Source organism: Glycomyces harbinensis (genome assembly GCF_900101745.1).
Lineage (GTDB): Bacteria > Actinomycetota > Actinomycetes > Mycobacteriales > Micromonosporaceae > Glycomyces > Glycomyces harbinensis.
Window position 1 is genome coordinate 110,599 of the sequence record NZ_FNAD01000003.1, and the last position, 56,881, is coordinate 167,479.

Here is a 56,881-nt window from a genome sequence, read left to right on the forward strand (position 1 = left end):
GATCGCCGAAACCCACGGCATCCGGATCCCCGTCAGGGAATCCTGAACCCGGGGGGACTCATTCGGGCCGACACGTGAACGGGGGCGACATGGACGGCGTCGATTTCAGGCGGCTGTGGGACGAGCTCGCGCCCATCGGCCGCGCCGAGGCGGGCGGCTACCTGCGGTTCTCCTGGAGCGACGCCGACCTGGCCTGCCGCGACTGGTTCCGCGCCCAAGCGGCGGCGCGGGACCTGCGCCTGGAGACCGACCGCAACGGCAACCTCTTCGCCTGGTGGGACCCCGACGCCGAAGCGGGCGAGCCGAACCCCGCATTCGGCGCGGCCGACACCAGCCCCCGAACCGGCGAAGCCGCACCCGCGGCCCGGCCCGACGACGACCGACGCGCCGTGCTCACCGGCAGCCACTTCGATTCAGTGCCGCACGGCGGCGCCTACGACGGCCCGCTCGGGATCGTCTCGGCCTTCCTCGCCGTAGACCGGCTGCGGGCCGAAGGCGCCGAACCCAAGCGCCCCATCGTCATCGGGGCCTTCACCGAGGAGGAGGGCGGCCGCTTCGGCGTCCCCTGCCTCGGCTCGCGCCTCATGGCCGGCGCCATCGACCCCGACCGGGCCCGCGCCCTCACCGACACCGGCGGCACGACGCTCGCCCAGGCCATGCGGGAAGCCGGAGCCGACCCGGACGCGCTCGGGCCCGATCCCGAACGGCTCGCGAATCTCGGGGCCTTCGTGGAACTCCACATCGAGCAGGGCCGCAACCTCGGAGACGCCCCGGTCGGCGTCGCCTCCGCGATCTGGCCGCACGGCCGCTGGCGCCTGACCTTCACCGGTGCCGCCGACCACGCCGGGACCACGCGCCTGCCCGACCGGCGCGACCCGATGCTCACCTTCGCGTTCGCGGTCCTCGCCGCCCGCAAGGAGGCCCGGCTCGCCGACGGCCTGGCCACGATCGGCCGCGTCGCGGTGGAGCCGAACGCCACCAACGCGATCGCCGCGAAGGTGACCGCTTGGCTCGACTCCCGAGCGGCCGACGCGGCGACCTTGGAGGCGATCTTGTCCGGATTCGAGTCCAAAGTGAGGGACCGCGCCGAACGGGACGGCACCGGGTTCGCGATCGCGCCCGAATCGGAGACCCCGATCGTCGAGTTCGACACCGGTCTTCGCGACCGCATTGCGACCCTGCTGGGCGAGGGTGCGGCATCCGATCGGGTTCCTGGCGGTGCCCGCGAGCGGGCGCCGGTCCTGCCGACCGGGGCGGGGCACGACGCGGGGGTGCTCGCCGCGCATGTGCCGACCGCGATGCTCTTCGTGCGCAACCCCACCGGCGTCTCCCACGCCCCGGGCGAATCGGCGAGCGACGAGGACTGCGCCGCCGGCGTCGACGCCCTCGCCGCGGTCCTGCGGGACCTCGCGTGCTGACCTACTGGGCCGAGCACGCCTGGCTGCCCGGCGGCCCGGCCGCGGCGGTCGCCATCGACGTCGCGGGCGGGCGCATCACCGCGATCACCGCCGGCGCCGAGCGCCGCGGCGAGATCCTCCGCGGCATCACGCTGCCGGGCTTCGCGAACACCCACTCGCACGCGTTCCACCGCGCCCTGCGCGGTCGCACCCACGGCGGCACCGGCACGTTCTGGACCTGGCGCGAGGGCATGTACCGGCTCGCCGCCCGCCTCGAACCCGACTCCTACTACCGGCTCGCTCGCGGCGTCTACGCGGAGATGGCCCTCGCCGGGATCACGTGCGTCGGCGAGTTCCACTACCTGCACCACGCGCCGGGCGGGCGCCCGTACGCCGACCCGAACGCCATGGGGGAGGCCCTGATCCAGGCCGCGGCCGACGCCGGCATCCGCATCACCCTCCTCGACACCCTCTACCTCGCGGGCGGATTCGACCGGGGCCTGGAACCGGGCCAGCGCCGCTTCGGCGACGGCAGCCTGGAGGCCTGGCTCGGCCGCGTCGAGAAGTTGAAAGCGCCGCCGCACACGGTGATCGGCGGTGCGGTCCACTCGGTGCGCGCGGTGCCCGAGGAGGCGATGGCCGCGTTCGCGTGCTCGACCGAGGGCCGGCCCGTTCATGTGCACCTCTCGGAGCAGCGGGCCGAGAACGCGGCCTGCCGTGCGGCGCATGGGTGCAGCCCCACGGAACTGCTGGAGCGGTGCGGGCTCCTCGGCCCGGATCTGACCGCCGTGCACGCGACCCACTTGGCGGGCCATGACATCGAGCTGCTGCGCGGTTCGCGCACGACGGTGAGCCTGTGCCCCACGACCGAACGGGACCTCGCCGACGGGCTCGGCCCCGCGCACGCGCTCGCCGAGGTTGGGGTGCGGTTGTCCCTCGGCACCGACTCGAACGCCATTGTGGACATGTTCGAGGAGGCTCGGGCCGTGGAGATGCACGAGCGGCTCGTCAGCGAGGAGCGCGGCCGCTTCGACGTGGAGACCCTGCTCGACGCGATGACCAGGCACGACAGTCTCGGCTGGGCCGATGCGGGGGCGATCGAGGTCGGCGCGCGGGCCGATTTCGCGACCGCGTCGCTCACCACGGCGCGCACGGCGGGGATCGACCCGTCGGGCGTGCTGTACGCCGCGACGGCCGCCGACCTGACCGATGTGGTGGTCGACGGCCGAAGAATCGTCAAGGCGGGACGGCACACCGCGATCGACGCGGGCGCCGAACTGGGCGCCGCGATCGAGGAGCTGTGGGCATGAGCCGCTCGGCGGACGCCACCGGCGAGACGCCCGCAGGGGCGACTCGGCATGTTCAGGACGGCGGGAACCGCCGCGGCGCTGGGGCCAGTGGAACTGACCGCGGCGCTGGGTCTGGCCGAGCCGTTGGGCCCTGCTGTGCCGCTCGGGTCGGTGGAACTGACCGCGGTGCTCAGGCCGTCCGGGCTGTCGGGGCCTGCTGCGTCGCTCGGCCCGCCCGTGCCGTTGCGGCCCGCCGCGTCGCTCGGGCTGGCGGTGGAACCCACCGCGGCGCTGGGTCCGTCCGAGTCGTTGGGCCTTGCCGTGCTGCCCGGGTCGGTGGAACTGACCGCGGTGCTCAGGTCACTCGGGCCGTTGAGACCAGCCACGTCGACCAGGCTGGCGGTGGAACCCACCGCGGCGCTCGGTCCGCCCGAGCCGTTGGAATCCGCCGTGCTGCCCGGGCCGGTGAAACCCACCGCGGCACTCAGGCCGTCCGGACCGCCCGCTTCGCTCGGCCCGCCCGAGCCGCTCGGACTTCCCGGACCTTCCTTGCCCCCCAACCCGCTCCGCTCCCCTCATCCGTTCTGACCCGAAGGGCCCGGCCATGAGTCTGCTCATCGACCGGATCGGCGAACTCTTCACCGCCGATCCCGACCGCCGCACCGACGGCGGCATCCTGCGGGACGCCGCGATCGTCGCCGACGGCGACCAGATCGCCTGGATCGGCCCGAGCGCCGAAGCGCCCGAGGCCGACGAGCGCCTCGACGCCGGCGGGCGGGCCGTCATCCCCGGCTTCGTGGACAGCCACACGCATATCGTCTTCGCCGGCGACCGCTCGGCCGAGTTCGCCGCCCGCATGTCCGGTGAGCCCTACACCGGCGGCGGCATCCGCACCACCGTGGCCGCCACGCGCGCCGCCACCGACGAGCAGCTCCTGCACAACGCCCTCCACGAACACGCCGACATGACCCGCCAGGGCACCACCACCGTCGAGATCAAGTCCGGTTACGGACTCACGGTCGCCGACGAGGCCCGCTCGCTGCGCATCGCCCGCCGGCTCACCACCGAGACCACGTTCCTCGGCGCCCACACCGTCCCGGCCGGCGCCGACCCCGACGAGTACACCGCCCTCGTATGCGGCGACATGCTCGATGCCTGTGCGCCCCATGCGAAATGGATCGACGTGTTCTGCGAGCGGGGCGCCTTCGACGGCGACCAGGCCCGCGCGGTCCTCACCGCCGGGGCAAAAGCCGGTCTCGCCCTGCGGGTCCACGCCAACCAGCTCACCTTCGGGCCCGGCGTGCGCCTCGCCGTGGAACTCGGCGCGGCCTCGGCCGACCACTGCACGCACCTGACCGACGCCGACGTGGACGCCCTCGCCTCCGGTTCCACCGTGGCGACGCTCCTCCCCGGCGCCGAATTCTCCACCCGCTCGCCCTATCCAGACGCGCGCCGCCTCCTCGACGCCGGCGTCCGCGTCGCGCTCGCGACCGACTGCAACCCCGGCTCGTCGTACACCGGCAGCATGGCCTTCTGCATCGCGCTCGCGGTGCGCGAGATGGGCATGACCCCCGCCGAAGCCGTCGCCGCCGCCACCGCGGGCGGCGCCGCCGCACTGCGCCGCGACGACGTCGGGCGCCTCGCCGTGGGCGCGAGCGCCGACCTGGTCGTGCTCGACGCGCCCTCCCATGTCCACCTGGCCTACCGGCCGGGCGTCCCGTTGGTCTGGAACGTCGTCAGGCGCGGCACCCTTCTGCGCCCGCGACGATCGAGTGAGGAGTAGGAATGTCCACTGTCCGCATCAAGCCGGTCCCGGTCGCACCCGAAGAGGTGCTCGCGGTCGCCCGCGACCGCGCGCGCGTCGTCATCGACGGCGAGGCCCGCGAGGCCATGGCCCGCAGCCGGGCCGTCGTGGACGCGATCGAGCGCGAGGGCCGCCCCGTCTACGGCGTCTCGACCGGTTTCGGGGCCCTCGCCAACACCTTCGTCGCACCCGAGCGCCGGGCCGAACTCCAGCACGCCCTCATCCGCTCCCACGCCGCCGGGGTCGGCGAACCGATGCCCGTCGAGGTCGTGCGCGCGATGATGCTGCTGCGCCTGCGCTCGCTCGCCATGGGCCGCTCCGGGGTCCGCCCCGAAGTGGCGGACGCGCTCGCGGCGCTGCTCAACGCCGACGTCACCCCTTGGGTCCCGCGGCACGGCTCTCTCGGCGCCTCGGGCGACCTCGCGCCGCTCGCGCACTGCGCGCTGGTGCTGCTCGGCGAGGGCTGGGTCCGTGGCGAGGACGGCACCCGCGCCGAGGCCGGACCGGTCCTCGAACGCGCCGGGCTCACCCCGATCACGTTGTCCTCCAAGGAGGGCCTGGCGCTCATCAACGGCACGGACGGGATGCTGGCGATGCTCCTGCTCGCCGTCGCCGACCTGCGCCACCTCTTGACGATGGCCGACGTGTGCGCGGCGCTGTCGAACGAGGCGATGCTCGGCTCCGACCGGCCGTTCCAGCCCGAGCTGCACGAGATCAGGCCCCAGCCCGGGCAGGCCCTGAGCGCCGCGAACATCCACCGGCTGCTCCAGGACTCCGAGGTCATGGACTCCCATCGCAACGACCTCGCGCACGCGGTGCAGGACGCCTACTCGATGCGCTGCGCCCCGCAGGTCGCCGGCGCCGCGAGGGACGTGCTCGCCTACGCGGCCACGGTCGCGGCGCAGGAACTCCACTCGGTGGTCGACAACCCGGTCGTGCTGCCGGACGGCCGCGTCGAGTCCACCGGGAACTTCCACGGCGCCCCGCTCGGCTACGCGGCCGACTTCCTCGCGATCGCCGCCGCCGACGTCGGCTCGATCGCCGAACGCCGCGTGGACCGCCTCCTGGACGTCACGCGCTCGCGCGGCCTGCCGGCGTTCCTCAGCCCCGACCCCGGCGTGAACTCGGGGCTCATGATCGCCCAGTACACGGCCGCGGGGATCGTGGCCGAGAACCGGCGCCTCGCCTCGCCCGCGTCCGTCGACTCGGTCCCCACCTCCGGGATGCAGGAGGACCACGTGTCGATGGGCTGGGCCGCGGGCTGCAAGCTCCGCACCGTCCTCGACAACCTCGGGACGCTCCTGGCCGTGGAACTGCTGGCCGGAGTGCAGGGCCTGCAACTGCGCCGGCCGCTCACGCCGAGTCCGGCCGCGCGCGCCGCGATCGCGGCCGTGGCCCCGATCGCGGGGGAGCCGGGCCCGGACCGGTTCCTGGCGCCGGTGATCGAGCAGGTGCAGCGCCTCCTCGAAGGCCCGGACCTGCGCGCCGACATCGAAAAGGCCGCGGGCCCGCTGCACTGAGGCGCACGACAGTCGGAATGTCGACACTGCGTCCGTCCGCCCACCGCGCCCCGCGAACCCCGCTAGCTTGATCCGTGGAATCGGCACTGCCCAACGGGGGGAAAGCATGCGAGTGAGGAAACTGATGGCGACGGGGTTCGCCGCGGCGGCGGTCATGGCGCCCGCGGGTGCGGCCGTCGCGGCCGAACCCGAGACGAAGCCGATCATCGCGACCGAGCACGTCCTCGAAGGCCGCGACTACATCGGGAAGTTCTGGTGGCGTTCGGACTGCGACGTGGAGGGCCGCGACAGGGACGCCGCCAGCGACAAGTACACCGGCCACGAGTGCCTGCAAGGCGATACGTGGCCGTACATGTGGAACCTCTGGATGACCTGGTAGCGGTCCCGAGGTGAACAGCGCCCCGCTCCCGGATCGGGAGCGGGGCGCTCGCACGACTCAGCCGAAGGGGTTCAGCAGCCGGGCGCCGGTCCGCTGGAAGTCCTTGACGTTGCGGGTCACCAGGACCATGTCGTGGACGATGGCGGTGGCGGCGATGAACGCGTCGATGATCGGCAGCGGGGTCGGATCGTTCAGCTCGCCCCAGACGTTCGCGATCTCCGGGGTGATCGGCAGGACCCTGGACTCGTAGGGCACGAGCAGGTGGTCGAGCCAGAGCGCCAGTGCGGCGGCGCGCTCGGGGTCCTTGCGGCGCAGTCGCGCCAGGCCCTTGCGAAACTCGCCGACGGTCATCACGCTCAAGTGCATCGAAGCGTCGGAGGTCGACTCGTACCAGCGCTGGACGCCCCGGTCCGGGTCCGTCCGCCGCAATTCGCTCAGCACGTTCGTGTCGAGCAGGTATCTCACAGGTCGAATCCCAGGTCCCGCTCCCGCGGCATCTCCCTGCGGAGGTCCGAGGTGTCGGGGAAGCCGTCGATGTACGGGGGCTCGCGAAGGAGCGTCTTGAAGGAGGGCGCGCCGGCCAACCGCCGGTAGTCCTCCATGCTGAGGATGACGGCCTCTTCGTGGCCGTGGCGCGTGATGAACTGCGCGCCTTCGGTCTTGGTGGCCCGGACCAGCTCACTGAAGCGCTTCTTGGCGTCCTGTACCTGCCAGTGCATCGTCCACCCCGCCTCGCGGAAATTCTGACCAGTCTGACTATAATTTAGCACGTGACGACGACTAACGATGCCGGGACCGGCGTGCATGCGTACCTGACCGTGCAGGTCGAGGCGCTGCTGCGCCACCACGAGCCGGTCATGGAGCGCGAGCCCGACGCCGTGCACCGGATGCGCGTCGCCACGCGCCGCCTCCGCTCGCTCCTGTCGACCTACTCCGGCCTGTACGCCGAGATCCCGCTCCAGCGCCGCCGCCTGCGCTGGCTCGCCACCGAACTGGGCCGGGTCCGCGACCTCGAAGTGCTGCGGACGCGGTTCGCCAAGAGGCTCGACGACGAGCGCCCCGACTGGTTCGAGGCCCTCGTCGAGCAGGAAGCGCTCGCCTACGGGCCGCTGATCCGAACGCTCGAGCGCGAGCGGACCCGCAAGCTGCTCAAGGCCGCCGAGCACCTGGCCGCGTCGCCCGAATTCTCGCCCGCCGCGGCCCAGCCCGCCGACGACGTGATCGCCCCGATCGTGGCCGCGTCGCAGCGCGACCTGGCCCGGGCGCTGGAGCGCATCGCCACCGCGGCCGATCCCGACCAGGCGCGGCACGCGGCCCGCAACGCCGCCAAGCGGACCCGCTACACCGCCGAAGCCGCCACCGCCCTCGGCGAGTCCGCCGAGACGGTCGCCGCCGCCGCCAAGAAGCTCCAGAACCGCTTCGGGAAGTGCCAGGACGACGTGGTCGCGATCGCGTACCTCGAAGCCCACGCGCCCGACAGTCCGCTCCTGGAACGCGAACGCCGCGCCCACGCCAAGCATCTGGCCCGCGTGGACGCGGCGATCGAAGAGTTCTAGCGGCCGTCAGGGGTCCGCGAACGCCTAGAGCCCGGAGAGCTTCTGCCCGGCGCGGATGACCGCCATGCCGAGCCGGTCTCCCGGTCGCCTTCCCAGGCGCTCTATGGGTCCGGACACCGAGATCGCGGCGACGACGCGCCCGGTCTTGTCGCGCACCGGGGCCGAGACGCTCACGACGCCGGCCTCGCGTTCGGCGACCGACTGCGCGAAGCCGCGACGGCGGACCTCGGCGAGCGTCTTCGAAGAGAAGCGGCACTTGGGCAAGAGGGGCAGTATGCCCTCGGGCGGCTCCCACGCCAGCAGCACCTGCGCGCCCGATCCCGCCGTCATCGGCAGGGCCGCGCCCACGGGCACCGTGTCGCGCAGGCCGGAGGCCCGCTCCGCCGCCGCCACGCACACGCGCTCGTCGGCGCGCCTGCGGTACAGCTGCGTGGACTCGCCGGTCTGATCCCGCAAGAGGTTCAGCACCGGTTCGGCGGCGCTGAGGAGGACGTCGGCCGTCGACCCGGCGAGTTCGCCGAGTTTCGGGCCCGGACGCCAGCGCCCCTCGTGGTCGCGCTGCAGCATCTCGTGCGCCTCCAGGGCCTGCGCCAGACGGTGGGCCGTGGCCCGGGGGAGACCCGTCTCGTGCACGAGCTCAGCCAGGCTGGCGCCGTTGGTGCAAGCCGTGAGGATCAGCACCGCCTTGTCGAGTACGCCGACTCCGCTGATAGTATTCGTTCTCACGAGCTGAACACTACCTCCCATATACCGAGAAGTCCAATGACTGGGAACAGAGATGTCACGTACACCACAAGAAGCTGAGGAATCGCGACCGCGCACCCTCGCCGAAAAGGTCTGGGACGCCCACGTGGTACGCACTGGCGGCCAACAGCCGGACCTGCTCTACATCGACCTCCACCTCCTTCACGAGGTGACCAGCCCCCAGGCCTTCGACGGCCTGCGGCAGGCCGGGCGCAAGGTCCGCCGGACCGATCTGACGATCGCGACCGAGGACCACAACACGCCCACCGACAACCTCTTCACGATCGCGGACCCGACCAGCCGCAAGCAGATCGAGACGCTCCGCTCCAACTGCGAGGAGTTCGGCGTCCGCATCCACTCCCTGGGCGACGCCCAGCAGGGCGTGGTCCACGTCGTGGGACCCCAGCTGGGACTCACCCAGCCGGGCATGACCGTGGTGTGCGGCGACTCGCACACCTCCACGCACGGCGCGTTCGGCTCGATCGCGTTCGGCATCGGCACCAGCGAGGTCGAGCACGTGCTCGCCACGCAGACCCTGCCGCAGGCCAAGCCGAAGTACATGGCCGTCACCGTCAACGGGTCGCTGCCCGAAGGCGTGTCCGCCAAGGACCTGATCCTCAAGATCATCTCCATCACCGGCACCGGCGGCGGCAAGGGCCACATCGTGGAGTACCGCGGGCAGGCCATCGAGGAGCTCTCGATGGAGGGCCGCATGACGGTGTGCAACATGTCGATCGAGTGGGGCGCCAAGGCCGGCCTCATCGCGCCCGATGAGAAGACCGCCGCCTACGTCAAGGGCCGCCCGCACGCGCCCGCGGGCGAGGACTGGGACGCCGCCCTCGAGTACTGGCAGAGCCTCACCACCGACGAGGGCGCCGTGTTCGACAAGGAGATCGTCATCGACGCGGCCTCCCTGAGCCCGTTCGTCACCTGGGGCACCAACCCCGGGCAGGGCGTCGAGCTGTCCGGCAGCGTGCCGGACCCGACCGCCATCGACGACCCGAACGAGCGCACCGCCGCCGCGAACGCCCTGACGTACATGGGCCTCGAGGCCGGCACGCCGATGCGGGAGGTCCCGGTCGACGTGGTCTTCCTCGGCTCGTGCACCAACGGCCGCATCGAGGACCTGCGCACCGCCGCCGACGTCATCAAGGGCCGCAAGGTCGCCGAAACGGTCAACATGATGGTCGTGCCCGGCTCCGCGAAGGTCCGCGAGCAGGCGATCGAGGAGGGCCTCGACCAGGTCTTCATCGACGCCGGCGCCGACTGGCGCTTCGCGGGCTGTTCGATGTGCCTGGGCATGAACCCCGACCAGCTGACCCCGGGCCAGCGGGCCGCGTCCACCTCGAACCGCAACTTCGAGGGCCGCCAAGGCAAGGGCGGGCGCACCCACCTGGTCAGCCCGGCCGTCGCCGCGGCCACCGCCGTCACCGGGCGCCTCGCCAGCCCCGCGGACCTGTAAGGAAGGGCAAGGACCATGGACAAGTTCACGACCCACACCGGGACCGCGGCGCCCCTGCGCCGCTCAAACGTCGACACCGACCAGATCATCCCGGCCGTGTACCTCAAGCGGGTCACCAAGACCGGCTTCGAGGACGGCCTGTTCGCCGAGTGGCGCGAGGACGAGAAGTTCCTGCTGAACCAGCCGGAGTACCGCGACGCCACGATCCTGGTCACCGGCACCGAGTTCGGCACCGGCTCGTCGCGCGAGCACGCCGTCTGGGCCCTGAAGGACTACGGGTTCAAGGCGGTCATCGCCCCGCGCTTCGGCGACATCTTCCGCGGCAACTCGCTCAAGAACGGTCTGTTGACTGTGGAGCTGCCCGAGGCGGCCGTGGAGGAGCTGTGGCTCCTCGCCGAGCTGCACCCGGACGCGGAGATCACCGTGGACCTGGCGGCGTGCGAAGTCCGTGCGGGGGACCGTACCTGGGGCTTCGAGTTCGACGAGTTCCTGCGCTGGCGCATGATGGAGGGTCTCGACGACGTGGCGCTGACCCTTCGCGACGAGGACAAGATCGCCGCCTTCGAGTCGAACCGGGACGCTTGGCGGCCTAAGACTCTCCCCGCCGCGGTCTAGTTCCGCGAGCCCGATCCAGTTAGCCCTCACGTACGGAGCCGGTGGCGATGCCACCGGCTCCAGGCGTGTTCGGGTCCCTCCCAACGGGGTTGCGAGCGTCGATTTGGGGCACCCGAATAAAAATTCCCTGCGACACAACGGGTCTATTTTCCCCGAAACAGTTGCGTTCGCTTTCGAAACGTCATAACGTGCGCTTAACAAGCTGGTATGGCTCCAGAACCTTATCGGGAGGGTAGGACTCGTGAACAAGGCAGAGTTCGTCGATCGGATCGCCGCACGCACTGGCGACCGGGCCGCTGCGAAAGAAGTCGTGGACGTTGCGATCGACGAGATACAGCGCGCGGTGGTGAAAGGGGAGAAAGTCTCCTTCGCCGGTTTCGGCGTCTTCGAGAAGCGCGCACGCGCCGCTCGCATGGCGCGCAACCCGCGCACGGGCGAAGCGGTCAAGGTCAAGAAGACCGTCGTCCCCGCGTTCCGTCCGGGCACCGGGTTCAAGGAACTCGTGACCGGCAAGCGCAAGGCGGCCAAGTCCGCGTCGGCCGCCAAGAAGACGGCGGCGAAGAAGACCGCGCCCGCCAAGAAGGCCACCACCAAGAAGACGGCCGCGAAGAAGACCGCGCGCGCCGCCTCCACCGCGAGCCGCTCCACGGCCACGAGCCGCGTGGCCGCCAAGAAGACTGCGGCGAAGAAGACCGTGGCCAAGAAGGCAAGCACGGCGAAGAAGGCCGTGCGCAAGACCGCGGCGAAGCCCGCCGCCAAGAAGACCGCGGCCAAGAAGACCACGAAGCGCGGACGCAGCTGATGCCGCGGCCCCGAACCGGTTCGGGGCTAGGCACGGCCCCCGTCCGACTCGCACGGGGAAGAGGGCATTCAGGAGCCACCTGAATGCCCTCGGTGCTTTTCCCGGCCGCCTTCGCCTCAGACGGCGGCGGCCACTAGGACGCGGTTCCGCCGAAGACGGCGGCGGAGAAGTCATTCGCGAACTTCTCCTCTGGATCGACGCGTTCGCGCAGTTTCTCGAAGTCGCCCATTCGTGTATAACGCGAACGGACTTCATTCATTGGTATCGTAAACAACTTTCCCCAATGCGGGCGCGCCGAGAACGGTTCCAGTGCCCCCTCGAGCGCGGACATGACCGGGCGCACCGCTTCGTAGTCCTTCACCCACGTGAAATGCAGGGCCACTGTGTCCCGTCCGTAGGCCGGCGAAAGCCACAGGTCGTCCGACTTCATGGTCCGGACCTCGCTGATCTGCGTGACGGCCGCGAGCAGATCCCCGATCCGGGCGAGCGCCTCCAGCGCCGCCGGCGCGTCGGCCCGGTCGACCAGGTACTCGGACTGGAGCTCCTCGCCCACCGAGGGCGTGAACTCGAACTTGAAGTGCGGCAACCGCTCGTGCGAGGGCCCCGTCAGGCCCTGCTGCACCGTGCACGCGGCCGTGTCCACGCCCGGGATCGGGTGCCGCGGCCCGTCCGCCAGCGGCGCGCCGAACCAGTTCGCCTGCGGGAACGGATGGGTCTGGTCGGCGATGCGCTGCTTCACCCAGAACTGGAACACCGGCGACGCGCCCCACTTGGTGAACATGCTGGTGCTGTACGCCGCCGAAGTGAGCGCGTCGAAGTTCGCCGCGGCCTTGTCGAACGCCAGGTCGTCGTAGACGTACTGGCGCATCTCGAAGGCCGGCAGCAGGTCCAGCGTCACCGTGTGGACCACGCCCAGCGACCCCAGGTGGACCACCGAACCGGGGAAGTCGGGCTCGCCGCGCTTGACCGTCCGCAGTTCGCCGTCGGGGCCGATGAACTCGATCGCGGCGACGGCCGTCGCGAGGTTCCCGCTGCGGTTGCCCGACCCGTGCGTGCCCGTCGCGATCGAGCCCGCGACCGAGATGTGCGGCAGCGACGCCATGTTGTGCAGGGCGAAACCGGCCCGGTGCACGGCCGAGCTGAGCGCCGCGTAGGTGATCCAGCCGGAGACGCGGACGGTGCCGGTGAGGGCGTTGATGTTCGCCTCGGGCTCGATCCCCTCGAGGGAGAGCATCACCGCATCGGTGTCCGCGATGGCGTTGAACGAGTGGCCCGACCCGAGCACGCGCAGGCGCGGGGCGGCCGCGACGACCGCCCGGGCCTCCTCGAGCGTGGACGGGCGCTCGAAGCGGCTGGGGGAGAAGCGGATGTTCCCGGCCCAGTTGTGCAGGTCGGTAAGGGCGCGGTCCGACACGGGGGCCTACCTTTCAAGGGGGTGGAATCCGATGGCGGACGCAACACTAGCGCGAGCGCCGACCGCGCCGGAGCCGAACGGAAAGGCGCCCGGGGACCGGGACGCGGCCTCCAGGCGCCCGTTGCGGGCCCTGCTAGAGCCGCTCGACGCCGACCAGGCGCTGGCCCGACATGGACAGCACCCACGCCTCGCCGGGCCTGGTGGACACGTCAGGGGTCTCCACGCCGTCCTCGTCGGCCAGGATCGCCACGGTGTCGCACACGACTTCGGGCTCGGCGCAGACGATCACGGCACCGCCGCCGCCCGCCAGCTCGCGCACCCGCACCGCCGAGCGCTCCGGATTGCGTTCGTGCGCCTGGGTGTCGAACACCGAGTCGCCGCCGAGGCGGCACCGCACCGCGTGCGCGATCGGCTCCACCGTCTGCACGCTCGCCCGCCCCGTGGCGCTGAAGGCCCGGTCCGGCTGGTACAGCGAGGCCAGCGCCGCGACGCGCACCGCCTGGTCCTGACCGCGCGCGCTCAGCGGCCGCGTCACACCGGGCCCGTCCCAGTCCCGCTCGACCTCCGCGGGGGCCACCAGCAGCACCGTGGCGGTCACCGCCGGCAGCGCCGAGAACGCCTTGAGCACCTGCTGGTCCCTGGGCCGCGTCAGCGCCTCCCGGGCCTCGGCAAGGGTCATCCAGCGCCGCTCGCCGATCTCGTCGTCGGCGGTGAAGACCGCGTCGGGCTTCTCGGTGCGCATGGACCAGTAGTCGACGTGCTTGGCGACGTCCCCTTCGGGATTGGGGAGCACGTACGAGGCGCGGCACAGCCACAGCTGCGGGATGACCGGGATGCCGGTCTCCTCCTCGACCTCGCGGCAGGCCGCGGTCAGCGCGTGCTCGCCGGGGTCGAGCTTGCCCTTCGGCAGCGACCAGTTGCCGACCTTGGGCCGCCACACCGCGACCACCTCGACCAGGCCGCGCTCGCCGTTGCGCCACAACAGGCCGCCGGCGGCGGCCACCCGCCTCTGCTCCTCGTTCAAGACAGTGCTCCGTTCATGACAGCGCCCTGTTCGCGAAGGGTCCCGCTCACGCCTCATACGGTACTGTGACGCGCCCAACCCCGGGGAGCGCGCCACCCTTGTGGTGGACCTAGGAACGCATCGTGAGGATGCGGACGGCGACGACCTTCTCCTCCCCGTCCCCGGCGGGCGCGCACTCGAGCGCGACGCGCTGGCCGGGCCTGAGGAAGCGGTGCCCGGAGACGGCGAAGGCCGCCGCGTCGAAGGGGACGCGACGGCCGTTGTCGAGGACGACCTCGCCGGAGGTGTCCTCGTGGAAGTTCGAGACGGTGCCCTGCATGGCTTCAGCTTGGACCAAAAGGCCCCCGAGCGCCAGCTCCGGCACCGCCCGGGCGGGAGGCTACTTGCGGATCTGGCGGCGGTCGGATCCGCCGATCGCCTGGTACCCCTTGAAACCGAGGAAGACGAGGCCGCCGATCACGGCGACGACCAGCGCGATCTTGATGAGCACGCCGAGGCCCGCGATCACCCAGCCGATGACGGACGCCACGATCCAGATCGCGACGATCGCGCCGCCGAACATGGCCGCGAGCCAGCCGAAGAGACGCCAGTTCATGTCACTCACTCCGTGTCGAGTCGAATTCCGAGCCGACACGTTGTCGGCAAGCTAGATGTCACTGTGACTCTATGATGACATCATACGCGCGGGGGCGCAACCCCGGCGGCCCCGCCGCCCGCGTCGCCGTCCCGCCTTCCGCGCGGCGCGTACCTGGGGGTTCACTCGGCGTGAGCCGCGGGTCCGACGCGGGGAGTCAAACCCCACGCTTTGCTTCCCGTCGCAGGAGCGGAGCGAGGCGGGCGTTAGAGTGCAATGCACTGACGATCCGTACACAACGGCACCGGCTGAGTCGACCCGCGACTCGCGACCGCCGCCGCGGGGGCCCCTTCGCCCGCCGTGAGCCCGCCGAGAAAGAGAGCCACCAGGTGACCGAGCCGACGCCCGAGGCGCAGTACACCTTCCGCCGCCGCGGCGGCGACTCACTCTCCGCGTTCATCCAGGTCTGCGGCAACCTCGTCAAGGGCGGCATGCTCACGCTCTCCCGGCGCTCCTGGAGCGGCATGGAGAACGTCCCGCTCACCGGCCCCGCGATCCTGGTGTGGAACCACTACTCGGACATCGACCCGCTCGTGATCGCCCACTACGTGTGGAACGCCGGCCGCCACCCGCGGTTCCTGCTCAAGGAGTCGATCCTGCGCGTGCCCGTGGTGGGCCCGATGATCAGGAAGACCGGCCAGGTCCCGGTCAAGCGCGGCAGCGCCGACGCGGCCGACGCCCTGCGCCTCCTCGCCGAGGAGCTCGCCCAGGGCCGCGTCGTGATCATGGCCCCCGAGGGCACGATCACCAAGGAGCCCGACCACTGGCCCATGAAGGGCCGGACCGGCGTCGCCCGCCTCGCCCTGGAGACCGGCGCCCCCGTCGTCCCCATCGTCCAATGGGGAGCACTCCAGATCCACGACCGGGGACGCAGCCCCAAGTTCAAGCTCGGCCGCAAGCCCGTCACCGTCAAGGCCCTCCCCGCGGTCGACCTCTCCCCGTGGCAGGGACAGGAGATCACCCGCGAGGCGACCGCGGCGGTCTCCGAGCGGATCATGGAGTCCCTGCGCGGCGGCCTCGCCGACCTCCGCGGCGAACCCGCACCCCCGCTGTTCGATCCCAGGCACCAGCGACGTGACGAGACCAGCCGCGAAGAAAGCGAGCCGACCGAGTGAAAGCAGCAGTCATGGGAGCCGGGTCCTGGGGGACCGTGTTCGCCAAGATCCTCGCCGACGCCGGAACACCCGTCACCATCTGGGCCCGAAGGCAGTCGGTCGCCGACGCCATCAACGCGGGCCACCGCAACCCGGACTACTTCCCCGACATCGACCTGCCCGGCCTCGTCTCGGCCACGGCCGACCCGGTCGAGGCCCTCGAAGGCGCCGACCTCGTGGTCCTGTCGGTCCCCAGTCAGACCCTCCGCGGCAACCTCGCCGCCTGGTCCGGCCACCTCGAGCCGCACGCGACCCTCCTGAGCCTCATGAAGGGCATCGAACTCGGCACCACCGAGCGCATGACCGAGGTCATCGCCGAGGTCACCGGCGCGGCCGAGTCGCGCATCGCGGTCCTGTCCGGCCCCAACCTCGCCCGCGAGATCGCCGAGGAGCAGCCCACGGCCTCCGTCGTCGCCTGCATCGACCACGGCCGCGCCGTCGACGTCCAGAAGGCCGTCACCACCTCCTACTTCCGCCCGTACACGAACACCGACGTGGTCGGCTGCGAACTGGGCGGCGCGGTCAAGAACGTCATCGCGCTCGCCTACGGCATGGCCGCCGGGATGGGCATGGGCGACAACACGAAGGCCACGATCATCACCCGCGGCCTCGCCGAGACCTCCCGACTGGGCATGCGCCTGGGCGCCGACCCGACCACGTTCGCCGGCCTCGCCGGCCTCGGCGACCTCGTCGCCACCTGCTCGTCCCCCCTGTCGCGCAACCACACCTTCGGCGAACAGCTGGGGCTCGGTGCAACCCTGGAAGAGGCCGCGCGCGTCACCAAGCAGACCGCCGAAGGCGTCAAGAGCTGCCGGTCGATCACCGACCTCGCCCGCAAGGTCGGCGTCGAGATGCCGATCTGCGACGCCGTCGAACGGGTCTGCCACGAAGGCCTCGACCCCAGAGCCGCGGTCGCCCTGCTCATGGGTCGCGAGACCAAACCAGAAACCGACAGTTTGAGGTCCGACAAATGACTAAACCGACCGTCGCCGTGTTCTTCGGCGGGCGCAGCGTGGAACAGCCCGTCTCCGCCGCCTCGGGCTCCGGCGTCGCCAAGGCGCTGCGCGAGCGGGGCTTCGACGTCACCACGATCGGCATCACGCGCTCCGGCGAATGGGTGGAGCTCCCCGGCGACGCCGCGTTCGCGATCGAGTCGGCCGACGCCCTGCCCGAGGTCACCGCCGAGGCCGGCAAGTCCGTCGCGGTCGACCTCGGTCCCGGCGCGCAGCCGCTCGCCGACGTGTTCTTCCCGGTCCTCCACGGCCCCTACGGCGAGGACGGCACCATCCAGGGCCTGTTCGAGATGGCCGACGTCCCCTACGTCGGCTCCGGCGTGCTCGCCAGCTCCCTGTGCATGGACAAGGAGTTCAGCAAGCGCCTCCTCGCCGCCGAGGGCGTTCCCCAGGGCGACTTCGCGGTCCTCAAGCCCGGAGAGAAGGTCGACGCCGAGGCGGTCGTCGCGCAGCTCGGCCTCCCGATCTTCGTCAAGCCCGCCCGCGCCGGCTCCTCCCTGGGCATCAGCCGCGTCAAGTCGGCCGCCGAACTCGCCGAAGCGGTCGACAAGGCCCGCGAGGTCGACGACAAGGTCGTCTTCGAGGCCGCCTTCATGAACGCCCGCGAGATCGAGATGGGCGTCCTGGAGACCCTCGACGGCGGACTGGAAGTCACCTTCCCGCTCGAAGTGCTCGCCAAGGGCGAGGACGGCTGGTTCGACTTCGACGCCAAGTACCTCGACAACCCCGAGCCGTTCAACCTGCGCCCGGACTACCCCGAGGGCGTCGCCGAGCAGGCGCAGGCGCTGGCCCGCAAGGTCTTCCGCCTCCTGGACTGCCGCGACCTGGCCCGCGTGGACTGCTTCCTCGGCGAGGACGGCGTCGTGTACCTCAACGAGGTCAACACCATGCCGGGCATGACGCCGATGAGCGGCGTGCCCCAGGCCTTCGACGCCGCGGGCATCACCTACGGCGAGCTCGTGGAGCGCCTGGTCACTCTCGCCGCAGCCCGGGTGGGCGAGCGCGGAGACGCCGCGTAACCTGGTCAGCGAGCTCTACGTCCCGCTCGCGGGCCGCGGAGCGACTGCATCACCGTGTGCGCGCCAGTCTCCGACTGATCTTCTGAAGACCGCCGGATGTCGAACTGAGCGCGCTACACTCACGCGTTTCTGCACGTCAGGGACGTATTCTGCTTCGGATCTTCTTCGAGGCGACGTATGAATTACTGGAGAAATCATTGCAAGCTAAGGCGAAAGTCAAGCTTTCCCGATCCCTCGGCATCGCTCTGACGCCGAAGGCCGCCAAGTACATGGAGCGCCGTCCCTACCCTCCGGGGCAGCACGGCCGCGGCCGCAAGAAGGAATCGGACTACAAGAACCAGCTCGTGGAGAAGCAGCGTCTGCGCGCTCAGTACAACATCTCTGAGCGTCAGCTGCGCAACGCCTACGCCGAGGCCGTGCGCCGTCAGGGCAAGACCGGTGAGAACCTGGTCAGCCTGCTCGAATCCCGCCTGGACGCCTTCGTGCTCCGCGCCGGCTTCGCCCGCACGATCTACCAGGCGCGGCAGTTCGTCAACCACGGCCACTTCACCGTGAACGGACGCAAGGTCGACATCGCGTCGTACCGGCTCAAGGCCGGCGACTTCGTGCAGGTCCGCAAGCGTTCGCGCGACACCACGCCGTTCCAGCTCGCCGCCGCCGGCGCGTGGGCGGGCGAGGTGACTCCGGCCTACATCGAGTCCCACCTCGAAGGCCTGATCGCCCGCTTCCTCTCCGTGCCCGAGCGCAAGCAGATCCCCGTGATCTGCGACGAGCAGCTCATCGTCGAGTACTACTCGAAGTAACGCCTGAGCGAGCATGCGCGCCGCCCCGGCACTCCGGGGCTACCGGGGAGCAGCCGGGGCGGTGCGCGACTCGCGCGATTCGAGTGCCCTCTGTCACGGTCAACCCCCTGGTAGGCGGTATGCGAGCGCGAGTAGACTCGCTCAGTGGTGCAGTGCGTCCCCAGGTGGGTCGCCAGGCGTTCCGGTCCCCGGACGCCGTCGGCGAAGCACGGCACCGATCCTTCGCCGCCCGTTCCTTCGGGTCGGCGTGCCAGTAGCTCCGCGCCTGTCATGGGCGTGGGGTTTTCAGACCGAGTTGTCACGGTAGCGGAGGCTATGCCGAAAAAAGACGGTGCCATCGAGATTGAGGGCAAGGTCGTCGAGTCCCTCCCGAACGCCATGTTCCGGGTGGAATTGACCAACGGCCACAAAGTGCTCGCACACATCAGCGGCAAGATGCGACAGAACTACATCCGAATCCTTCCCGAGGACCGGGTCGTGGTGGAGCTCTCGCCGTACGACCTGTCACGCGGTCGCATTGTCTACCGCTATCGCTGACCTGACGACTACACGTAAGTAGGACTCGTGAAAGTCAAGCCGAGCGTCAAAGTGATCTGCAAGAACTGCCGCGTGATCCGCAGGCACGGACGAGTGATGGTTATCTGCTCGTCCGACCCGCGTCACAAGCAGCGTCAGGGTTAAGCAGCACATACGCCAGCAGAAAGGCCCCAATAGGGGAAACCGCCGCCAGTGCGCAAGCACAACCCTCGGCTCGGAGGCCGAGGCTCGCATCGCCCATCAGGGCAGGGGATCAGACCCCGGCGGGAAGGCAGCGGTCAGACCTCCGACAACGCTAGGAGTATGCCTGTATGGCACGCCTGGTCGGAGTCGACCTCCCGCGCGACAAGCGCCTGGAGATCGCACTCACCTACATTTTCGGCATCGGCCGCACGCGGTCGCTCGAGACCATCGCCGCGACCGGCCTTGACCGCGACAAGCGCGTCAAGGACCTGAACGACGAAGAGCTCGTGTCGCTGCGCAACTACATCGAAGAGCACTTCCAGGTCGAGGGCGACCTGCGCCGCGAGGTGCAGGCCGACATCCGCCGCAAGATCGAGATCAACTGCTACCAGGGTCTCCGTCACCGCTACGGCCTTCCGGTCCACGGTCAGCGGACCAAGACCAACGCCCGTACTCGCAAGGGTCCGAAGAAGACCGTCGCGGGCAAGAAGAAGGCACGTTAGGAGACCAGCAGATGCCACCGAAGACTCGCGGCGGTTCCAAGAACCCGCGCGCCAAGAAGAAGAACGTGCCCCACGGGCACGCCCACATCAAGAGCACCTTCAACAACACCATCGTGTCGATCACCGACCCGACCGGTGCTGTGATCGCCTGGGCCTCCTCCGGCCAGGTGGGCTTCAAGGGCTCGCGCAAGTCGACTCCGTACGCCGCGCAGATGGCCGCCGAATCGGCCGCCCGCCGTGCGATGGACAACGGCGTGCGCAAGGTCGACGTCTACGTCAAGGGCCCGGGTTCGGGCCGCGAGACGGCGATCCGCTCCCTCCAGGCCGTCGGCCTCGAGGTCGGATCGATCAACGACGTGACGCCCCAGCCGCACAACGGCTGCCGTCCCCCGAAGCGCCGCCGCGTCTAGCTCGCGCTAGACGAGGCGACACCTGAGGCGGAAGCCTCACCGAATCCAAGAGTTTTTGGCGTCAAATAGCGGGCGCCCCGAACAAAGGAAACACGTAACTGTGCTTATCACTCAGCGGCCCACGCTCTCCGAGCAGCAGCTCAGCCCGACCCGCTCCAGGTTCACCATCGAACCGCTGGAGCCCGGCTTCGGCTACACGCTCGGCAACTCGCTGCGGCGCACCCTGCTGTCGTCCATCCCGGGCGCGGCGGTCACGTCGATCAAGATCGACGGCGTCCTGCACGAGTTCTCCACCATTCCCGGCGTGAAAGAAGACGTCGTCGAACTGGTGCTGAACGTCAAGCAGATCTGCGTCTCCTCGGAGAACGACGAGCCGGCGACCATGTACCTGCGCAAGGAAGGCCCCGGCGACGTGCTCGCCGGCGACATCCAGCCGCCCGCCGGCGTGCAGGTCCACAACCCCGAGCTCAAGCTCGCGACCCTGAACTCCAAGGGCCGCCTCGACATGGAGTTCGTGGTGGAGCGCGGCCGAGGCTACGTCTCGGCCCCCGCCAACAAGAACGAGGCGAACGAGATCGGCCGCGTGCCGGTCGACTCGATCTACTCGCCCGTCCTGAAGGTCGCCTACTCCGTCGACGCCACCCGCGTCGAGCAGCGCACCGACTTCGACAAGCTCACCGTCGACGTCGAGTCCAAGCCGTCCACCACGCCGCGCACCGCGCTGGCGTCGGCGGGCTCCACCCTGGTGGAGCTGTTCGGCCTGTACCGCGAGCTGGACACCGAGGCCGAGGGCATCGACGTCGGCCCCAGCCCGGCCGACCAGCAGCTCGCCGCCGATCTGGCGCTCCCGATCGAGGACCTGGACATGACCGTCCGGTCGTACAACTGCCTCAAGCGGGAGGGCGTCAACACGGTCGGAGAGCTCATCAACCGCACCGAGGCCGACCTGCTGGATATAAGGAATTTCGGGCAGAAGTCGATCGACGAGGTCAAGATGAAGCTCGCCGGCATGGGCCTGAGCCTGAAGGACTCTCCCGGCACGTTCGACCCCAGCGAGGCCGCAGTGGCCTACGGCGGGTCGCCGGTCGCCGAGTCCGATGAGTACGAAGACGACGGTGAAGACCTCCGCGAGACCGAGCAGCTCTAAACGCTGCGTGAATACGGCGGTCGGTTCCGTAAGACGGCCGGCCGCGTCAAGATTAGAGGAGTTAGAAATGCCTAAGCCCACCAAGGGCCCGCGCCTGGGCGGTTCCCCGGCGCACGAGAAGCTCATGCTCTCGGGCCTCGCGGCCTCCCTGTTCGAGCACGGCAGCATCACCACGACGCTGACCAAGGCTCGTCGCCTCCGCCCGTACGCCGAGCGTCTCATCACGTACGGCAAGAAGGGCACGCTGCACCACCGCCGCCTGGCGCTGGCCAAGCTGCGCAACAAGGACGCCACGCACGACCTGTTCGAGCAGGTCGCCCCGCGCTTCGCCGCCCGCGAGGGCGGCTACACCCGGATCATCAAGGCCGGGAACCGCAAGGGCGACAACGCGCCGATGGCGATCATCGAGCTGGTCGACTAAGACCGCGTGAAACCGCGCGCAGGGCCCCAGGCCTTGCGCGCGGTTTTGTATTCGGGGCCGAGGTCGGGCGGATCGAACCCCTAACCCCCGCATTGCGAAAGCTGGAGGACCGGTGGAAGACAGGACGAGACTGCGGCTCGGGGTCGCCTACGACGGGGCCGAGTTCTCCGGCTGGGCATTGCAGCCGGGCCTGCGCACGGTGGCCTCGGAGGTCATCCGCGCGTTGGAGATCCTGTTCGGCGAGATCGCCGACTTCACCGTCGCCGGCCGCACCGACGCCGGGGTCCACGCGACCGGGCAGATCGTGCACGTCGACGTGTCGACCGAGAAGTGGGAGGCCTTGCGCGACAGGCTCCTGTGGCGCCTGCGCGGCATCCTCCCCCCCGACGTGCGCGTCACCGCCGCCGAAGCGGTCGACCCGTCCTTCAACGCCCGCTTCGCGGCCCAGTGGCGCCGCTACCGCTACCGGGTCGCCGACGCGACCTGGGGCGTGAACCCCCTGCGCCGCTTGGACACCCTCGCCTGGCCGCGGCCGCTCGACGTCGAGCGGATGCACGCGGCGTGCCGGCGCCTGCTCGGCGAGCACGACTTCGTGGGCTTCTGCAAGCAGCGCGAAGGTGCCACGACCATCCGCGAACTCCAGCAGTACGACTGGGCCCGCGACGAGGACGGCATCGCCGTCGCCACGGTCCGCGCGGACGCGTTCTGCCACTCGATGGTCCGCAGCCTGGTCGGCGCCGCGCTCGCGGTGGGCGACGGCCGCCGCGACGAGGACTGGCTCGCCTCGATCCTCATGCTGGGGGAGCGGGCCAACGACGTGCACGTGGTGGGCCCGCACGGCCTGACGCTCCTGGAGGTCTCCTATTCGGACGACCCGGGCGACTGGCAGTCCCGCGTCGACCTGACCCGCCGGGTCCGCACCCTCTGAACGGGTCGCTCAGCAGATTCCCAGCCCGCAGAGGCCGTCCCGTGACCTTGTGACGGTCCGGTCACGGGCGGGCGCTGATTGCTCTCCGTGCCATCACGGTTCGGGCACGACGGGAACCGGAGTGCGAAAAAGGCAGTCTCATGGAGGTAATCCCCGCTACCGCCAAGTAAGAAGGGACCCCTCTATGAGACGCCTATGGAGTGCCACGATACCGGCCGCACTGCTGCTGACCGCGTTCACCGCCTGCTCGGGCTCCGGCTCCGACGGCGGGAGCGACACCGCCGTCAGCGACTACGCGGGCGAGGAGGCGCTGGAGGCCTCGCCGGGCGCCGCCGATGTCGACTACGGCGAGACCTACGACTTCAACGAGACCGTCGACCCCGCCGAGGACCCCGAGTCGACGTTCGCGGTCGACGTCGACACCGCCTCGTACGATTTCGCGCGGCGCTCCCTCGAGGACGGCGAGCTGCCCCCGGCCGACCAGGTCCGGCCCGAGGAGTTCGTGAACTACTTCGACCCCGGGTACACCGAACCGGAAGGGAACGGCTTCGCGGTCTACACCGAGAGCGCGCCCCTTCCCGAGTGGTACTCCTCCGGTGACGCGACGCAGATGATGCGCGTCGGACTCCAGACCCGCTCCGAGCCGGACAGCGAACGCGCCGACGTGAACCTGACGTTCGTCATCGACGTCTCGGGCTCGATGGAGGAGGACGACCGCATCGGCGTGGTCCGTGAGTCCCTGCACACGCTCATCGACGGGCTGCGCCCGGACGACGCGGTCGCGATCGTCACCTACGAATCCGAATCCGATGTCCTGCAAGAGATGACGGAGGTCGGCGACGGCGAGGAGCTGCACGACGCCGTGGACGACCTCGAAGCGGGAGGCTCGACCAACATGCTCGCGGGCCTGGAGGACGGGTACGAGCTGGCCGGCGAGGCGTACGACGACGACAAGGACAACCGGGTGATCCTCCTGTCGGACGGCGAGGCGAACGTGGGCCTCACCGAGCACGACGAGATGCTGGAGGACCTGGGCGAGGACATCGCCGAGGGCACGACCCTCCTGACCGTGGGAGTCGGCGACTCCTACAACCAGCAGCTGCTGGAGCAGCTGGCGGACAACGGGGACGGCTGGGCGGTCTACTTCGCGACCGAGTCCGAGGCCGAGCGGGTCTTCTCCGAGCGCCTGACCTCCACGCTCGGGGTCACCGCTCGGGACGCGAAGATCCAGGTGACGTTCGATCCCGAGTACGTCGCCGAGTACCGGCTCATCGGGTTCGAGAACCGCGCCATCGAGGACGAGGAGTTCGAGGACGACTCCGTGGACGGGGGCGAGGTTGGCCCCGGGCACAGCGTCACGGCGCTGTACGCGCTGACGCTGAAGGAGGACACCGGGGACGGGGCGGTGGTCGACGTGCGCTGGCAGGACCCGGAGACCGAGGAGATCGGCACCGCCTCAGCGGTGCTGGACACCGGTGCGGTGACCGACCCGGCGAACCGGACGTTCGAGGTCGCGGTGGTCGCGGCGGCGTTCGCGGAGCTGCTGCGAGGCAGCGCGGAGTTCGACGTCGAGGAGCTGCTGCCGGCGGCGCGGGACCTGGCCGAGACGACCGAGGACCCGGACGTGGACGAGCTGGCGGAGCTGATCGGCATCGCCTCGGACCTGGGCCTGGGCGCGTAGCAACGGAACCGGTGGAAAGGGGCCCGGCGCGAGGCGCCGGGCCCTTGAAGTTCGGGCCGGTCGGTGCCGGGCCGCGCTTTTCCTTGTCGGGCTACTTGAGGAGGACGCTCACGCCGAGCGCCTCGGAGAAGAGGTCCGCTCTGGTGAACACGCTGGTTCCCCAGCAGAGGCCGACATGTGAGCCGTAGGCCTGGGTGTTGAACGACCAGCCGGCGCCGGAGTCGCCGCCGTCGGTCACCTCCGCGTTCATCCGGACCAGGCCCTGGGTCAGGTAGCCCTGGAGCGTGCAGGACCACACGACCTCCTCCACATCGCTGTCGCAGTTGCGCTCGTTCGTGGCTCGACCGAATACGCAGATCGTCTCGCCCACGGTGATCTCCCACCACGGCTCCACCGACAGGACGTCGCGTCGGACGGTGGGATGGGAGTAGAACTCCGCCGCATCGGTGTGCGAGGGGGTGGTGTGCCATTCGACGTCACCGAGGTATCCGCGGTGCTCGGTCTGCTTGTCCAGGTCGAAGTAGCCTTCACCGGAACCCCACGCCTCGTCGATACCGGTGCAGTGCCCGGCGGCGCTCACGCCCGTGACGCCCTGCGGGGTGGTGACCGTCCACCCGCTGGTGCACTCGGGCACTTTGCCGTCGAAGAGCGGCAGGCCGCCGTAACCGTGCTGCGCGGTGTTGCCGAGATCTTCGGCGACGGTCAGAACGACACCCCGTCGGAACTCCTCGGAGAGCCGCTCGCGGATCTCCCCGGGGTCGGAGGGCAGGCCGGGTTGTGCGGCGAGGTGGGCGGTGATCGTGCCGTCCGTGATGTCGACGCCGCTGGAGAGGTCCGCGTATCCGAGGGCGATCAGCTCGCGGGTGAGCCGCTCGTTGCGGCCCTGGAGTTCCAGGTACGAGAACGCCTGGCGGTCGGCGACGATCACGTCCTGGCCGCTCTCCCTGATCACGTCGCGGATGAACTCGTCGGCCTCGCCCTTGATGTAGAGCGTCGGGGTGCCGCCGGGCTCTTCGGACAGGGCGGTGCCGACGAACGTCTCCAGGCGCTCGGGTGCGATCGTGCTCGCGATGGCGTCGACGGCCTCGGTGACCCGGTACTGGTCCTCGGCCTGCGCGATGGTCCAGCCGTGGGACGCGGCGGTGTTCGCGAGATCGTCCCTGAGGGCCTCCTCGGGGGTCTGGAACCCGTCTTCGGGTCGGGGGTCGTCGGCCTGGGCGGTGGCCGCCGCCGGCGTCGTGAACAGCAGCAGGGGTGCCGCGAGCGCGATGAGGACGCGCGTCGTGATGGGCTTCTTCATGGGGTGAGTCCGATCTGCTCTCATGAGGGGGAGTGGAACTGCGAGAGCCGGGGCCGACCCAGGTCGAGATGACCCGGGCAGGAGTTCACGCTACCAACAAGGGACGGTCGGCAGGGTCCCTTGCGGTGCGTCCTCGCGGGACCGGCTCGCCGTCCCGGTCGCCGGGCGCGCAAAATTGAGCGCTGGTGCTCCGGCGCCGGAGGAGCGAGGGTGAACTCCGAGGTCCAGGGCCGTAATACCAGGTCAGAAAGTTTTTGAACACGTTCGAACAACGTTCTCGAGTCCTTGTGAATGCGTTCACAAGGGCGTGGTTCCGGACATTCGGGCAGCTAGCTTCAAGACATGGACGCAACCCAGCTCCTCGCCCAAGCCTCCGACGCGGCGACCTCGCCGCTCGCGTCGGTGCTCGCCGCCGCCGACCCCGCGGGCCTCATGCCCGCCCGCCAGCAGATGGCCCTGTCCCTCGGCTGGCACATCATCCTCGCCTGCTTCGGCGTCGCGTTCCCCGCGATCATCTTCGTGATGCACCTGCGCGGCATCCGAAAGAACGACCCCGTCGCCCTCAACCTCGCCAAGCGGTGGGGCAAGGTCTCCGCGGTCCTCTTCGCCATCGGCGCCGTCTCCGGCACCGTGCTCAGCTTCGAGATGGGCCTCCTGTGGCCCGGCCTCATGGGCACCTACGGCGACGTGCTCGGGCTGCCCTTCGCGTTCGAAGGCCTCGCGTTCTTCCTCGAAGCGATCTTCCTCGGCATCTACCTCTACGGCTGGGGCAGGATGCCGCCCAGACTCCACCTGCTCATGGTGGTGCCCATGGCGATCACCGGCGTCATCGGCACCTACTGCGTACTCGCCGTCAACGCCTGGATGAACGTCCCCACCGGATTCAACATCGTCGACGGCCAGATCACCGACATCCAGCCCTGGGCCGTCCTGTTCAACGGCCACGTCTTCATGCAGTTCGCGCACATGTGGGTCGCCGCCTACATGGTCGCCGGATTCTCGATCGCCGCCGTCTACGCCGTCGGCATGCTCCGCGGCAGGCGCGACCGCCACCACCGGCTCGGCTTCATGGTCCCCTTCGCCTTCGCCACCGTCGCCGCCCTCGCCCAGCCTTTCGTCGGACACCTCCTCGGCGACGGCCTCGACGAACGCCAACCGTCCAAACTGGCTGCGTTCGAACTCGCCGAGACCACCGACGACGGGCCCTCGCCGCTGCGCATCGGCGGCGTGCTCATCGAAGGCGAAGTCAAGGGCGCCATCGAGATCCCCTACCTCGGGTCGATCATCTCCATGGGCTCGCTCGAACCCGTGCCCGGCCTCGACCAGATCCCCGACGAGGACGAACCGCCCGTCAACATCACCCACCTGGCCTTCCAGACCATGATCGGCCTCGGAGTCCTGCTCATGGCCGCCGTCGCGCTCTACTGGTTCCTGCGATGGCGCAAACGGGACCTGCTCGAGAACAAGTGGTTCCTGCGGCTCATGGCCGTCTCGGGCATCCTCGCGATACTCGCCATGGAAGCCGGATGGATCGCCACCGAAGTGGGCCGACAACCCTGGATCGTCTACGGCGTCATGCGGACCACCGACGCCGCCGCCGACCACTCCGGCGCGCTCTGGGGCGTCTACGGCGGCTCGGTACTGCTGTACGGCGCCATGAGCGTCGGCGCGATCGTCGTGCTCCGCTCGATGGCCCGGCGCTGGCGCGCCGGGGCCGCCGACCTGCCGAGCCCGTACGGGCCGCAGTCCCCGCTCGCCGCCGACGGCCCGACCGAGGTCCGCGAATGCCCGGACGAGAAGGACGGCACGGCCGAGGAAGACGGCCTCGGCGACGAGCGCGGCGCCGACGAGACCGAACGCGCGGACGAGAACGCCAAGCGCGCGAACGAGAGCGAGGACGCGCGATGATGACCGTCGAGTTCGCCGTCGCCTTCGCGCTCTTCGCCGGCGTCATCTGCTACGCCGTACTCGGCGGCGCCGACTTCGGGTCCGGCTTCCACGACCTCACCGCCGGCGGGAGCCGTCGGGGCGCGCCCCTGCGCACCCTGATCGACCACAGCATCGGGCCCGTGTGGGAGGCCAACCACGTGTGGCTCATCTACGTGCTCGTCATGTGGTGGACCGGGTTCCCGCAGTCGTTCGCCGCCGCGATGACCACCCTGTACGTGCCGCTCGTGCTCGCGCTCGTCGGCATCGTGCTGCGCGGCGCGAGCTTCGCGTTCCGCAAGTACAGCGAGACCCTCTGGCAGGCAAGGCTCTTCGGGATCGTGTTCGCGACCTCGTCGGTGCTCGCGCCGTTCTTCCTCGGCACCATCGCCGGGGCGCTCGCCTCCGGGCGCGTCCCCGAAGGCGGCAACGGCGATCCGTGGACGTCCTGGCTCGCACCGACACCGCTGTTCACCGGGGCGATCTCGGTCGGGACCTGCGCGTTCCTCGCCGGAACGTTCCTGACCGCCGACGCGGCCCGACGCGGGCAGGCCTCGCTCGCCGCGCGGCTGCGTGTGCGGTCGCTGGTGGTCGGCGCGGCGACCGGGGCGGTGGTGTTCGCGGCGCTCATCCCGATCGAGCACGACGCCCCGACGCTTTGGGACGGCCTGATGAGCCGGGCCGCGCCGATCATGGCGCTGTCGGCGCTCGGCGGCATCGGGACGCTGGTGCTCCTGTGGACCGGGCGGTTCGGCCCGGCCCGGCTGACGGCCGTCGTCGCGGTCGCGGCGGTGATGGCCGGCTGGGGGGTCGGGCAGTACCCGTGGGTCCTGGTCGACCAGGTGAGCATCGCCGAGGCCGCGGGCGCGCGCACGACCATGCAGGGGCTCCTGGTGGCCGTCGCGATCGCCGCGGTGATCGTCGGACCGGCCCTCGCCTACCTGTTCTACTTGACACAGTCGCCGCGCTGGAACGATGCGGCACAGGGCGACATGTCGACATCGGCCGGTTCGACACATTGGAGTCGACGCGTGGGCGGTTGACGACATAGGCCATAGTGGAGCCTGCGGTGGATGGAAGATGAGGGCCGGGCGCCTGCGCGCCCGGCCCTCTGCGCGGTCCTGGGGAGGGGTCCGTGGGACGGACCGGTCGCGCGTGCAGCGGTACTAGATGCTCAACGACCAGCTGTTCAATGTACCGCTCGAGCCGCCCGAATAGGTGTCGGTCACCCGAAGCGTCCAGGTGCCCGAGCGGGCCTCGCTCGAGAGGTTGACGCTGTAGGTCGCGACGATGTTCGCGGTGTTGGTGCCGCCGGCGGCCTTGAGGGTGCGGCTCGTCCCGTCGGGGGCGATGAGCGCGATGGCGATGTCGCCGCTGTACGGGTGCGTGATGTTCACGCTGACCGAGCTGGTGGTGGAGGCGGACCCGGTGCAGGACAGGCTGATCGTCGAGTTCAGCGGCGTGCCTTCGGGAACGGCCGCGGCGGAGGTCTTGGACCCGTTGCAGTTCGTGGGCGTGCCGCCTCCCGAACCGCAGTAGTTCGTCAGGTGCGACTGGAGGGCGCTCTTCTCGGCGGAGTCGACGTCCAGGTCGTACAGGTGCTTGACGTGGATCCAGGCCTTGACGTAGTCGCAGCGCACGGAGGTGTTGGTGGGCATCCACTCCGCGGGGTCGTAGTCGCTCTTGGAGCTGTTCGCGGAGGTGGTGGCGATCCACAGCTGCGGCGAGTTGATGTCGTTGGCGAAGGCCTGGCGCTGCGCGGTGGTCCAGGACCAGGCGCCGGAGGCCCAGGCCTCGGAGAGGGCCACGACGTGGTCGATGGTGGCGTTGGAGACCGAGGTGGTCCAGACGTTGTCGAAGTCGGACTGCCAAGAGCCCGAGGTGGGCTGGCAGCCGTCGCTGGTGACGACGTTGTTGCCGTCGCGCTTGAGGATGTACTGGCGGGCGGTGCAGCTGCCGGTGCCGCTCACGGATCGCCAGTGGGGGAACAGGTCCCGGTCGTAGGTCGAACCGTGCGACTCGGCGGCCACGGTGAGGCCGTTGAGTTCCGACTGCGCGGTGGACGTGGACGGGATGCCCGGCGGGCGGACGGCTTCGGCGGGCGCGAGGTCGACGGCGAGGAGGGCCAAGAGCGCCAGCGCGGTCGCGGCGAGCGCGGCGACGGCACGGCGGGCGTGGAGGGTCCAGGGAGGCATGTGCGGCTCCTGAGCGATCGGATGGGGAACCGGGGTTGCCGGTCGTGGGGGAGTGGGCGATGGGGGATCGCGACGGCGGGGACCAGGACATCGTCCTCAGTCGATGTAAACATGGGATCATCGGGTATGGCAAGGGCCACAGACGATTGTTCACGAATCCGACACAACCCGGAATGCCCGAATCCTCCGGGAAGTCGGGTGGGAGCGGCGAGGCGGTCGCGGGACGCACCGCTGTTCGGTTCGTGCGAAGCCAACGGACGCACTGCCGCACAGTTCGTTCGAGGCGGTCTCTGGACGCACCGCCGCTCGGTGCATGCGAGGCGGTCTCTGAACGCACCGCCGCTCAGTTCGTGCGAGGCGGTCGCCGGACGCACCGCCGCTCTAAGGCCGGCGGCGTGCCGCCGCCGGGCGAACGGCGGAAGCCGCGCTGCGGCAGGCGGCGCACGGCAGTCCACTTTCGGGTGACATGACCGCCGCGGAGGCGGGTTCTTGTCGGACCCGCGCGGGAGAGTGGGGACTACCTTTCCCCCGGGTGGGTGGGGGTTAGGGACGGTATACGCGCCCGCACCCGCATCTCGCCCGCACCTGCAACCTCGTCCAGCCGTCCAGCCGTCCAGCCGTCCAGCCGACCAGCCAGCCAGCCGGTCGCCCGGCCAGCCAGCCAGCCGGATCAGGTTGCGGTCATTGGATATCGCGGCGCGGCTTCAGCTGGTCCACGAACCACACGTCCACGATGTCGCCCACGATGGTCCGCACCGGATCGTTGGCCTCTTCCAGCGCTTCGCCGTCCCTGTACCCGATGACCACGTACATCAGGTAGTGGCCGTAGGTGTTGTAACCGAGCTGGGTGTCGCCCCGCCCGAGCTCCTCGGCGCCGCCGTCGCTGCGCAGGACCGCGAATCCGCCCTTCAGGCCCTCGGTGATCGCCGCGCTCAGCTCCGCGGCCGCGGCCGCGTCGTTCAGGTTCAGCACGCCCGCGGTCGCCACGTACTCGCCGTCGGGATTGACCAGGGTGGCGCGCACGGTCTGGGTGCAGTCGACGTCGGCGAGCAGCTCGGCCAGCTCGTCGAGCGCGGCCGCGGCGCAGTCGGTGAGCTCCTCGGTGTCGAGCACCTCGTACGCGCCCGCGGCCCCGGCCGGGGTGATCGTGCCGGCGCCGAACAGCTCCTCGATCGAGATCGGCTCGGCGTCGGTCTCGCGGCTCGCGATCGGGTCCACGACCTCGGGCGCGTCGGTCGCCTCGTCCGCAGTGGACGCCTGCCCCGGATCGGAGGCCGCGGCGCTCGGGGAGGCCTCCGGCTCGCCCTCGCGCAGCACGATGAACGCGCCCGCGGTGCACGCGGCCGCGACCGCCAGGCCGCTGACGACCGCCAGCGCCACGAGCCACCAGCGGGTGCGGCGGCGCGCGCGCTGGACGGCGCGGCGCAGCGGCCGGGACGCGTGGATGTGCTCCAGGTGCGCCTCCATCTCCTCCTCGGAGGCGAACGCCGCGGGCGGCAGCTCATCCGGGCCGAGCCGGACGGTCGGCGCGCCCATCTGCGCGCGGTCGTCGTACTCCGACCAGTCGTATCCCGGTTCGGGTCGGTTCCCGGGTCCCTGCGACTGCTGCTGCGGGACCCCGAAGGGGGACGGGCCATGTGCCATGGAGGCAGCTTAGACCCGTGCAGGGTCGAAACCGGCATACGTTCCCCCTGGAGATGGACGCCGCCGGGCGCCGTTCATCTTCCCGAGTGAACGGGGCACCACATGACATATCACCGTTCACTCCCGCAGCTTCCGTCCCCACCGGCGCCGCGCAGATCTCTCCGCGCCGATCCCGCCGTCCCGGGCCGCCGGGGCGCGCGACAATAGCGGATGTGTCTGACCAGCCAGAGCACTATTTCAGCGAGCAGCCCGCCGTCGACGACCGCGAGCGCACCATCGAGTTCGACCTCGACGGCGTCGCCTACGAGCTGACGACCTCGACCGGCGTCTTCTCCGGCAACCGCCTCGACCCCGGCACGAGCGTCCTGCTCCACAAGGTGGTCCCGCCCGAGGCCGCCGGCGTCTTCCTCGACCTCGGCTGCGGCTACGGGCCCATCAGCGCCGTGCTCGCCCAGCGCGAGGACGCCGAGGTCTGGGCCGTCGACGTCAACCGCCGCGCCCTCGACCTGACCCGGCGCAACACGGAGAAGGCCCCCGGCACGGTGCACGTCGCCGCGCCCGAGGCCGTCCCGGACGACCTGCGGTTCGACGAGATCTGGTCGAACCCGCCGATCAAGGTCGGCAAGGAGGCCCTCCACGAGCTGCTGGAGACCTGGCTGCCGCGCCTCAAGGACGGCGGCGTGGCCTGGCTCGTCGTCTCCAAGCACCTCGGCGCTGACTCGCTCGCGAAGTGGCTCAGCGGGAAGGGCTGGGACGTCGACAAGCACGCCAGCTCCAACGGGTACCGGGTGCTGCGGGTCGACCGCTCGGCCTAGCCGCCCTGTCGCACCGGGGCCGTACGGTGGTGGGCACGCCCGCGCCGCCACCTGGGAGGACCTCGTGCTCCACTACGACCCCCGCACCGGATCGATCGAATGCCGACTCGCCTTGGAGGACATGGCGTTCGGCTGCGAACGGGAAGTGGAGTACGAAGCGGCCGGGCCCTGCGTCAACTGCGAGGGCCGCGGCGTCGACGAAGGCGACACCTGCGCGTACTGCGGCGGCAGCGGCACCATGCTCCTGCCCCGCACCGCCATCATTGAGCTCCCTCCCGGACTGTCCGAAGGTGATGTCCTGACGGTTCCGTGTGAGGGCATCGAAGACGGTGTCACGGTCGTCGTGGGCCAGGATCACCATCCGGTGTTCAAAAGGGACGGACTCGACCTGCGCACCGCCGTCAACGTCGAGGAGTTCCTGCTCCAAGAGGGCGGTGCGATCGACGTCGAGACCCTCGGCGGCGAGATCCTCGTCAAGATCGCGGCGGGGCTCGCGGACCGCACCGTCCTGCGCGTCGCGGGCCAGGGCATGCCCGCGCGGGAGGACCCCGGACACCGAGGCGACCTGCTGGTGACCGTCATCGCCGAAGCGGCGAAGCCCGACCTTGCGACCGGAGGCCGCGGCGTCGACCGGGTCGTGGCGGGCGGATTCGCCCTGGTGCTGGTGGGCCTGGCGATCATCGTCGCCACCGTCCTGGTCCGCGCTGGCGCCGACGTGTGCGAACCGAGCGAACAGGTCAGGTGCGTGCGCGTCACCAGCACCACGACCGTCGAGGTGAGCGCCGACGAGCAGGAGGAGCGGCTCGACCTCATGGCCATCGCGTTCGGCGCGACCGGACTGGTCGTGACCGGTGTCGGGGTTCGCGTCGCGTACCGCGGTTACCAGCGGATCCGCGAGGACGAGGCGCCGGTTCAGGCCAGCCCCCAGTGACGGCGGTGTCCACTTCCTGACACCACGGTTGCGAAGTACGCTCGCGATGGCGTAGCGTCACCGCCGTAAACGAATAACACCCACGGGAGTCCGATGCATCGGGCTGAGAGGGGACTTGGTAGTCCCGACCGTCGAACCTGATCCAGATCATGCTGGCGCAGGGAGAAGGAGCTATGCAGGCTACTCGTCTACCCCGACTCCACGTCATCACCGACACCCGCGGCCCCGTCGCGGCCGGTGGCTTTCGGTCAGCGGCGCAACGCGATCCGTTGGCACATCACGACGGCATCGCCGACATCGGCAGTCCGGCCGCGTCCGCAGGGCTTCATGCGGCCGCACGACGCGATCCGGCTCTGGCGGTCGGTCTCGGCGGAGCTTTGGACCGAAGCGATCCGGATGACTCCAGCGGCGCTGGTCGCGCGGCGCCGATGGAAGGCGGTTTCAGCGGGGCTTTCGGCGTTGCGATGACGGCAGGTGACCTCGCCGGCGACGCGCTCAACGCGGCCACGCGATCCGTTCCGGCCGTAGGAGATCCCGATGGATTTCCCCAAGGTCGCCCCGCCGCCGCGGTTCGCCGAAGCGAACTCCTCGCCGCAGGGCCTCGCGATCCCGTCTCAGTGGTCGCCGCCGCGCTGGCGGCCGGGGCTCGCCTCGTCCAGATCCGGCCCGAGGACCACTACACCGACCGCGCGGCCTTCGACCTCGCCGCCGCGATCGCCGCGCTCTGCGACGCGCACGGCGCGTTGTGCCTCGTCAACGACCGCGTCCACATCGCGCAGGCCGTGGGCGCCGACGGGGTTCACCTCGGCGCCGACGACCTGCCGGTCGACGTCGCGCGACGGCTCCTCCCCGCCGCTTCGATCATCGGCGGCACGTGCCGCGACCCCGAGTCGGCGCGGGCCGCACGCAGGGCCGGCGCCACATACCTCGGGGTCGGACCCGTCTGGGCGACGAGCACGAAGGCCGGTCTGCCCCAGGCGATCGGGCTCGAAGGCCTGGCGGCGGTGTGCGAGGCCGTCGACCTCCCGGTGATCGCCATCGGCGGCATCACCGCCGAGCGCGCGGCACAATGCCGCGAGGTCGGAGCCTATGGAGTCGCGGTCGTCGGCGCGATCGCGGCTGCGGATGATCCCGGACGCGCGACGGCCGAACTCCTTGAGGCCGTAGGAGAAAGCCCGACGGGTAGCGGCCTCGATGAGCGGACCGCCGACCGGAACCAGGTACGGCTCAGGGCCGCGGGCGAAGCCCGGCCGGGCCGCGACATCGCGGACGCGCCGGCAAGTTTCATCGCCCCACAAGGCGACCAGGACCGGGTTCGAATTGAGGCCGCGGGCGAAGCCCGGCCGAGCCGCGATGTCGCGGACGCACCGGCAAGTGGCGTCATCGCCGATGCAGCCGCCGACCGGAACCCGGTTCGACCCGATGCCATGGACGGAAGCCGGCCGGGCCATGATTTCGCCGCCGCCGCCCCCGAGGACGACGGAGGCTCGCCACGGCCCGCGTCCTTCTCTCCGGCGGGGGAGCGCTGATGCGTGTCGCCGTCGTCGGGGCCGGGTCGATCGGGCTCGCCGTCGCATGGCGGGCCGCCCAGGCCGGGGCCGACGTCGTCGTGCACGACCCCGAACCCGGTTCGGGCGCCTCGCGCGTGGCCGCCGGCATGATCGCCCCCGTCACCGAAGCGCACTACGGCGAGGAGGCCCTCGTCCCGTTCATGGCCGAATCCGCCGACGCCTGGCCCGGCTTCGCCCATGAGCTCGAACAGGCCTCGGGCCTGGACGTCGGATTCCGCGACGTGCCGACCCTCCTCGTCGGCCTGGAAGACGGCGACCGCGCCGAGATCGACCGCCAAGCCGAGCTGTACCGCCGCACCGCACGGCAGGTCGAGACGCTGACGGGCCGCGCGGTCCGCAAGGTCGAACCGCTGCTCAGCCACCGCATCCGGGGCGGCATCCTCGCCTCCGAAGACCGGGCGGTCGACCCGCGCGCCGTCCACGCGGCACTGCTGATCGCCGCCGAGCGCGCCGGAGTCGCGCTGCGGCGCGAACCCGTCGCCGACCTCGGCGCGATCGACGCCGACCAGGTCGTCGTCGCGGCCGGCTGCGGCTCGGCGAGATTCGGTTCTGCATCGGACTATCCAGTGAGAACGTTGAACCATCCGGTGCGTACATCGTGGATGCTTCCGGTGCGGCCCGTCCGCGGCGCGGTGCTGCGGCTCCGCGCCGTCGGCGACCAGCCCACGCCCCGGACTACGGTGCGCGGCTACGTGAAAGGCCACTCGGTCTACATCGTGACCAGGGAGAACGGCGAGGTCGTCGTCGGCGCCACGAGCGACGAACGCGGTTTCGATCAATCGACAGGAACCGCCGGGGCGGCATACGACCTGCTGCGCTGGTCGATCGAATTGGTGCCCGAGATCGCCGAGTACCACCTTGCTGAAGTAACCGTCGGGTTCCGGCCGGGAACGCCCGACAACCTGCCGCTGATCGGCCGCCTCGACGAGCGGACCATCGCCGCGACCGGCCACTACCGCAACGGGATCGCACTCATCCCGGCCACGGCCATCGCCGTGGCCGCGCTGCTCGGAGACGACGAGTCGGCGGCGCCCGAGGCCTTCGACCCGCGGCGATTCGGCAACGGGGAGAGCGCGGAGACCGACGGCCGTTCGCTGAACGAGGGCACGGCGAAGCGCCTGGCGGAGCCGTTCTCGGGCGCCCCCGAATCAATACTGCGGACGGGGTCCGACATTCCGAGCGGTCGCCGATCGCGGGGCCGGAGTGACGCAGGCGACGACACAAGGCACACCGACGCCGAGGGGGCCGCCCCGTGAACGTTCAGATCAACGGCGAAGCACACGAGAGCGTCGCCACCGTCATCGACGCCGTCGCGGCCGTCACCGAAGCCCGACGCGGCATCGCCGTCGCACTCAACGGCGAAGTCGTGCCCCGATCCGAATGGGACCGCCCCCTCGTCGACGGCGACGCCGTCGAAGTCCTCACCGCAACTCAAGGAGGCTGACCATGGACCACCACACCGCGGCGCCTGCGGCGACGCAACCCGTTCCACCCCTGCCGCACACCGCCTCGCCCGCAGCGCCGTACGCCGCACCGGCCACCGCGCCCCACACCGGGCCGGGCGCCGGACTCACCATCGCCGACAAGACCTTCACCTCCCGGCTCATCCTCGGCACCGGCGGCGCCGCCAACCACGCCCAGCTCGCCGAGGCCATCACCGCCTCCGGCACCGAACTCGTGACCGTCGCCCTCCGCCGCGTCGCCCCGACCCGGCCGCCGTCGGATCCGCCCGCATCGCGCCACCCCACCGGGTCCCTTCTGGACGTCATCGAGCGCTGCGGCGTCGAACTCCTCCCCAACACCGCCGGGTGCTTCACCGCCGAACAGGCCGTCCGCACCGCGAAACTCGCCCGCGAGGCCTTCGGCACGAACTGGATCAAACTCGAGGTCATCGGCGACGAGGACACGCTCCTGCCCGACCCCGTCGAACTCCTCGACGCCGCCGAGACCCTGGTCGCCGCGGGCTTCACCGTACTGCCCTACACCAGCGACGACCCCGTGCTCGCCCGCCGCCTCGAACAGGCCGGCTGCGCCGCCGTGATGCCGCTCGCCGCCCCGATCGGCACCGGCCTCGGGATCCGCAACCCCCACAACCTCGCCCTCATCTGCGAGAACGCCGCCGTCCCCGTCATCTGCGACGCCGGGATCGGCACCGCCTCCGACGCCGCCTTGGCGATGGAACTCGGCTGCTCGGCCGTGCTCCTGGCCACCGCCGTCACCCGCGCCGCCGACCCCGTGCTCATGGCCGCCGCGATGCGCGACGCCGTCACCGCCGGCCGCGCCGCCCGCCTCGCCGGACGCATCCCCAAACGCCACTTGGCGAAAGCCTCCTCGAGCTTCGAAGGAATGGCCGAACTGTGAACCGGAACCACCCGCAGCCGCCCGTCGCCCTCACCATCGCCGGCTCCGACTCCGGCGGGGGAGCGGGGCTCCAAGCCGACCTCCACACCTTCGCCGCGCACGGCGTCCACGGCACCAGCGTCGTCACCGCGATCACCGCCCAGAACACGCGCGGCGTGACCGCCGCCCGGGCGGTCGGCGCCGACCTCGTACGGGCCCAACTGGACGCCGTCCTCGGCGACTTCGCGGTCGCCGCGGTGAAGACCGGCATGCTCGGCAGCGGCGAACTCCTCGCCGTGGTCGCCGAATACGGCCGCGACGACCGCCTGCCGAACCTCGTCGTCGACCCCGTCATGGTCGCGACCACCGGCGACACGCTGTTCGAAGGCGACCCGACCGCGTACCTGCGCGGGCTCGGGCCGCTCGCGACCGTGTTGACGCCCAACCTGATCGAGGCGCAACTGCTGCTGGGACGCGCGATCGCCAGCGTCGAGGAGATGCGCGAGGCCGCCCGCGCGCTGGCGACGTTCGGCCCCCGGGCGGTGCTGGTCAAGGGCGGCCACCTGGGCGGGCCGACCGCCGAGAAGGCCGCGATCGACGTGCTGTGGTGCGACGGCCAGATGCTCGACCTCGCGGCGCCGAGGGTCGCGACCCGCAACGACCACGGCACGGGCTGCACGCTCGCTTCGGCGATCGCGGCCAGGATCGCGCTCGAACATCCGCTGACGCAGGCGATCGCGGGAGCGAAGGCGTACGTGACCGAGGCGCTGAAGGCGGGCGCCGCCTGGCGCCTCGGCACCGGACCCGGCCCGGTCCACCACCATCACGGCCGCAAGAGCACCGCCCTGTGAGCGGTGTCCGGAACGGCGGAGCGGTACTGCGGGCACGGCGAAAGCCTCGCGGTGCCGGATCGCAGCGCCCCCGATGCAAGAGTGCCCGACCGGTCCGACACTTTTCGGGGCCGCTGGGCCGCTGGGCCGCTGGGCCGCTGGGCCGCTGGGCCGCTGGGCCGCTGGGCCGCTGGGCCGCTGGGCCGCTGGGCCGGCTTCGGCTGGCGGGCCGGGCGGTTCGCGGGCACGGCGAATGCCATGTGCCGCCGTTCGCAGGCGCCCCCGAACCAACCATGCCCGACCGGTCCGACAACGTTCCTCGCCGCGCTCTCGTGAGCCGCGCGCGACCCGAACTCGCCATCACTGAGGAGACAGCATGAACGGCAGAACCAAGGTCTACGTCGAAGGGCCGCGCGCCGACATCCAGGTGCCCTTCACCCAGGTCTCGCTCGCGGGCGGCGAACCGCCGCTGCGGCTCTACGACACCTCCGGGCCCGGCTCCGACCCCGAGGCCGGGCTGCCCCGGCTCCGCGAGGCCTGGATCGACGAGCGCCGCGGTGCCCCCGTCGCCGACCTCGTCCGCGACGGCGCCACGATCGCGTCCAACACCCAGCTCCACTACGCCAAGCAGGGCCTCATCACCCCCGAGATGGAGTTCGTCGCCGTCCGCGAAGGCCTCGCCCCCGAATTCGTGCGCGACGAGATCGCCGCGGGCCGCGCCATCCTCCCCGCGAACGTCAACCACCCCGAGTCCGAGCCGATGATCATCGGCAAGAACTTCCTCACCAAGATCAACGCCAACATCGGCACCTCCGCCGTCTCCGACTCCATCGCCGCCGAGGTCGAGAAGCTCACCTGGGCCGTCAAATGGGGCGCCGACACCGTCATGGACCTCTCCACCGGCAAGCACATCCACGAGACCCGCGAGCACATCGTCCGCAACTCCCCGGTCCCCATCGGCACCGTCCCGCTCTACCAGGCCCTCGAGAAGGTCAACGGCGACCCGGTCGCCCTCAACTGGGAGGTCTACCGCGAGACCATCATCGAGCAGGCCGAGCAGGGCGTCGACTACATGACCGTGCACGCCGGGGTCCTCCTGCGCCACGTGCCGCTCGCCGCCGAGCGCGTCACCGGGATCGTCTCCCGCGGCGGCTCGATCATGGCCGCCTGGTGCCTCGCCCACCACGAGGAGAACTTCCTCTACACGCACTACCGCGAGCTCTGCGAGATCTTCGCCGAGTACGACATCGCCTTCTCCCTCGGCGACGGCCTGCGCCCCGGCTCCATCGCCGACGCCAACGACGAGGCCCAGTTCGCCGAGCTGCGCACCCTCGGCGAACTCACCCACATCGCCTGGGAGTACGACGTCCAGGTCATGTGCGAAGGCCCCGGCCACGTGCCCATGCACAAGATCAAGGAGAACGTCGACCTCCAGCAGGAGCTCTGCGGCGAGGCCCCGTTCTACACGCTCGGCCCGCTCACCACCGACATCGCGCCCGCCTACGACCACATCACCTCCGCCATCGGCGCGGCCATGATCGGCTGGTTCGGCACCGCGATGCTCTGCTACGTGACGCCCAAGGAGCACCTCGGACTGCCCGACCGCGAGGACGTCAAGGAAGGCGTCATCGCCTACAAGATCGCCGCCCATGCCGCCGACCTCGCCAAAGGCCACCCCGGCGCCCAGGCCTGGGACGACGCGCTCTCCAAGGCCCGCTTCGAATTCCGCTGGCAGGACCAGTTCAACCTCTCGCTCGACCCCGACCGCGCCCGCGAGTACCACGACGAGACCCTCCCGGCCGAACCCGCCAAGACCGCGCACTTCTGCTCCATGTGCGGGCCCAAGTTCTGCTCCATGAAGATCAGCCAGGAGCTCAAGGACTACGCCGCGAAGGGCATGGCCGGCAAGAGCGAGGAGTTCCTCGACGGCGGCGGCAAGGTCTACCTCCCCGTGGTCGAAACCCGCTGACCTGCACCGAAACCGACGCCGGCGGCGCACGACACGCGCCGTCGGCGGCGAGATCGGTGGACTTGGGCCGGTATGGTGTGCTCACCCGACCCCCCGACCCCTCAAGGAGCAGCAGTGGGCGACTACGAGCGGATCTCGGTCGACACCGAGACCAAGAACGCGTTCGACGAGGCGACCGGCGACGACCCGGTGCTCAACGGCGCCCGCGCCCTCCCCGGCGTCACCCAGACGGTCGACGCCGGATCCGCGGTCTGGGACATGGTCCAAGGCGACACCGGCGTCGCCGAAGGCGTCAGCGCCATCGCCATGGACGCGATGCACCTCGGCGCCCAGGCGACCGCGTTCGCCCTCGAACCCGTCGCCACGCTCGCCGGCTGGGGCCTCGACGTCCTCCTCGCCCTCGTCACCCCGCTCCAGGACGCCCTCGACTGGGTCACCGGCAGCCCCGCCCAGATGCGCGAGAGCTCCGAGGTCTGGGACCGCATCGCACAGGCCAACAACGACCTCAGCCAGGCCGTCGCCGACAACCTCCAGCCGCTGAGCAACTGGTCCGGCCAGGACGCCGCCATGGCCAAGCTCAAAGGCAACGTGATCGCCGCCGGGTTCTACGGCGCGGGCAGCATGTCCAACGACCTCAGCGGCCTCCTCGCCGGCGCGCAGCTCCTCGCCGACACGATCCAGGCCGTCATCAAGTACCTGATCTCCAAACTCATCGAGTACTTCATCGTCGAGATCGCCCCCATGATCCTGGCCTCCCCGGCCACCTTCGGCGCCAGCGCCGCCATGGGCATCTCCTGGGCCACCGTCCGCGCCTCCCAGACGGCCGTCTCCGTCAGCGCCAAGATCGCCAAGATCACGACCATGTTCGGCAAGCTCTCCCAGATCCTCGTCAAGATCGCGAGCAGCCGCGTCGGCATGGTCGCGATCGACGCCCTCCGCAACAGCCTCCCGGGCTTCATCGGCGGCATCGGCGACGCCTCCGGCGACCAGGGCTCCATCTCGGGAGGGACCGGACCCGTCCAGGTCGACGCCGCCGAGATCAGCGCGTCGGTGCCCACCTTCAAACTGATCGCCACCGACGCCGCCGGCGTCGCCGACAAGGTCGACGAGACCATCGCCGACGACCTCACCTGGGGCATCACCGGCTGGTTCTTCGCCTCCAGCTACAACTCGCAGTGCGAGGACATGAAGACGATGATGGGATTCTCCGAGGAGACCGTCAACCTCCTCGCGACCAACATCGAAGCCTGCGCCGCGGACTGGGACTCCGCCGACCGCGAGCTGGGCGACCTGTTCACCGGACTCGAAGTCCAGGTCGTCGGCGCCAGCCCGGATGGGTGCTGACGGCAGGGGACGGGGAACGCTCCGCATCCACGTCCCGCGGATCGAGACCCAGGACCTCGACCCCGAATCGTCGCTCGCGATCGTGGGGATGTCGAAGGCCTCGCCGGCGATCCTGGTCGACGGGCGCCCCGCCGACCCCCGCCCCGAGGACGCGAAGCACGCCCGCCTCGACCTGCCGCTCGCCGCCGGCGAGCACCGCGTCGAGGTCATGGTCAAGCAGTCCTACGAGACCGTCGCCGTCGACGTCCGCCCCGGGCGGACCACCGACCTGCACATCGGCTACCTGCGGGACCGCCACGGCGAGGACCGGCTGCACGTCGGCACCGAGGAACACGTCCGCCAGGCCCTCGCCCCCGCCGCCTCGCCGAGCGTCGTCAGCGGCGTGCGATGGGGCTGCGGCACCTGGTTCCCCCTCCTCATCGCCGGCGCCGTCGCCGGCACGCTCCTGCGCGACCGCTTCGGATGGAGCGCCGGGGCCGTCGCCATCGCCGTCATCGGCGCCGCCACGGCCCTGGCCCTGCTCGCCGCCGCCGTCGCCGCGATCAGTCGCCGCGGCCCCCGCGCCGACCCCGCCGCCACCGCGCCCGAACCCGTGACGCTCGCCGCGACCGCCGCCGGACCCGTGCTCCTGGTGCCCGCGGCCGCCGCCCCGCCCGGCGGCGCCGGCGTCCTCCTGCGGGTCCGCGCCCGACCCCGCACCCTGCACATGATCGGCTTCGACAAGCGGCTGCGCGACACCATCGGCCTGGGCCACTACGAGTTCTACTGGAACGAGTTCGCCGACTGGGTCGACGCGCCCCGCGTCCACCTCGACGGCGAACCCCTCGGCGCGGGCTGGGGCACCTGGTGGATCCCGTGCCGCCCCGGGGCCAGGCGGCTGCGGGTCCAGGTCGGCGGCATCCGCGACCCCCGCGGCGACGGCCCGGCCGGGAGCGCCTTCGAGGCCGAGACGGCCGTCGACGTCCCCGACGGCGCCGCCGTCGAGATCACCGCCTGGTTCAACTTCCTCGACCTGGTCAACGAGCGCGAACGCGCGCACCCCGGCGCGGTCTCGCGCTGGCAGCGCGTCATGCGGTCCCAGGACCGGTACCGGCCGCTGTCCGAGCAGGCCGCCGCCGAGCCCGGACTGGAGTTCACCCGCGGCCGCGAGCAGCCCCGCTGAAAGTGCTGTATCCGAGGTCACGGCGGCCGCCGTCAAGGCGGCCGCCACCACCGCGTAGACTTGGCGGCTGTTGTTCGAGTGTTTCCGCACCGGGTCGTTTCAGGGCCCGAAATCACCGCCGCGGAGACGCTGTCCAACGAATCCCACGCCAGTCGCCCAGCGGCCGGCGCGCGCCGTTCCGGGCCGACGGGATTCAGGCGGTCCCGCCTCTCATCTGCGGGATTCGTTCCACACCGACAACGAAAGCTAGGTAACACTGTGCCGACGTACAGCCCCAAGCCGGGCGACATCGACCCGCAGTGGCTCGTGATCGACGCGACCGACGTGGTGTTGGGTCGTCTCGCGACGCACGCAGCCGATCTGCTTCGCGGCAAGCACAAGCCCACCTTCGCGCCGAACACCGACATGGGCGACTATGTCATCGTCGTGAACGCCGAGAAGGTCGTGCTGACCCGCAACAAGCTCCAGACCAAGAAGGCGTACCGCCACTCGGGCTACCCGGGCGGCCTCAAGGAGAAGTCCTACGCCGAGTTCATGCAGAAGGCCCCGCACAAGGTGGTCGAAAAGGCTGTCTTCGGCATGCTGCCGAAGAACAAGCTCGGCCGCTCCGTGGCCAAGAAGCTGAAGGTCTACGCGGGTCCTGGCCACCCGCACACCGCCCAGCAGCCGAAGCCGTACGAGATCACGAAGATCGCGCAGTAGGCGCGGGCGTAGAGGAGCATTCACATGAGTGACGAGATCCAGGCCAACGAGGCCACCGAGACCCCCGAGGTCCCCGAGGCTCCGGCCGTCGAGGCCGAAGCCGTCGAAGCGGAGGCCCCCGAGGCTCCCGCCGAGGCCCCTGCCGAGGTCGAAGCGACCCCCGCCGAGGTCGCCGAAGTCATCGCCGAGGCCCCCGAGGTCCCGGTCGAGGTCCCCGCCGACGTCGCCGCCGCGCCGTCCGTGCCGACCATCCCCGCGGTGCCGTCCGACCGCGCCATCCAGACCGTGGGCCGCCGCAAGCGCGCGATCGCCCGCGTCCGCCTGGTGTCCGGCACCGGCAAGTACGTCGTCAACGGCAAGAGCCTCGAGGACTACTTCCCGAGCAAGGTCCACCAGCAGACCGTGGCCGAGCCCTTCGTGACCGTCGAGGCCGGCGACAACTTCGACGTCCTGGTCAACATCAAGGGCGGCGGCGCCACCGGTCAGGCCGGGGCCCTGCGCCTCGGCATCGCCCGGGCCCTGCTCGAGGTCGACCCGAACATGCGCCCGGCCCTCAAGGCCGCCGGCTTCCTGACCCGCGACGCCCGCGAGAAGGAAAGCAAGAAGTACGGTCTCAAGAAGGCCCGCAAGGCGCCGCAGTACTCGAAGCGCTAGCACGCCTTCCCCGCTTGCGGGGCGACGCGCTAGTCTGCACAAGCGACGGGGCTGCCGAGGACAACCTCGGCAGCCCCTCTCTCTTTGCCACCCGGCACTGCCAACCGGCACTGCCGCCGAGTCAAGGGCCGGTCGCGGCCCGCGGGCCTCGCAAGCCGAGACGACTCCCGGGTCGCCGGCTTCGCCGAGAGCGGCCCGCGGGCTCCGCACCGGCACCGCCAAGATGGGAAGCCACACCGTGTCACGACTGTTCGGCACCGACGGCGTACGGGGGCGGGCGAACGCCGACCTCACGCCGTACCTGGCGCTCCGCCTCAACATCGCCGCGGCCCGCGTCCTCGGCGCCTCGGACCGGCGCCCCGTCGCCGTCATCGGCCGCGACCCCCGCGCCTCCGGAGAGATGCTCGCCGCCGCCAGCGCGGCCGGCCTCGCCGCCGCCGGAGTGAAGGTCATCGACCTGGGCATCCTTCCCACGCCCGCGGTCGCGCACCTGACCGCCCTGACCGGCGCCGACTTCGGCGTCATGGTCTCGGCCTCGCACAACCCCATGCCCGACAACGGCATCAAGTTCTTCGCCGCGGGCGGGCGCAAGCTCCCCGACGAGGTCGAGGACGCCATCGAGGCGGCCATGGACGACCCGACCCCGCTCCCGCAGGCCGAGGGCGTCGGGCGCATCGCGCGCTCGGTCGACCCCGTCGAGGCCTACATCGAGCACCTCGTCAACGTGTGCCCCAGCCCGCTCGACGGCCTCAAGGTCGTGGTCGACCCCGCCAACGGCGCGGCCACCGGTGCGGCCCCCGAGGCCCTGCGCCGGGCCGGCGCCGAGGTCGTCACCATCAACGACGACCCCGACGGCCTCAACATCAACGAGGACTGCGGCTCGACCCACATGGGCGGGCTGCGCGAGGCCGTCGTCGCGCACGGCGCCGACGCCGGGATCGCGCTCGACGGCGACGCCGACCGGTGCCTGGCCGTCGACGCCAACGGCGACGTCGTGGACGGGGACGCGATCATGGCGGTCCTCGCACTGGCCATGCGCGAGGCCGGCACGCTGCGCGGGGACACCCTCGTGACCACCGTCATGAGCAACCTCGGCCTGCACCAGGCCATGGGCGCGGCCGGCATCAAGCTCGAGATCACCGGCGTCGGCGACCGGTACGTGCTCGAACGGCTCGGCGAGGGCGACTTCTCGCTCGGCGGCGAGCAGTCCGGGCACATCATCCTCTCCGACCACGCCACCACCGGCGACGGGACGCTCACCGCGATCATGCTGCTCGCGCGCATGGCCGCCACCGGCCGGACCCTCGCCGACCTCGCCTCGGTGTTCACGCCGGCCCCGCAGGTCCTCGTCAACGTGCGCGTCACCGACAAGTCCGTGATCGACCACGAGGACGTCCGCTCCGCGGTCGCCCTGTGGCAGGCCAAGCTCGGCACCGACGGGCGGGTCCTGCTGCGCCCCTCGGGGACCGAGCCGCTCGTGCGGGTCATGGTCGAGGCCTCCGAGGAACCGGTCGCGCAATCGGTCGCGGCGGAGCTCGTGGCCGTCGTCGAGCACGCCATGGCTTAGCAGCGGAAGCACTCTCACCAGACGGGAAGGCTCCTCAATGCGGGGCCTTCCCGCTGGCATAGATGGACTAAGCTCACGCCCTATGGACAACCCAATCGTCTGGATCCTGATCGTTCTGCTGCTGATCGGCCTGATCCTGGTGTTCGTCGCCGTGGGCGGCCGCAACAAGCTGGTGCGAATGCGCAACATCACCCAGGAGTCGTGGGCGCAGATCGACGTCGAACTCCAGCGCCGGTACGACCTCCTGGACAACCTGATGTACATCGTGCAGCAGGCCGCCGGAGCCGAGAACGCCACGCTGCGCCAGGTCACCGAGGCGCGCGCGATCGCCATGCAGGCCCGCCAGGACCCGAACCAGGGCCACGCCGCCCAGGGCGCCGCCGAAGGCCAGCTGGGGAACGCCATCCGCGGCGTCATCCACATGCAGGAGTCCTACCCGGCGCTGCAGACGAACCAGAACTTCCTCCAGCTCCAGACGGAGATCACCGAGACCGAGAACCGCATCGCCGCCCCGCGCCGGTTCTACAACGCGAACGTGCGCGAGTACAACACCGCGCTCCAGGTCTTCCCCGGTTCGATCTCCGCGAAGATGGGCGGGTTCAAGCCCGAGGAGTACTTCGAGCTCGACAGCCCGCAGGCCCGCGTGGCGCCGCGACTGCGCGACACCCAGCAGCCCGGCTTCATGCAGCAGCAGCCCCAGCAGCAACTGCCGCCGCAGGCCGCGCCCGGCCAGATGCCTCCCGGTTACGGCCAGCCCCAGCAGGTCGGCTACGGGCAGCAGCCGCCCCAGCAGCCCGGTTACGGCCAGCAGCCGGGTTACGGGCAGCAGCCCGCGCCCCAGCCCGGCTACGGCCAGCCCCAGCAACAGCCCGGGTACGGCCAGCAGCCGCCCCCCGGCTACCCGCAGCAGCCCCAGCAGCCGCAGCAGCCCGGTTACGGCCAGCAGCCCTACGGCCGGTAGCCGCACCTCGATCCCCCCTTGCCCCGGCTCGCATCGAGCCCGGCCCGTGTAAGAAGGAATTCACCCCGTGGATAGCAATAACTGGCTTGTCTACGTCGTCTGTGGCGCGATCGTCCTCGCCATCGCCTACTTCGGATGGCGTGCCCGCCAGAAGAAGATCGCGATGTTCCGGGCCTGGGCGGCCCAGTACGGCTTCCACTACGAGCCCTCCGACAACTCGGTCGTCGGCCTCTCCAGCGAGGACCCGTTCAACAACGGCCACTCCCGCAAGGGCATCGACGTGTTCCGCGGCCAGTACAAGAACACGCACATCGTGTTCTTCCAGTACCAGTACTCGACCGGCAGCGGCAAGGAGCGCAAGACGTTCAACCACCAGGTCGTCGCGATCGGCCTGCCCACGCCCCGGCCGCTGCTGGACATCAGCCAGGAGAACTTCCTGACCAAGCGGTTCGCGAAGGACATCGACTTCGAGAACCAGACGTTCAACGACACGTTCCGGATCAAGTCGCCGAACCGGCGGTTCGCCTACGACGTGATCCACGCCCGCACCATGGAGTGGATGCTCGCCGACCAGCGCGCCCGCTCCTACGCGTGGCGCTTCGAAGGCCCGTGGCTGATGACGCACCGCTCGGGAGCGCTGAAGCTCGAAGAGGTCTTCTTCTACGCGGACTTCCTCATCGAGATCTACGCCCAGGTGCCCAGACACGTGTGGTCCAACAACTAGCGAACGGGACGGGCCGCGCCGGAAGGCGCGGCCCGTCCGCGTATCGGGAGGAGGTGACGCATGGACCCGCTGGGGTTCCTCGTCGTACAGCTCGGCGGGCTCCTGTTCTTCGGGGGCCTGGGCGTGCTCATCTGGCTCCTGGTGTACTCCTCCATCCTCAAGCGCCGGCGCCAGATCGCCGGGTACCACCACTGGGCGGGGCAGCACGGCTTCCACTACTGGCCCTTCGAGCATTCGGTGCTGGCGATCTCGGCGCGGCCGCCGCTGACGAACGGGTCCAGCCGGCAGGCCGCGGACGTCTTCCGCGGCGAGTACCGGGGCGCGCACCTGCACTTCTTCGAGCTGCGGTACACGACTGACAACGGCAACAGCCAGAGCACGGACTACTTCCAGGTGGTGGCGATCAGCCTGCCCGCGACGCGGCCGCTGCTCGACATCCGGCAGGAGAGCTTCATGTCCAAGCGCTTCGAGAAGGACATCCAGTTCGAGAACCAGGCGTTCAACGACCGGTTCAGGATCCAGTCGCCGAGCGCCCGGTTCGCGTACGACGTGATCCACGCCCGGATGATGGAGTGGATGCTCAGCGACTGGCGGGCGTGGTCGTACGCCTGGCGCTTCGAGGGGCCGTGGCTGATGACCTACCGGCCGGGCCGCCTGCGGCTGGACGAGGTCTTCGGCTACGCGGACTTCCTGCACGAGGCCCGCAAGCGGGTGCCCGAGCACGTGTGGTCGGATTGATCCGCGGCGGGGGTGTGCGCGCTGGTGGCAAGGCCTGGAGGCGAACAGGGTCGTGTCGCGCGGCTGTTAGAATGGCGGCGCGGGTGTCGCGGTTCGACTGATGGCGCCCGCATTGGCCCGTGGTGTAATCGGCAACACTACTGATTTTGGTTCAGTCATTTCAGGTTCGAGTCCTGGCGGGCCAGCCGACTCACGTTTCCGATCTCGGACCGGCGCCGCCGGTTTCGCGGCGCCCCAGGCGGCATCGCGGCACGCTGACGCCGCAGCGCCCCGGGGGACCCCCGTCTTTCAATCCTCCCTCGCGGGTGTGACGGCCGCGGATTCGAACAGGTCGCGAGCGTTCAGCGCATCTGGTCGATGAGGGCCGCGAAGCCCGTCTCGGCCGCTCCCGTCAAGGCGCCCTCGTCGCCCAGGACCGGGGTCCGCAGGCGCAGGCGCGACCGCAGGTGCGGCAGGGTCGTCCCGGCGAGCGCGGACCGGACCGGGGCCGCCGCCGAGAGGTACAGCTCCCGCAGCCAGCCGCCGAAGAGGATCTCGTCGGGGCCCGTCGCCGTCACCACCGCGCCCAGCGCCCGGCCCAGGTCCTCGCCCGAGCGGCGCAGCGCGTCGCGTGCGGCGGCGTCGCCCATGCCGGCCGCGACGGTCGCGTCCTCGATGTCCTCGGCGTAGCCGAAGGCCTCCATCTCCGCCTCCAGGCATCCCCGCAGACCACAGGCGCATTCGCGCCCGTTCGGTTCGACAACGATGTGGCCCAACTGGATCGAGCCGCCGCGCTGTGCGCGGCCCTCGACCACGAGCCCGGCCGTGAGGCCCCTGCCGCCGTGCAGGTACAGCAGTTTCGTGGCCTCGTGCGCGTCGCCGCGGGACCATTCGCCGACCGCGGCGGCGGTCGCGGTGTCGACCACCCGCCATTCGCGGCCGGTCGCCGCGGCGAGGTCCGCGGCCACGTCCCGGTCGGTCCATCCGAGCTCGGTCGAGTGCGCGACCGTGCCCGCGTCGACCAGGCCCGGCACGGCAGCGACGGCCTCCGCGCCGGACGGTCCGACCAGTCCGGCCGCGGCGGCGGCGACCTCGGGGGCCGCCGCGCCCGCCTCCAGGGCGGCCTCGGCGCGTTCGAGCACCTCGCCGCCCAGGCCTATGAGCGCGAACCGCACCCGGTCGGCGCGGATCTCGATCGCGGCCACCGCGAGCGCCTTGGGGACGCATTCAACGAGCGTCGAGGGTCGGCCGGCCGAGCCGGTCGACCTCCCCGTCGTCTCCTGGAGGTGCCCCGACTCGGCCAGGTCCGAGGCGATCGTGGCGATCGTGGACCGGTTGAGGCCCAGCGCTTCGGTGAGTTCGGCCCTGGTCTGGGGGCCGTGCCGGTGGAGCTGTTCGAGCATCGCCGCCCGATTGCGCCGCCGCAGTTCCACGGCCGGGGGCCGGGCCACGGGTCAGTGCCTGCCGAACAGCTTGCCCCGGCCCCGCGACATGGCGTCGACGCCCGCCGCGAGCAGCAGGACCGCGCCGGTCACGCCGAACCGCACCCCGGCGCTCAGGCCCATGAGGCCCATGCCGTTGTTGATGATCGCCACCACCGCTCCTCCCAGCAAAGCGGCCCGCACAGTCCCCTTGCCACCGAAGAGGCTAGCACCGCCGATGACCGCGGCACCCACGGAAAGCAGCAGCACATTGGACCCTCCGGTGTTGGGGTCCACCGAGGCCGCGCGGGAGGCGGCCACGACGCCGCCGACGGCGGCCATGCCCGAGCAGATGACGAACGCGGCGATGCGGACCCGGTCGACGTTGACGCCCGCGCGCACGGCGGCCTCGGCGTTGCCGCCCACCGCGTAGAGGTGGCGTCCGAACCTGGTGCGGTGCAAGACGAACGTCCACACCGCGAAGAGCGCCCCGAGGAGCGCCACCACCACGGGCACGCCCGTGAGGGAGATGATCTGCGGGTTCGCCGACCGCTCCAGGTTGAGCAGGAACACCGTCGCGGTCAGCAGCGCCGCGAGCGCGGTGACGCGCGCGACGACCACCGCGAGCGGCTCGTGCACGAGCGAGCGGGCGACCCTGCGGCGCCAGCGCTGCAGCTGGATCGCCGCGTAGGCCGCGACGGTGAGGACCAGCAGCGCCCAGCCCTGCCAGCGCTCCAGGTTCCCGCCCGCGATGGTCTTGACGGTCTCGTTGTTGATCGAGATGTTGCTGCCCTCGTCGAGGATCATGAGCACGATCCCCTGGAAGGCCAGGAACGCCGCGAGCGTGACCACGAACGAGGGGATGCCGAGTTTGACGACGAGCGTCCCCAGCAGGAGCCCGATGACCACGCCGGTGGCGATGGCCGCGCCGATCGCGAGCGGCCACGGCATCCCCCAATCGGTGAGGATGACCGCCATGACCGAGGCGCACACGCCCGAGGCGAACCCGGCCGAGAGGTCGATCTCGCCGAGGATGAGGACGAACACGAGGCCCATCGCGATGCAGGCGACGGCCGCGCCCTGCCCGAAGAGGTTCGCGAGGTTCCCGACCGACAGGAACACGGGCCGGGACAGGCCGAAGAACACGCACAGCGCGATGATCCCGGCGACGGCCGGGAGCGCGCCGACCTCGCCGGAGCGGACTTCGGCCCAGTAGGACTTGGCGTGCTCGAGCACGGCGCGGGTCGCGGTCGGCTCGGGCGGGGCCGCGGGGGGCTTTTGGACGTCTGCGGTCACGGCCGGACTCCGTTCTGGTCGATGAGGCCCAGCTGGCCGGAGCGGCCGCTGGTGATCAGCTCGACGACCTGCGACTGGGTCGTGTCGGCCGCGTCGAGCACGGCGGCCATGCGCCCCAGGTAGAGCGCGGCGATCCGGTCGGCCACGGCGAAGACGTCGTTGAGGTTGTGGGAGATGTAGAGGACGGCCAGGCCCTGGTCGGCGAGGCGCCTGATGAGTTCGAGCACCTGCCTGGTCTGGGCCACGCCGAGTGCGGCGGTGGGCTCGTCGAGGATGACGAGCCGGGAGTTCCACAGGACCGCCTTGGCGATGGCGACGGTCTGGCGCTGCCCGCCCGAGAGGCTGGCGACGGGTTGGCGGAGGTTGCGGATGGTCCGCACCGAGAGCGACTGGAGGGTCTCGGCGGTGAGCTGCTCCATGGCGTCGTCGTCGAGGAGGAGGCCGCGGCGCTTCTCGCGGCCGAGGAAGATGTTCTCGACCACGTCGAGGTTGTCGCACAGGGCGAGGTCCTGGTAGACGACCTCGATGCCGAGCGCGGCGGCGTCGCGGGGACTCGAGATGGCACGCACCTTGCCGTCGACGCGGACTTCGCCGCCGTCGATGTCGTGGATGCCGGCCACGCATTTGACCAGAGTGGACTTCCCTGCGCCGTTGTCGCCGACCAGGGCGCAGACCTCTCCGGCGTCGATCGCGAGATCGACGTCGGAGAGGACCTCCACCGGTCCGAAGCGCTTCGAGATGCCGGTGAGTTCGAGCAGCACCGTGTTATGCCCCTAACCGATCCCGTGCTCGGTGCACAGGGCCGCGTAGTCGCCGGCGCACAGTTCGGCCGGGTCGGCGTAGCCGTCGTCGACGACGGCCTGGATGTTCTCGATGTTGACGGAGATGGACTCCAGGAGCACGGACGGGACCTCGTCGCCGCTGATCGGGTCGATCACGCTCTGGTCGGTGGTGGGCTCCTCGCCGTTCGCCAGGGCGATGGCCAGTTCGGCGGCGGCGTCGGCCTCCTGCTTCACGGGCTTGTAGACGGTCATGCACTGGTCGCCGGTGAGGATGTTCTGCAGGCCCTGGATGGTGGCGTCCTGGCCGGTGACCGGGACGGTGCCGTTGAGGTTGTTGCGCTGGAGGACGGTGATCACGGCGTGGGCGAGGTCGTCGTTGGCGGCCAGGACCCCGTCGATCTCGGCGCCGGTGTCGGTGAGCATCTGCTCGAACAGCGTGCCGCCCTGGGCGTTGTCCCAGTCGGGGACCCACTCGTCGGGGCCCTTCTCGAACGTCCCGGCGTCGTAGAGCGGCTGGAGGACCGAGTCGTAGCCGTTCTTGAACAGGGTCGCGTTGTTGTCGGTGGGGGAGCCGTTGAGCTCGGCGACGAGCGGGGTGGTGGCCCCTTCGAGGCAGGCCGCGAGGCCCTCGCCCTGGAAGACGCCGACCTGCTCGTTGTCGAAGCTGACGTAGTAGTCGGCGCCGCCGTCCTCGGTGAGGCGGTCGTAGTCGATGGTGGCCACGCCCTGGGACTTGGCCTTCTCGATCACGGTCTTGCCGGTGCCGGAGTCGAGGTTGACGGTGACCAGGACGTCGACGCCGTTGGTGAGCATCTGGTCGGCGATGGTCTGGAAGTCCTCGCGGCTGCCCTGGGCGTTCTGGATGTCGTAGTCGACCCCGGCGGCCTCGAAGGCCTCTTCGAGGTACTTGCGGTCGGCGGTCTCCCACCGGTCGGACGAGGCCGAGTCGGGGAGGATGACGCCGATGAGGGGGGTGTCGCCGTCACCGCCTCCGCCGTCATCCTGGCCGCAGGCGGTGAGGGTGAGGGCCAGTGCCGCGGCGGCGGTCGCGCCGAGGGCGGCGCGGGTCGTGGATCTGGTGGGACGATGGCTGCTGAGAAGGTGCATGAGAGGTACCTCCGAGATTTGTTGTTGACTGCAACATATGATGCGTGACGAAGGTCGCACAAGTCTCGAGGCGATGGATAGCGTGTTCCATTCGTAACGATTCGGTAATGCGTCGATTCCGGGCCGCGACGGTGGCCCGGCCCGTTCACCTCGCCGCCACCGACTACCATGGCCCATCATGAGCAGTGAGCGTTCGGCGATCATCCTGGCCGCTGGCCTGGGCACCCGCATGAAGTCCGCCAAACCCAAAGTCCTCCACGAGCTGCTCGGCCGCTCGCTGGTCGGCCACGTCCTCCGCAGCGTGAAGTCCATCGGGCCCGAGCGCCAGATCGTGGTCGTCGGCGCCGCCGCCGACCAGGTCCGCGCCCACCTCGACGAGGTCGCCCCCAAGGTCGCCACCGTCTTCCAGGACCGGCAGCTCGGCACCGGCCACGCCGTCCGCGTCGCCATGGAGGCCAACCCCGACCTCACCGGGAGCGTCCTCGTCGCCGCCGGCGACACCCCGCTCCTGCGCTCCGACACGCTCGCCGAGCTCGTCGAGGTCCACGAGAAGACCGGTAACGCCGTCACCGTCCTGACCGCGATCGTCGAGGACCCCCACGGCCTGGGCCGCATCGTCCGCGACGGCGACGGCTCGGTCCTGCGCATCGTCGAGCACCGCGACGCCGACCCCGAGGAGCGCGCGATCCAGGAGGTCAACTCCGCGATCTACGCCTTCGACGCCGACGTCCTGCGCGAACAGCTCGGCAAGCTCAGCACCGCCAACGACCAGGGCGAGCTCTACCTCACCGACGTGCTCGAGCTCTCCCGCGAGGCCGGGCACGCCGTCGGCGCCGTCGTCGTCGACGACCCCACCGAGGTCCTCGGCTGCAACGACCGCGCCCAGCTCGCCGCCCTGCGCCGCATCCTCCAGCAGCGCATCAACACCGAGCTGATGAAGTCCGGGGTCACCATGGAGGACCCCGAGACCACCTGGATCGACGCCACCGCCAAGGTCGCCCCCGACGTGCTCATCCACCCCGGCGTCCAGCTCAAGGGCGCCACCGCCGTGGACGCTGGCGCCGAGATCGGCCCCGACACCACCCTCACCGACACCATCGTCCGCTCCGGCGCGGTCGTCGTCCGCTCCCACGCGGACCAGGCCACCATCGGCGAGAACGCCCACGTCGGCCCCTTCGCGCACCTGCGCCCGGCCTCCAAGCTCGCCGAGCGGGCCAAGATCGGCGCGTTCGTCGAGACCAAGAACGCCGAGATCGGCGCCGGCGCCAAGGCCAACCACCTCGCCTACCTCGGCGACGCCACCGTCGGCGCCGACGCCAACATCGGCTGCGGCGTCATCACCGCCAACTACGACGGCGTGCACAAGCACCACACCGAGATCGGCGAGGCCGCCTTCATCGGCTGCGACACCGTCCTGGTCGCCCCCGTCTCGGTCGGCGACGGCGCCTACATCGGCGCCGGCTCCACCATCGTCAAGGACGTCGAACCCGGCGACCTCGGCGTCGCCCGCGCCCGCCAGGCCTCGCTCGACGGATGGGTCGCCAGGAAGCGCCCCGGAACCGTCTCCGATAAAGCAGCAAAGCGAGCGAAAGGTGAGGCGGGAGTGTCCGAAGCGTGACGCGACACTAAACGCCCCGGTCCCCTCGCGCTCCCGAGCCGGGCAGGGGACACTGGAACCGTCGAGGTTCAGGTGAGACGACCTATGGGGGAACCATCACCATGGCGAGCATGTCCGCTTCCAACTCCAAGATGCTCATGCTGTTCTCCGGGCGCGCTTATCCGGAACTGGCGGAGGAGATCGGCAAGCACCTCGGGGTCGCGCCGACCCCGATGAGCGCCTACTCGTTCGCGAACGGGGAGCTCTTCGTCCGGTACCAGGAGTCCGTCCGCGGCTGCGACGCCTTCGTCGTCCAGTCCATGCCCGCGCCGATCAACGAGTGGGTCATGGAGACCCTCATCATGATCGACGCGCTCAAGCGCGGCTCCGCCAAGCGCATCACCGTCGTGCTCCCGTTCTACCCCTACGCCCGGCAGGACAAGAAGCACCGCGGCCGCGAGCCCATCTCCGCGCGCCTCATGGCCGACCTGCTCAAGACCGCCGGCGCCGACCGCATCCTCACCGTCGACCTCCACACCGCCCAGATCCAGGGCTTCTTCGACGGCCCCGTCGACCACCTCTTCGCCATGGGCATCCTCGCCCGCTACGTCGAGGAGAAGTACGCCGACCGCCCGATGGCCATCGTCTCGCCCGACACCGGGCGCGTGCGCCTCGCCGAGCGCTGGTCCGACCGCCTCGGCGGCTGCCCGATCGCCTTCGTGCACAAGACCCGCGACCCGCTCAAGCCCAACCAGGTCGTCGCGCACAAGGTCGTCGGCGACGTCGAAGGGCGCACCTGCCTGCTCATCGACGACATGATCGACACCGCGGGCACCATATGCTCCGCGGCCGAGATGCTCCACGAGTCCGGCGTCGAGGACATCGTCATCGCCTCCACGCACGCGATCATGTCCGGCCCCGCCGTCGAGCGCCTCGCCGCCGCCCCCGTCAGCGAAGTCATCGTGACCAACACCCTGCCGCTCCCCAAGGAGGCGCAGGACCTCGACAAGATCACCACCCTCTCCATCGCGCCGCTCGTCGCGAAGGCCATCTGGGAGGTCTTCAACGACGGGTCCGTCACGACCCTGTTCGGCGGCCTCTCTTAGGACCTGACCCCCGGGACTGGCCTTTGTCACATATCGATGCCCGTGTCAAGCCCGATCCGACGCGCGTAGTACTCTGGTGGGGTTGCCGACGGCGAGGGTGTCCTCCAGAGGGCGCCGTAATCGACGCAAAGGCGTAGGTCTTTTCAGGGCTGCCGTGCCCTTCTGAATGCCGACGTGAGCGTCGAGCGCCGCATGAAATGTTGCTAAAAAACAGGGGAGTATTTCCGTGTCCGAAGTTCGTATCAGCGCAGAGCCCCGCACTGACTTCGGGAAGGGCGGTGCCCGCCGTACGCGCAGGGCTGGAAAAGTTCCCGCGGTGGTCTACGGCCACGGCGAGAAGCCGAGCCACATCTCCCTTCCCGCGCTCGACCTCGCAGCCGCCATCCGCAAGGGCGGCGCGAACCAGCTCATCAGCGTAGAGGTGTCCGACGGTTCCCGCGTCCTGGTGATCCCCAAGGACATCCAGCGCGACCCGATCCGCGACGACATCGTCCACGCGGACCTCATCATCGTCAAGAGCGGCGAGACCATCACCACCGACATCCCGATCTCCTTCGTCGGCGAGGCGGAGAAGGGCGGCCTGGTCGTCCACGAGCTCAACACCCTCTCCGTCGAGGCCGAGGCCACGCACATCCCCGAGTCCATCGAGGTGAGCATCGAGGGCCTGGCCATCGGCTCGCAGCGCTACGTGCGCGAGATCGAGGTCCCCGAGGGCATCGTCGTCCTCACCGACGGCGACCAGGTCCTGGCCGCCGTCAGCGAGCCGCGCGGCGAGGTCGAGGACGAAGAGGGCGAGTCCGAGGGCGAAGCCGCCGAGTAGGATCGGAACAAGACATGACCGACACCCCGACGCTCGTGGCAGGCCTGGGCAACCCCGGGCCGAAATACGCCGCGAACCGCCACAATGTCGGTTTCATGGTCGTCGACGCGCTCGCGAAGCGCATCGGCGGTCGTTTCGCCGTGGCCCGCAAGGCCCGCGCCGAAGTCTGCGAGGCCCGCCTGGGGGTAGGCGGGCCTCGCGTCATCCTCGTCAAGCCCATGACGTTCATGAACCTCTCCGGCGAGTCCGTCGGGCCGCTCGCCCAGTACTTCGGGATCCCGCCCGAATCGGTGATCGCCGTCCACGACGAGCTCGACATCCCCTTCGGCCAGATCCGCATCAAGCGCGGCGGCGGCGAAGGCGGCCACAACGGCCTGCGCTCCCTCACGAAGGTCCTGGGCACCAAGGACTACGCCCGGGTCCGCTTCGGCGTCGGGCGACCGCCCGGCCGCCAGGACGCCGCCGACTACGTCCTCAAGGACTTCGCGAAAGCCGAACGGCCCGAAGTCGACCTCAACATCGAACTGGCCGCCGACGCGGTCGAGGCGATCATCGAGAAGGGCTTCGTGATGGCGCAGAACGTCATCAACGCCCCCACCGAATAGTCCGCCGCTCTTCTCTTCCGCCGCAAGTCCTTCGCACGGTTCCACGACAGTGGACCGTGCTTCGTGCACTCCGCAGCGTGACAAACCCGTCACCCATTGTCCATTCGATCGTTAGATCGGTTGTGACAGCGGTCGAGACAGCACCAGTAGCGCCGGGATTCCAGACGAGCGGACCGGCCGCCCCCGAGCGGGGTCGCGTCTACTCCATCACTCCCCAAGGGACTCGGCCCTATGCCGGGCCGCCCGCCTGGCAGCGCAAGTACTTCGCCGGGATCATCGGCTCCGACATCGCCGGCGGACTCCTCGGCGCGGGCCTGGCGTTCCTGGCCCGCTTCGGACACCTCGACCAGCACAGC

At 70.5% G+C, this 56,881-nt stretch carries 57 protein-coding genes, 1 tRNA gene, 3 pseudogenes and 1 riboswitch (2 of these 62 running past the window's edge); of the genes and pseudogenes, 47 read left to right on the forward strand and 14 right to left on the reverse strand.

The genetic code is table 11. The features are described from left to right. The 7 genes from hutU to BLQ63_RS06640 all read left to right on the forward strand — a co-directional run. Positions 1-46 carry the 3' portion of a urocanate hydratase gene (gene hutU, locus BLQ63_RS06615; RefSeq protein ID WP_091031511.1) on the forward strand. The gene continues 1,592 nt to the left of window position 1, outside the view, so 46 of the gene's 1,638 nt are visible here — the last part of the coding sequence; the start codon falls outside the window, past its left edge; it ends in the stop codon at positions 44-46. Between the two features lie 43 nt (positions 47-89). Continuing rightward, on the forward strand, positions 90-1,418 hold the full coding sequence (locus BLQ63_RS06620) for an allantoate amidohydrolase (RefSeq protein WP_091031507.1): 1,329 nt from the start codon (positions 90-92) through the stop codon (positions 1,416-1,418). Next, positions 1,412-2,707, forward strand: a complete 1,296-nt coding sequence (locus BLQ63_RS06625) for a formimidoylglutamate deiminase (RefSeq protein ID WP_091030618.1) — start codon at positions 1,412-1,414, stop codon at positions 2,705-2,707. The genes BLQ63_RS06620 and BLQ63_RS06625 overlap by 7 nt, the downstream gene beginning before the upstream one ends. 87 nt (positions 2,708-2,794) lie before the next feature. After that, entirely contained in the window at positions 2,795-3,274 is a 480-nt protein-coding gene (locus tag BLQ63_RS27700) for a hypothetical protein (RefSeq protein WP_143014791.1), read from the forward strand. A 16-nt stretch (positions 3,275-3,290) separates the two neighbouring features. Beyond that, positions 3,291-4,469, forward strand: a complete 1,179-nt coding sequence (hutI, locus tag BLQ63_RS06630) for an imidazolonepropionase (protein WP_091030622.1) — start codon at positions 3,291-3,293, stop codon at positions 4,467-4,469. A gap of 2 nt (positions 4,470-4,471) precedes the next feature. Then, entirely contained in the window at positions 4,472-6,010 is a 1,539-nt protein-coding gene (hutH, locus tag BLQ63_RS06635; RefSeq protein ID WP_091030626.1) for a histidine ammonia-lyase, read from the forward strand. 124 nt (positions 6,011-6,134) lie between these two features. After that, positions 6,135-6,389 carry a hypothetical protein gene (locus tag BLQ63_RS06640; protein ID WP_091030630.1) on the forward strand — a complete coding sequence of 85 codons (255 nt, stop codon included), beginning with the start codon at positions 6,135-6,137 and terminating at the stop codon, positions 6,387-6,389. 57 nt (positions 6,390-6,446) lie between these two features. On the opposite strand, the gene BLQ63_RS06645 is transcribed toward BLQ63_RS06640, so the two are convergent. Further along, on the reverse strand, positions 6,447-6,854 hold the full coding sequence (locus BLQ63_RS06645; RefSeq protein WP_091030633.1) for a type II toxin-antitoxin system VapC family toxin: 408 nt from the start codon (positions 6,852-6,854) through the stop codon (positions 6,447-6,449). Continuing rightward, positions 6,851-7,108 (reverse strand): type II toxin-antitoxin system Phd/YefM family antitoxin, encoded by a 258-nt coding sequence (locus BLQ63_RS06650; protein WP_091030637.1) that lies wholly within the window; start codon positions 7,106-7,108, stop codon positions 6,851-6,853. The genes BLQ63_RS06645 and BLQ63_RS06650 overlap by 4 nt, the downstream gene beginning before the upstream one ends. 51 nt (positions 7,109-7,159) lie before the next feature. Here BLQ63_RS06650 and BLQ63_RS06655 point away from each other — a divergent pair, with 51 nt between their 5' ends. Next, complete coding sequence (locus BLQ63_RS06655; protein ID WP_143014792.1) at positions 7,160-7,945, forward strand: CHAD domain-containing protein; 786 nt, start codon at positions 7,160-7,162, stop codon at positions 7,943-7,945. Between the two features lie 24 nt (positions 7,946-7,969). Here BLQ63_RS06655 and BLQ63_RS06660 read toward each other — a convergent pair whose 3' ends face one another. Further along, positions 7,970-8,656: an IclR family transcriptional regulator domain-containing protein gene (locus BLQ63_RS06660; protein WP_091031514.1), complete on the reverse strand. Its 687-nt coding sequence runs from the start codon at positions 8,654-8,656 to the stop codon at positions 7,970-7,972. A 67-nt stretch (positions 8,657-8,723) separates the two neighbouring features. Here BLQ63_RS06660 and leuC point away from each other — a divergent pair, with 67 nt between their 5' ends. From leuC to BLQ63_RS29585, 3 genes are all read left to right on the forward strand, one after another. Beyond that, positions 8,724-10,151 carry a 3-isopropylmalate dehydratase large subunit gene (leuC, locus tag BLQ63_RS06665; protein WP_091030643.1) on the forward strand — a complete coding sequence of 476 codons (1,428 nt, stop codon included), beginning with the start codon at positions 8,724-8,726 and terminating at the stop codon, positions 10,149-10,151. 15 nt (positions 10,152-10,166) lie between these two features. Beyond that, entirely contained in the window at positions 10,167-10,766 is a 600-nt protein-coding gene (leuD, locus tag BLQ63_RS06670; RefSeq protein ID WP_091030647.1) for a 3-isopropylmalate dehydratase small subunit, read from the forward strand. Positions 10,767-11,007: 241 nt separating this feature from the next. Beyond that, complete coding sequence (locus tag BLQ63_RS29585; protein WP_091030650.1) at positions 11,008-11,568, forward strand: HU family DNA-binding protein; 561 nt, start codon at positions 11,008-11,010, stop codon at positions 11,566-11,568. Between the two features lie 133 nt (positions 11,569-11,701). On the opposite strand, the gene BLQ63_RS06680 is transcribed toward BLQ63_RS29585, so the two are convergent. From BLQ63_RS06680 to BLQ63_RS06695, 4 genes are all read right to left on the reverse strand, one after another. Beyond that, on the reverse strand, positions 11,702-12,982 hold the full coding sequence (locus BLQ63_RS06680; RefSeq protein WP_091030653.1) for a D-arabinono-1,4-lactone oxidase: 1,281 nt from the start codon (positions 12,980-12,982) through the stop codon (positions 11,702-11,704). A gap of 133 nt (positions 12,983-13,115) precedes the next feature. Next, positions 13,116-14,006 (reverse strand): NUDIX hydrolase, encoded by an 891-nt coding sequence (locus BLQ63_RS06685; protein WP_177154812.1) that lies wholly within the window; start codon positions 14,004-14,006, stop codon positions 13,116-13,118. Between the two features lie 109 nt (positions 14,007-14,115). Beyond that, positions 14,116-14,325 (reverse strand): hypothetical protein, encoded by a 210-nt coding sequence (locus BLQ63_RS06690; protein WP_091030661.1) that lies wholly within the window; start codon positions 14,323-14,325, stop codon positions 14,116-14,118. Positions 14,326-14,385: 60 nt separating this feature from the next. Beyond that, a complete protein-coding gene (locus BLQ63_RS06695) occupies positions 14,386-14,601 on the reverse strand; it encodes a hypothetical protein (RefSeq protein ID WP_091030663.1) in 216 nt (71 codons plus the stop codon). Positions 14,602-14,969: 368 nt separating this feature from the next. Here BLQ63_RS06695 and BLQ63_RS06700 point away from each other — a divergent pair, with 368 nt between their 5' ends. The 12 genes and pseudogenes from BLQ63_RS06700 to BLQ63_RS06755 all read left to right on the forward strand — a co-directional run bounded on the left by BLQ63_RS06700 (position 14,970) and on the right by BLQ63_RS06755 (position 24,439). Then, complete coding sequence (locus BLQ63_RS06700) at positions 14,970-15,755, forward strand: lysophospholipid acyltransferase family protein (RefSeq protein WP_177154813.1); 786 nt, start codon at positions 14,970-14,972, stop codon at positions 15,753-15,755. 11 nt (positions 15,756-15,766) lie between these two features. Further along, on the forward strand, positions 15,767-16,768 hold the full coding sequence (locus tag BLQ63_RS06705) for an NAD(P)H-dependent glycerol-3-phosphate dehydrogenase (RefSeq protein WP_091030669.1): 1,002 nt from the start codon (positions 15,767-15,769) through the stop codon (positions 16,766-16,768). Then, positions 16,765-17,826, forward strand: coding sequence for a D-alanine--D-alanine ligase family protein (locus tag BLQ63_RS06710; protein ID WP_091030672.1), 1,062 nt, complete (start codon positions 16,765-16,767; stop codon positions 17,824-17,826). The genes BLQ63_RS06705 and BLQ63_RS06710 overlap by 4 nt, the downstream gene beginning before the upstream one ends. A gap of 197 nt (positions 17,827-18,023) precedes the next feature. Further along, positions 18,024-18,629 (forward strand): 30S ribosomal protein S4, encoded by a 606-nt coding sequence (rpsD, locus tag BLQ63_RS06715; RefSeq protein WP_091030675.1) that lies wholly within the window; start codon positions 18,024-18,026, stop codon positions 18,627-18,629. A 315-nt stretch (positions 18,630-18,944) separates the two neighbouring features. Further along, a complete protein-coding gene (gene infA / locus BLQ63_RS06720; protein ID WP_026929479.1) occupies positions 18,945-19,166 on the forward strand; it encodes a translation initiation factor IF-1 in 222 nt (73 codons plus the stop codon). A 27-nt stretch (positions 19,167-19,193) separates the two neighbouring features. After that, on the forward strand, positions 19,194-19,310 hold the full coding sequence (gene rpmJ / locus BLQ63_RS06725) for a 50S ribosomal protein L36 (protein ID WP_081913453.1): 117 nt from the start codon (positions 19,194-19,196) through the stop codon (positions 19,308-19,310). Positions 19,311-19,477: 167 nt separating this feature from the next. Next, positions 19,478-19,852, forward strand: a complete 375-nt coding sequence (gene rpsM, locus BLQ63_RS06730) for a 30S ribosomal protein S13 (protein ID WP_091030680.1) — start codon at positions 19,478-19,480, stop codon at positions 19,850-19,852. 11 nt (positions 19,853-19,863) lie between these two features. Beyond that, a complete protein-coding gene (rpsK, locus tag BLQ63_RS06735; protein ID WP_030157547.1) occupies positions 19,864-20,262 on the forward strand; it encodes a 30S ribosomal protein S11 in 399 nt (132 codons plus the stop codon). A gap of 100 nt (positions 20,263-20,362) precedes the next feature. Further along, positions 20,363-21,409 carry a DNA-directed RNA polymerase subunit alpha gene (locus tag BLQ63_RS06740; RefSeq protein WP_091030682.1) on the forward strand — a complete coding sequence of 349 codons (1,047 nt, stop codon included), beginning with the start codon at positions 20,363-20,365 and terminating at the stop codon, positions 21,407-21,409. Positions 21,410-21,476: 67 nt separating this feature from the next. After that, positions 21,477-21,824, forward strand: a pseudogene (rplQ, locus tag BLQ63_RS06745) (50S ribosomal protein L17); the annotation flags it as partial. Positions 21,825-21,942: 118 nt separating this feature from the next. Continuing rightward, on the forward strand, positions 21,943-22,758 hold the full coding sequence (gene truA / locus BLQ63_RS06750; protein ID WP_091030685.1) for a tRNA pseudouridine(38-40) synthase TruA: 816 nt from the start codon (positions 21,943-21,945) through the stop codon (positions 22,756-22,758). 184 nt (positions 22,759-22,942) lie between these two features. Beyond that, a complete protein-coding gene (locus BLQ63_RS06755; RefSeq protein WP_091030688.1) occupies positions 22,943-24,439 on the forward strand; it encodes a vWA domain-containing protein in 1,497 nt (498 codons plus the stop codon). Between the two features lie 91 nt (positions 24,440-24,530). Here the strand turns inward: BLQ63_RS06755 and BLQ63_RS06760 are convergent, their stop codons facing one another. Continuing rightward, positions 24,531-25,739 carry a chymotrypsin family serine protease gene (locus BLQ63_RS06760; protein ID WP_091030691.1) on the reverse strand — a complete coding sequence of 403 codons (1,209 nt, stop codon included), beginning with the start codon at positions 25,737-25,739 and terminating at the stop codon, positions 24,531-24,533. A gap of 342 nt (positions 25,740-26,081) precedes the next feature. On the opposite strand from BLQ63_RS06760, the gene BLQ63_RS06765 reads away from it, so the two are divergent. Next, positions 26,082-27,647, forward strand: a complete 1,566-nt coding sequence (locus tag BLQ63_RS06765) for a cytochrome ubiquinol oxidase subunit I (protein WP_218125102.1) — start codon at positions 26,082-26,084, stop codon at positions 27,645-27,647. Further along, positions 27,647-28,708 carry a cytochrome d ubiquinol oxidase subunit II gene (locus BLQ63_RS06770; protein WP_091031523.1) on the forward strand — a complete coding sequence of 354 codons (1,062 nt, stop codon included), beginning with the start codon at positions 27,647-27,649 and terminating at the stop codon, positions 28,706-28,708. Before BLQ63_RS06765 ends, BLQ63_RS06770 begins: the two co-directional genes overlap by 1 nt. 123 nt (positions 28,709-28,831) lie before the next feature. Here BLQ63_RS06770 and BLQ63_RS06775 read toward each other — a convergent pair whose 3' ends face one another. Both BLQ63_RS06775 and BLQ63_RS06780 read right to left on the reverse strand, forming a co-directional pair. Beyond that, the gene (locus tag BLQ63_RS06775; RefSeq protein ID WP_091030694.1) at positions 28,832-29,860 is read right to left on the reverse strand and encodes a proprotein convertase P-domain-containing protein; all 1,029 of its coding nucleotides are present in this window, start codon (positions 29,858-29,860) and stop codon (positions 28,832-28,834) included. A 681-nt stretch (positions 29,861-30,541) separates the two neighbouring features. Then, on the reverse strand, positions 30,542-31,504 hold the full coding sequence (locus BLQ63_RS06780) for a hypothetical protein (protein ID WP_091030697.1): 963 nt from the start codon (positions 31,502-31,504) through the stop codon (positions 30,542-30,544). 212 nt (positions 31,505-31,716) lie between these two features. Between BLQ63_RS06780 and BLQ63_RS06785 the strand changes: the two genes are divergently transcribed. The 17 genes and pseudogenes from BLQ63_RS06785 (at position 31,717) to BLQ63_RS06865 (ending at position 47,997) form a co-directional block, all read left to right on the forward strand. Further along, positions 31,717-32,319, forward strand: a complete 603-nt coding sequence (locus BLQ63_RS06785; protein WP_245680874.1) for a class I SAM-dependent methyltransferase — start codon at positions 31,717-31,719, stop codon at positions 32,317-32,319. 64 nt (positions 32,320-32,383) lie between these two features. Further along, positions 32,384-33,250 (forward strand): DnaJ C-terminal domain-containing protein, encoded by an 867-nt coding sequence (locus BLQ63_RS06790; RefSeq protein ID WP_091030703.1) that lies wholly within the window; start codon positions 32,384-32,386, stop codon positions 33,248-33,250. Positions 33,251-33,322: 72 nt separating this feature from the next. Continuing rightward, a riboswitch (TPP riboswitch) is annotated at positions 33,323-33,433 on the forward strand. 407 nt (positions 33,434-33,840) lie between these two features. Further along, positions 33,841-34,416: pseudogene (gene thiE, locus BLQ63_RS29780) on the forward strand (thiamine phosphate synthase); the annotation flags it as partial. Between the two features lie 362 nt (positions 34,417-34,778). Further along, entirely contained in the window at positions 34,779-36,077 is a 1,299-nt protein-coding gene (gene thiO / locus BLQ63_RS06800) for a glycine oxidase ThiO (RefSeq protein ID WP_091030709.1), read from the forward strand. Continuing rightward, a complete protein-coding gene (gene thiS, locus BLQ63_RS06805; RefSeq protein WP_091030712.1) occupies positions 36,074-36,265 on the forward strand; it encodes a sulfur carrier protein ThiS in 192 nt (63 codons plus the stop codon). The genes thiO and thiS overlap by 4 nt, the downstream gene beginning before the upstream one ends. Positions 36,266-36,267: 2 nt before the next feature. Beyond that, positions 36,268-37,201: pseudogene (locus tag BLQ63_RS06810) on the forward strand (hypothetical protein); the annotation flags it as partial. Between the two features lie 16 nt (positions 37,202-37,217). Further along, positions 37,218-38,012, forward strand: coding sequence for a bifunctional hydroxymethylpyrimidine kinase/phosphomethylpyrimidine kinase (gene thiD / locus BLQ63_RS06815; protein ID WP_419774931.1), 795 nt, complete (start codon positions 37,218-37,220; stop codon positions 38,010-38,012). Positions 38,013-38,367: 355 nt separating this feature from the next. Then, the gene (gene thiC / locus BLQ63_RS06820; protein ID WP_091030721.1) at positions 38,368-39,960 is read left to right on the forward strand and encodes a phosphomethylpyrimidine synthase ThiC; all 1,593 of its coding nucleotides are present in this window, start codon (positions 38,368-38,370) and stop codon (positions 39,958-39,960) included. Between the two features lie 114 nt (positions 39,961-40,074). Then, complete coding sequence (locus BLQ63_RS06825) at positions 40,075-41,304, forward strand: hypothetical protein (protein ID WP_091030725.1); 1,230 nt, start codon at positions 40,075-40,077, stop codon at positions 41,302-41,304. Further along, entirely contained in the window at positions 41,294-42,466 is a 1,173-nt protein-coding gene (locus BLQ63_RS06830; protein WP_091030728.1) for a hypothetical protein, read from the forward strand. Before BLQ63_RS06825 ends, BLQ63_RS06830 begins: the two co-directional genes overlap by 11 nt. Before the next feature lie 258 nt (positions 42,467-42,724). Then, positions 42,725-43,168, forward strand: coding sequence for a 50S ribosomal protein L13 (rplM, locus tag BLQ63_RS06835; protein WP_091030731.1), 444 nt, complete (start codon positions 42,725-42,727; stop codon positions 43,166-43,168). A gap of 24 nt (positions 43,169-43,192) precedes the next feature. After that, a complete protein-coding gene (gene rpsI, locus BLQ63_RS29785; RefSeq protein ID WP_091030733.1) occupies positions 43,193-43,822 on the forward strand; it encodes a 30S ribosomal protein S9 in 630 nt (209 codons plus the stop codon). Positions 43,823-44,060: 238 nt separating this feature from the next. Then, on the forward strand, positions 44,061-45,389 hold the full coding sequence (gene glmM, locus BLQ63_RS06845) for a phosphoglucosamine mutase (protein ID WP_091031526.1): 1,329 nt from the start codon (positions 44,061-44,063) through the stop codon (positions 45,387-45,389). 82 nt (positions 45,390-45,471) lie between these two features. Further along, positions 45,472-46,350, forward strand: coding sequence for a LemA family protein (locus tag BLQ63_RS06850; RefSeq protein WP_218125104.1), 879 nt, complete (start codon positions 45,472-45,474; stop codon positions 46,348-46,350). 67 nt (positions 46,351-46,417) lie between these two features. Beyond that, positions 46,418-47,074 (forward strand): hypothetical protein, encoded by a 657-nt coding sequence (locus BLQ63_RS06855; protein WP_091030736.1) that lies wholly within the window; start codon positions 46,418-46,420, stop codon positions 47,072-47,074. A gap of 60 nt (positions 47,075-47,134) precedes the next feature. Beyond that, positions 47,135-47,812: a hypothetical protein gene (locus tag BLQ63_RS06860; protein ID WP_091030740.1), complete on the forward strand. Its 678-nt coding sequence runs from the start codon at positions 47,135-47,137 to the stop codon at positions 47,810-47,812. Positions 47,813-47,925: 113 nt separating this feature from the next. After that, positions 47,926-47,997, forward strand: a tRNA-Gln gene (locus BLQ63_RS06865). 156 nt (positions 47,998-48,153) lie between these two features. Here BLQ63_RS06865 and BLQ63_RS06870 read toward each other — a convergent pair. Genes BLQ63_RS06870 through BLQ63_RS06885 form a run of 4 tightly spaced genes read right to left on the reverse strand, consistent with a single transcriptional unit; the run spans position 48,154 to position 52,397 of the window. Further along, on the reverse strand, positions 48,154-49,242 hold the full coding sequence (locus tag BLQ63_RS06870) for an ROK family protein (protein WP_143014794.1): 1,089 nt from the start codon (positions 49,240-49,242) through the stop codon (positions 48,154-48,156). 3 nt (positions 49,243-49,245) lie between these two features. Further along, positions 49,246-50,508 carry a sugar ABC transporter permease gene (locus BLQ63_RS06875; RefSeq protein ID WP_091030747.1) on the reverse strand — a complete coding sequence of 421 codons (1,263 nt, stop codon included), beginning with the start codon at positions 50,506-50,508 and terminating at the stop codon, positions 49,246-49,248. Further along, a complete protein-coding gene (locus BLQ63_RS06880) occupies positions 50,505-51,269 on the reverse strand; it encodes an ATP-binding cassette domain-containing protein (protein ID WP_091030750.1) in 765 nt (254 codons plus the stop codon). Before BLQ63_RS06880 ends, BLQ63_RS06875 begins: the two co-directional genes overlap by 4 nt. Positions 51,270-51,281: 12 nt before the next feature. Beyond that, a complete protein-coding gene (locus BLQ63_RS06885) occupies positions 51,282-52,397 on the reverse strand; it encodes a sugar ABC transporter substrate-binding protein (RefSeq protein ID WP_091030753.1) in 1,116 nt (371 codons plus the stop codon). 178 nt (positions 52,398-52,575) lie between these two features. Between BLQ63_RS06885 and glmU the strand changes: the two genes are divergently transcribed. The 5 genes from glmU to BLQ63_RS06910 form a co-directional block, all read left to right on the forward strand. After that, positions 52,576-54,015, forward strand: a complete 1,440-nt coding sequence (gene glmU, locus BLQ63_RS06890; protein ID WP_091030757.1) for a bifunctional UDP-N-acetylglucosamine diphosphorylase/glucosamine-1-phosphate N-acetyltransferase GlmU — start codon at positions 52,576-52,578, stop codon at positions 54,013-54,015. 101 nt (positions 54,016-54,116) lie between these two features. Then, positions 54,117-55,100, forward strand: a complete 984-nt coding sequence (locus BLQ63_RS06895; protein WP_091030759.1) for a ribose-phosphate diphosphokinase — start codon at positions 54,117-54,119, stop codon at positions 55,098-55,100. Between the two features lie 226 nt (positions 55,101-55,326). Beyond that, positions 55,327-55,920 (forward strand): 50S ribosomal protein L25/general stress protein Ctc, encoded by a 594-nt coding sequence (locus tag BLQ63_RS06900; RefSeq protein WP_091030762.1) that lies wholly within the window; start codon positions 55,327-55,329, stop codon positions 55,918-55,920. Between the two features lie 14 nt (positions 55,921-55,934). Then, on the forward strand, positions 55,935-56,525 hold the full coding sequence (pth, locus tag BLQ63_RS06905; protein WP_091030764.1) for an aminoacyl-tRNA hydrolase: 591 nt from the start codon (positions 55,935-55,937) through the stop codon (positions 56,523-56,525). A 122-nt stretch (positions 56,526-56,647) separates the two neighbouring features. Further along, positions 56,648-56,881, forward strand: the start of a protein-coding gene (locus tag BLQ63_RS06910; protein ID WP_245680876.1) for a sugar transferase. It continues 1,284 nt past the right edge of the window; 234 of the gene's 1,518 nt are visible here — the first part of the coding sequence; its start codon is at positions 56,648-56,650; its stop codon lies off the right edge, out of view.

Coding starts and splice junctions, on each gene's coding strand:
- BLQ63_RS06620 (WP_091031507.1), top strand. CDS start 90: ATGGACGGCGTCGATTTCAGGCGGCTGTGGGACGAGCTCGCGCCCATC.
- hutI (WP_091030622.1), top strand. CDS start 3,291: ATGAGTCTGCTCATCGACCGGATCGGCGAACTCTTCACCGCCGATCCC.
- hutH (WP_091030626.1), top strand. CDS start 4,472: ATGTCCACTGTCCGCATCAAGCCGGTCCCGGTCGCACCCGAAGAGGTG.
- BLQ63_RS06640 (WP_091030630.1), top strand. CDS start 6,135: ATGGCGACGGGGTTCGCCGCGGCGGCGGTCATGGCGCCCGCGGGTGCG.
- BLQ63_RS06650 (WP_091030637.1), bottom strand. CDS start 7,108: ATGCACTGGCAGGTACAGGACGCCAAGAAGCGCTTCAGTGAGCTGGTC.
- leuC (WP_091030643.1), top strand. CDS start 8,724: ATGTCACGTACACCACAAGAAGCTGAGGAATCGCGACCGCGCACCCTC.
- leuD (WP_091030647.1), top strand. CDS start 10,167: ATGGACAAGTTCACGACCCACACCGGGACCGCGGCGCCCCTGCGCCGC.
- BLQ63_RS06690 (WP_091030661.1), bottom strand. CDS start 14,325: ATGCAGGGCACCGTCTCGAACTTCCACGAGGACACCTCCGGCGAGGTC.
- BLQ63_RS06695 (WP_091030663.1), bottom strand. CDS start 14,601: ATGAACTGGCGTCTCTTCGGCTGGCTCGCGGCCATGTTCGGCGGCGCG.
- BLQ63_RS06705 (WP_091030669.1), top strand. CDS start 15,767: ATGGGAGCCGGGTCCTGGGGGACCGTGTTCGCCAAGATCCTCGCCGAC.
- BLQ63_RS06710 (WP_091030672.1), top strand. CDS start 16,765: ATGACTAAACCGACCGTCGCCGTGTTCTTCGGCGGGCGCAGCGTGGAA.
- infA (WP_026929479.1), top strand. CDS start 18,945: ATGCCGAAAAAAGACGGTGCCATCGAGATTGAGGGCAAGGTCGTCGAG.
- rpsM (WP_091030680.1), top strand. CDS start 19,478: ATGGCACGCCTGGTCGGAGTCGACCTCCCGCGCGACAAGCGCCTGGAG.
- rpsK (WP_030157547.1), top strand. CDS start 19,864: ATGCCACCGAAGACTCGCGGCGGTTCCAAGAACCCGCGCGCCAAGAAG.
- BLQ63_RS06755 (WP_091030688.1), top strand. CDS start 22,943: ATGAGACGCCTATGGAGTGCCACGATACCGGCCGCACTGCTGCTGACC.
- BLQ63_RS06760 (WP_091030691.1), bottom strand. CDS start 25,739: ATGAAGAAGCCCATCACGACGCGCGTCCTCATCGCGCTCGCGGCACCC.
- BLQ63_RS06765 (WP_218125102.1), top strand. CDS start 26,082: ATGGACGCAACCCAGCTCCTCGCCCAAGCCTCCGACGCGGCGACCTCG.
- BLQ63_RS06770 (WP_091031523.1), top strand. CDS start 27,647: ATGACCGTCGAGTTCGCCGTCGCCTTCGCGCTCTTCGCCGGCGTCATC.
- BLQ63_RS06775 (WP_091030694.1), bottom strand. CDS start 29,860: ATGCCTCCCTGGACCCTCCACGCCCGCCGTGCCGTCGCCGCGCTCGCC.
- BLQ63_RS06780 (WP_091030697.1), bottom strand. CDS start 31,504: ATGGCACATGGCCCGTCCCCCTTCGGGGTCCCGCAGCAGCAGTCGCAG.
- thiO (WP_091030709.1), top strand. CDS start 34,779: ATGCGTGTCGCCGTCGTCGGGGCCGGGTCGATCGGGCTCGCCGTCGCA.
- thiC (WP_091030721.1), top strand. CDS start 38,368: ATGAACGGCAGAACCAAGGTCTACGTCGAAGGGCCGCGCGCCGACATC.
- BLQ63_RS06830 (WP_091030728.1), top strand. CDS start 41,294: ATGGGTGCTGACGGCAGGGGACGGGGAACGCTCCGCATCCACGTCCCG.
- rpsI (WP_091030733.1), top strand. CDS start 43,193: ATGAGTGACGAGATCCAGGCCAACGAGGCCACCGAGACCCCCGAGGTC.
- BLQ63_RS06850 (WP_218125104.1), top strand. CDS start 45,472: ATGGACAACCCAATCGTCTGGATCCTGATCGTTCTGCTGCTGATCGGC.
- BLQ63_RS06860 (WP_091030740.1), top strand. CDS start 47,135: ATGGACCCGCTGGGGTTCCTCGTCGTACAGCTCGGCGGGCTCCTGTTC.
- BLQ63_RS06885 (WP_091030753.1), bottom strand. CDS start 52,397: ATGCACCTTCTCAGCAGCCATCGTCCCACCAGATCCACGACCCGCGCC.
- glmU (WP_091030757.1), top strand. CDS start 52,576: ATGAGCAGTGAGCGTTCGGCGATCATCCTGGCCGCTGGCCTGGGCACC.
- BLQ63_RS06895 (WP_091030759.1), top strand. CDS start 54,117: ATGGCGAGCATGTCCGCTTCCAACTCCAAGATGCTCATGCTGTTCTCC.
- pth (WP_091030764.1), top strand. CDS start 55,935: ATGACCGACACCCCGACGCTCGTGGCAGGCCTGGGCAACCCCGGGCCG.